The 51,519-nt window shown below is 59.2% G+C and carries 47 protein-coding genes; 22 read left to right on the top strand and 25 right to left on the bottom strand.

The window, feature by feature from the left end; translation table 11 throughout:
• Positions 1-173: 173 nt before the first annotated feature.
• The 4 genes from ACCD00_RS16350 to ACCD00_RS16365 all read right to left on the bottom strand — a co-directional run bounded on the left by ACCD00_RS16350 (position 174) and on the right by ACCD00_RS16365 (position 6,893).
• On the bottom strand, positions 174-3,020 hold the full coding sequence (locus ACCD00_RS16350) for a valine--tRNA ligase (protein WP_413426059.1): 2,847 nt from the start codon (positions 3,018-3,020) through the stop codon (positions 174-176).
• Between the two features lie 238 nt (positions 3,021-3,258).
• Positions 3,259-4,575, bottom strand: coding sequence for an MFS transporter (locus ACCD00_RS16355; RefSeq protein WP_413426061.1), 1,317 nt, complete (start codon positions 4,573-4,575; stop codon positions 3,259-3,261).
• A 260-nt stretch (positions 4,576-4,835) separates the two neighbouring features.
• The gene (locus ACCD00_RS16360; RefSeq protein WP_413426063.1) at positions 4,836-6,068 is read right to left on the bottom strand and encodes a transporter associated domain-containing protein; all 1,233 of its coding nucleotides are present in this window, start codon (positions 6,066-6,068) and stop codon (positions 4,836-4,838) included.
• Between the two features lie 12 nt (positions 6,069-6,080).
• Positions 6,081-6,893 carry an inner membrane protein YpjD gene (locus ACCD00_RS16365; RefSeq protein WP_413426065.1) on the bottom strand — a complete coding sequence of 271 codons (813 nt, stop codon included), beginning with the start codon at positions 6,891-6,893 and terminating at the stop codon, positions 6,081-6,083.
• 210 nt (positions 6,894-7,103) lie between these two features.
• On the opposite strand from ACCD00_RS16365, the gene ffh reads away from it, so the two are divergent.
• The 11 genes from ffh (at position 7,104) to ACCD00_RS16420 (ending at position 17,542) form a co-directional block, all read left to right on the top strand.
• Entirely contained in the window at positions 7,104-8,480 is a 1,377-nt protein-coding gene (gene ffh / locus ACCD00_RS16370; RefSeq protein WP_413426067.1) for a signal recognition particle protein, read from the top strand.
• Between the two features lie 249 nt (positions 8,481-8,729).
• Positions 8,730-8,981, top strand: coding sequence for a 30S ribosomal protein S16 (rpsP, locus tag ACCD00_RS16375; RefSeq protein WP_007972721.1), 252 nt, complete (start codon positions 8,730-8,732; stop codon positions 8,979-8,981).
• Positions 8,982-8,986: 5 nt separating this feature from the next.
• Complete coding sequence (rimM, locus tag ACCD00_RS16380; RefSeq protein WP_413426069.1) at positions 8,987-9,523, top strand: ribosome maturation factor RimM; 537 nt, start codon at positions 8,987-8,989, stop codon at positions 9,521-9,523.
• A 2-nt stretch (positions 9,524-9,525) separates the two neighbouring features.
• The gene (gene trmD / locus ACCD00_RS16385) at positions 9,526-10,278 is read left to right on the top strand and encodes a tRNA (guanosine(37)-N1)-methyltransferase TrmD (protein ID WP_057396740.1); all 753 of its coding nucleotides are present in this window, start codon (positions 9,526-9,528) and stop codon (positions 10,276-10,278) included.
• A 45-nt stretch (positions 10,279-10,323) separates the two neighbouring features.
• Positions 10,324-10,674: a 50S ribosomal protein L19 gene (gene rplS, locus ACCD00_RS16390; protein ID WP_008018567.1), complete on the top strand. Its 351-nt coding sequence runs from the start codon at positions 10,324-10,326 to the stop codon at positions 10,672-10,674.
• A gap of 99 nt (positions 10,675-10,773) precedes the next feature.
• Positions 10,774-11,670, top strand: a complete 897-nt coding sequence (gene xerD, locus ACCD00_RS16395; RefSeq protein ID WP_413426072.1) for a site-specific tyrosine recombinase XerD — start codon at positions 10,774-10,776, stop codon at positions 11,668-11,670.
• Between the two features lie 263 nt (positions 11,671-11,933).
• Entirely contained in the window at positions 11,934-12,665 is a 732-nt protein-coding gene (gene dsbC, locus ACCD00_RS16400) for a bifunctional protein-disulfide isomerase/oxidoreductase DsbC (protein ID WP_007990033.1), read from the top strand.
• 134 nt (positions 12,666-12,799) lie between these two features.
• Positions 12,800-14,104, top strand: a complete 1,305-nt coding sequence (locus ACCD00_RS16405; RefSeq protein ID WP_413426074.1) for a homoserine dehydrogenase — start codon at positions 12,800-12,802, stop codon at positions 14,102-14,104.
• Positions 14,105-14,208: 104 nt separating this feature from the next.
• Entirely contained in the window at positions 14,209-15,618 is a 1,410-nt protein-coding gene (gene thrC / locus ACCD00_RS16410; protein ID WP_413426076.1) for a threonine synthase, read from the top strand.
• 119 nt (positions 15,619-15,737) lie between these two features.
• Positions 15,738-17,093: a transporter substrate-binding domain-containing protein gene (locus tag ACCD00_RS16415; protein WP_413426078.1), complete on the top strand. Its 1,356-nt coding sequence runs from the start codon at positions 15,738-15,740 to the stop codon at positions 17,091-17,093.
• Between the two features lie 161 nt (positions 17,094-17,254).
• Positions 17,255-17,542: a DUF3509 domain-containing protein gene (locus ACCD00_RS16420; RefSeq protein WP_413426080.1), complete on the top strand. Its 288-nt coding sequence runs from the start codon at positions 17,255-17,257 to the stop codon at positions 17,540-17,542.
• A gap of 170 nt (positions 17,543-17,712) precedes the next feature.
• Here the strand turns inward: ACCD00_RS16420 and ACCD00_RS16425 are convergent, their stop codons facing one another.
• Together ACCD00_RS16425 and ACCD00_RS16430 are read right to left on the bottom strand one after the other, a co-directional pair.
• Positions 17,713-18,678, bottom strand: coding sequence for a TIGR02285 family protein (locus tag ACCD00_RS16425; protein WP_413426082.1), 966 nt, complete (start codon positions 18,676-18,678; stop codon positions 17,713-17,715).
• Positions 18,632-19,831 carry a CaiB/BaiF CoA transferase family protein gene (locus ACCD00_RS16430; protein ID WP_413426084.1) on the bottom strand — a complete coding sequence of 400 codons (1,200 nt, stop codon included), beginning with the start codon at positions 19,829-19,831 and terminating at the stop codon, positions 18,632-18,634. The genes ACCD00_RS16425 and ACCD00_RS16430 overlap by 47 nt, the downstream gene beginning before the upstream one ends.
• Positions 19,832-19,978: 147 nt before the next feature.
• On the opposite strand from ACCD00_RS16430, the gene ACCD00_RS16435 reads away from it, so the two are divergent.
• The 3 genes from ACCD00_RS16435 (at position 19,979) to ACCD00_RS16445 (ending at position 23,685) form a co-directional block, all read left to right on the top strand.
• Positions 19,979-20,521, top strand: a complete 543-nt coding sequence (locus ACCD00_RS16435) for a YaeQ family protein (protein WP_413426086.1) — start codon at positions 19,979-19,981, stop codon at positions 20,519-20,521.
• 66 nt (positions 20,522-20,587) lie between these two features.
• Entirely contained in the window at positions 20,588-22,297 is a 1,710-nt protein-coding gene (gene recJ / locus ACCD00_RS16440; RefSeq protein ID WP_413426088.1) for a single-stranded-DNA-specific exonuclease RecJ, read from the top strand.
• Positions 22,298-22,578: 281 nt separating this feature from the next.
• A complete protein-coding gene (locus tag ACCD00_RS16445; protein WP_413426090.1) occupies positions 22,579-23,685 on the top strand; it encodes an NADH:flavin oxidoreductase/NADH oxidase in 1,107 nt (368 codons plus the stop codon).
• 67 nt (positions 23,686-23,752) lie between these two features.
• Here the strand turns inward: ACCD00_RS16445 and glpD are convergent, their stop codons facing one another.
• The 4 genes from glpD to ACCD00_RS16465 form a co-directional block, all read right to left on the bottom strand.
• Positions 23,753-25,291: a glycerol-3-phosphate dehydrogenase gene (gene glpD / locus ACCD00_RS16450; RefSeq protein WP_413426092.1), complete on the bottom strand. Its 1,539-nt coding sequence runs from the start codon at positions 25,289-25,291 to the stop codon at positions 23,753-23,755.
• 276 nt (positions 25,292-25,567) lie between these two features.
• Positions 25,568-26,323 carry a DeoR/GlpR family transcriptional regulator gene (locus tag ACCD00_RS16455; protein WP_007971301.1) on the bottom strand — a complete coding sequence of 252 codons (756 nt, stop codon included), beginning with the start codon at positions 26,321-26,323 and terminating at the stop codon, positions 25,568-25,570.
• Positions 26,324-26,599: 276 nt separating this feature from the next.
• A complete protein-coding gene (gene glpK, locus ACCD00_RS16460; protein WP_413426094.1) occupies positions 26,600-28,105 on the bottom strand; it encodes a glycerol kinase GlpK in 1,506 nt (501 codons plus the stop codon).
• Positions 28,106-28,179: 74 nt separating this feature from the next.
• Entirely contained in the window at positions 28,180-29,031 is an 852-nt protein-coding gene (locus ACCD00_RS16465) for an MIP/aquaporin family protein (protein ID WP_413426096.1), read from the bottom strand.
• 349 nt (positions 29,032-29,380) lie between these two features.
• Between ACCD00_RS16465 and ybaK the strand changes: the two genes are divergently transcribed.
• Positions 29,381-29,851 (top strand): Cys-tRNA(Pro) deacylase, encoded by a 471-nt coding sequence (gene ybaK, locus ACCD00_RS16470; RefSeq protein ID WP_007971306.1) that lies wholly within the window; start codon positions 29,381-29,383, stop codon positions 29,849-29,851.
• 106 nt (positions 29,852-29,957) lie between these two features.
• Entirely contained in the window at positions 29,958-30,740 is a 783-nt protein-coding gene (locus tag ACCD00_RS16475) for a PhzF family phenazine biosynthesis protein (protein WP_413426098.1), read from the top strand.
• Between the two features lie 116 nt (positions 30,741-30,856).
• On the opposite strand, the gene ACCD00_RS16480 is transcribed toward ACCD00_RS16475, so the two are convergent.
• Positions 30,857-31,966 carry an ABC transporter ATP-binding protein gene (locus tag ACCD00_RS16480; protein ID WP_413426100.1) on the bottom strand — a complete coding sequence of 370 codons (1,110 nt, stop codon included), beginning with the start codon at positions 31,964-31,966 and terminating at the stop codon, positions 30,857-30,859.
• Positions 31,963-32,883 carry an ornithine carbamoyltransferase gene (argF, locus tag ACCD00_RS16485; RefSeq protein ID WP_413426102.1) on the bottom strand — a complete coding sequence of 307 codons (921 nt, stop codon included), beginning with the start codon at positions 32,881-32,883 and terminating at the stop codon, positions 31,963-31,965. The genes ACCD00_RS16480 and argF overlap by 4 nt, the downstream gene beginning before the upstream one ends.
• Before the next feature lie 606 nt (positions 32,884-33,489).
• On the opposite strand from argF, the gene ACCD00_RS16490 reads away from it, so the two are divergent.
• Positions 33,490-35,598, top strand: a complete 2,109-nt coding sequence (locus ACCD00_RS16490) for a molybdopterin oxidoreductase family protein (protein ID WP_413426104.1) — start codon at positions 33,490-33,492, stop codon at positions 35,596-35,598.
• Positions 35,599-35,695: 97 nt separating this feature from the next.
• Complete coding sequence (grxD, locus tag ACCD00_RS16495; protein ID WP_413426106.1) at positions 35,696-36,034, top strand: Grx4 family monothiol glutaredoxin; 339 nt, start codon at positions 35,696-35,698, stop codon at positions 36,032-36,034.
• A 173-nt stretch (positions 36,035-36,207) separates the two neighbouring features.
• Here grxD and bfr read toward each other — a convergent pair whose 3' ends face one another.
• Together bfr and ACCD00_RS16505 are read right to left on the bottom strand one after the other, a co-directional pair.
• The gene (bfr, locus tag ACCD00_RS16500) at positions 36,208-36,684 is read right to left on the bottom strand and encodes a bacterioferritin (RefSeq protein WP_057396758.1); all 477 of its coding nucleotides are present in this window, start codon (positions 36,682-36,684) and stop codon (positions 36,208-36,210) included.
• Positions 36,685-36,882: 198 nt separating this feature from the next.
• The gene (locus ACCD00_RS16505; RefSeq protein ID WP_007985869.1) at positions 36,883-37,101 is read right to left on the bottom strand and encodes a bacterioferritin-associated ferredoxin; all 219 of its coding nucleotides are present in this window, start codon (positions 37,099-37,101) and stop codon (positions 36,883-36,885) included.
• 312 nt (positions 37,102-37,413) lie between these two features.
• On the opposite strand from ACCD00_RS16505, the gene ACCD00_RS16510 reads away from it, so the two are divergent.
• Positions 37,414-38,016 (top strand): peroxiredoxin, encoded by a 603-nt coding sequence (locus ACCD00_RS16510; protein WP_007971324.1) that lies wholly within the window; start codon positions 37,414-37,416, stop codon positions 38,014-38,016.
• Between the two features lie 187 nt (positions 38,017-38,203).
• Here the strand turns inward: ACCD00_RS16510 and rnt are convergent, their stop codons facing one another.
• Both rnt and pyrC read right to left on the bottom strand, forming a co-directional pair.
• Positions 38,204-38,881, bottom strand: a complete 678-nt coding sequence (gene rnt / locus ACCD00_RS16515) for a ribonuclease T (RefSeq protein ID WP_110660659.1) — start codon at positions 38,879-38,881, stop codon at positions 38,204-38,206.
• Positions 38,878-39,924: a dihydroorotase gene (gene pyrC, locus ACCD00_RS16520; RefSeq protein WP_008018542.1), complete on the bottom strand. Its 1,047-nt coding sequence runs from the start codon at positions 39,922-39,924 to the stop codon at positions 38,878-38,880. The genes rnt and pyrC overlap by 4 nt, the downstream gene beginning before the upstream one ends.
• 159 nt (positions 39,925-40,083) lie before the next feature.
• Between pyrC and ACCD00_RS16525 the strand changes: the two genes are divergently transcribed.
• A complete protein-coding gene (locus ACCD00_RS16525) occupies positions 40,084-40,989 on the top strand; it encodes a flagellar protein MotY (protein WP_413426109.1) in 906 nt (301 codons plus the stop codon).
• Between the two features lie 129 nt (positions 40,990-41,118).
• The gene (locus ACCD00_RS16530) at positions 41,119-42,336 is read left to right on the top strand and encodes an argininosuccinate synthase (RefSeq protein ID WP_007985864.1); all 1,218 of its coding nucleotides are present in this window, start codon (positions 41,119-41,121) and stop codon (positions 42,334-42,336) included.
• 144 nt (positions 42,337-42,480) lie between these two features.
• On the opposite strand, the gene ACCD00_RS16535 is transcribed toward ACCD00_RS16530, so the two are convergent.
• Positions 42,481-43,191, bottom strand: coding sequence for a hypothetical protein (locus tag ACCD00_RS16535; RefSeq protein ID WP_413426111.1), 711 nt, complete (start codon positions 43,189-43,191; stop codon positions 42,481-42,483).
• A gap of 479 nt (positions 43,192-43,670) precedes the next feature.
• Here ACCD00_RS16535 and ACCD00_RS16540 point away from each other — a divergent pair, with 479 nt between their 5' ends.
• Entirely contained in the window at positions 43,671-44,297 is a 627-nt protein-coding gene (locus tag ACCD00_RS16540) for a response regulator transcription factor (RefSeq protein WP_056726139.1), read from the top strand.
• 81 nt (positions 44,298-44,378) lie between these two features.
• On the opposite strand, the gene ACCD00_RS16545 is transcribed toward ACCD00_RS16540, so the two are convergent.
• The 8 genes from ACCD00_RS16545 to metG form a co-directional block, all read right to left on the bottom strand.
• On the bottom strand, positions 44,379-44,558 hold the full coding sequence (locus tag ACCD00_RS16545) for a PA3496 family putative envelope integrity protein (RefSeq protein ID WP_413426114.1): 180 nt from the start codon (positions 44,556-44,558) through the stop codon (positions 44,379-44,381).
• Between the two features lie 106 nt (positions 44,559-44,664).
• Entirely contained in the window at positions 44,665-45,303 is a 639-nt protein-coding gene (gene nth / locus ACCD00_RS16550) for an endonuclease III (protein ID WP_007985859.1), read from the bottom strand.
• Between the two features lie 25 nt (positions 45,304-45,328).
• The gene (locus ACCD00_RS16555) at positions 45,329-45,913 is read right to left on the bottom strand and encodes an Rnf-Nqr domain containing protein (RefSeq protein ID WP_413426116.1); all 585 of its coding nucleotides are present in this window, start codon (positions 45,911-45,913) and stop codon (positions 45,329-45,331) included.
• Positions 45,906-46,517, bottom strand: coding sequence for an RnfABCDGE type electron transport complex subunit G (locus ACCD00_RS16560; protein WP_413426118.1), 612 nt, complete (start codon positions 46,515-46,517; stop codon positions 45,906-45,908). Before ACCD00_RS16560 ends, ACCD00_RS16555 begins: the two co-directional genes overlap by 8 nt.
• Complete coding sequence (locus tag ACCD00_RS16565) at positions 46,514-47,500, bottom strand: RnfABCDGE type electron transport complex subunit D (RefSeq protein WP_413426120.1); 987 nt, start codon at positions 47,498-47,500, stop codon at positions 46,514-46,516. The genes ACCD00_RS16560 and ACCD00_RS16565 overlap by 4 nt, the downstream gene beginning before the upstream one ends.
• Complete coding sequence (rsxB, locus tag ACCD00_RS16570) at positions 47,487-48,500, bottom strand: electron transport complex subunit RsxB (protein ID WP_413426122.1); 1,014 nt, start codon at positions 48,498-48,500, stop codon at positions 47,487-47,489. Before rsxB ends, ACCD00_RS16565 begins: the two co-directional genes overlap by 14 nt.
• Entirely contained in the window at positions 48,497-49,066 is a 570-nt protein-coding gene (locus ACCD00_RS16575) for an electron transport complex protein RnfA (RefSeq protein WP_413426124.1), read from the bottom strand. The genes rsxB and ACCD00_RS16575 overlap by 4 nt, the downstream gene beginning before the upstream one ends.
• A 239-nt stretch (positions 49,067-49,305) precedes the next feature.
• Complete coding sequence (gene metG, locus ACCD00_RS16580; protein WP_413426126.1) at positions 49,306-51,357, bottom strand: methionine--tRNA ligase; 2,052 nt, start codon at positions 51,355-51,357, stop codon at positions 49,306-49,308.
• Positions 51,358-51,519 lie beyond the last annotated feature (162 nt).

A 51,519-nucleotide genomic window follows, 5' to 3' on the forward strand; every position in this document is an offset into this window, starting at 1 on the left:
GGCGGGGGGCGGTCATGGGTGTGGTCGATTCGGGCATGGCTGAAAGTGGCGGGCATTGTCCCACATCTATGGGCAACACCGCTCCCACAGGGGGGGCTTCATTGGATGTTAGAAAGTGGCAGGCATAAAAAAGGGAGGCCGCTTGGGCCTCCCTCTTTCAGTGCGATCTGCCGTTACAGGCTGGCAATCCGCGCATGCTGCTCGGCCAGCTTGCCCAGGGCCTGTTCGGCCTCGGCGAGTTTGGCGCGTTCCTTGTCGATGACTTCGGCGGGTGCCTTGTCAACGAAACCGGCGTTGGACAGCTTGCCGCCGACACGTTGCACTTCACCTTGCAGGCGCTGGATTTCCTTGTCCAGACGCGCCAGTTCCGCAGCTTTGTCGATCAAGCCGGCCATTGGCACCAGCACTTCCATCTCGCCGACCAGCGCGGTGGCGGACAGCGGCGCTTCTTCGCCAGCAGCCAGCACGGTGATCGATTCCAGACGCGCCAGCTTCTTCAGCAGGGCTTCATTTTCGGTCAGGCGACGCTGATCCTCGGCGCTGACGTTCTTCAGGAACAACGGCAGCGGTTTGCCCGGGCCGATGTTCATTTCGCCACGGATGTTACGGGTGCCGAGCATCAGGCCCTTGAGCCATTCAATGTCATCTTCGGCCGCCTGATCGATGCGTGTTTCGTTGGCCACTGGCCAAGGTTGCAGCATGATCGTCTTGCCTTCGATACCGGCCAGCGGCGCGATGCGCTGCCAGATTTCTTCGGTGATGAACGGCATGAACGGGTGCGCCAGACGCAGGGCGACTTCCAGTACGCGCACCAGGGTGCGACGGGTGCCGCGCTGGCGTTCGACCGGTGCGTTTTCGTCCCACAACACAGGCTTGGACAGCTCCAGGTACCAGTCGCAATACTGGTTCCAGATGAACTCGTACAAGGCTTGCGCAGCCAGGTCGAAACGGAACTGGTCGAGCTGGCGGGTCACTTCGGCTTCGGTGCGTTGCAGTTGCGAAATGATCCAGCGATCGGCCAGGGACAGCTCATAGGCTTCACCGTTTTGGCCACAGTCTTCGCCCTTGTCCAGCACGTAGCGCGCCGCGTTCCAGATCTTGTTGCAGAAGTTGCGATAGCCTTCGACGCGGCCCATGTCGAACTTGATGTCACGACCGGTGGATGCCAGCGAGCAGAAGGTGAAGCGCAGGGCGTCGGTGCCGTAGCTGGCGATGCCTTCGGCGAACTCGTCGCGGGTCTGCTTCTCGATCTTCTTCGCCAGTTTCGGCTGCATCATGCCGGAGGTACGCTTCTGTACCAGCTCTTCCAGCTCGATACCGTCGATGATGTCCAGCGGGTCCAGGACGTTGCCCTTGGACTTGGACATCTTCTGGCCCTGGCCGTCACGCACCAGGCCATGCACGTACACGGTCTTGAACGGAACCTGCGGCGTGCCATCTTCGTTCTTCACCAAATGCATGGTGAGCATGATCATCCGGGCAACCCAGAAGAAAATGATGTCGAAGCCGGTCACCAGTACGTCGGTGGAGTGGAATTTCTTCAGGAATTCGGTTTTTTCCGGCCAGCCGAGGGTGGAGAACGTCCACAGGCCCGAACTGAACCAGGTGTCGAGAACATCGTTGTCCTGTTGCAGCGCGACGTCCGGGCCGATGTTGTGCCTGGCCCGCACTTCGGCTTCGTCGCGACCGACGTAGACCTTGCCCGACTCGTCGTACCAGGCCGGAATCCGGTGGCCCCACCACAGTTGACGGCTGATGCACCAATCCTGGATGTCGCGCATCCACGAGAAGTACATGTTTTCGTACTGTTTTGGCACGAACTGGATACGGCCGTCTTCAACGGCTGCAATCGCAGGCTCGGCCAAAGGCTTGGTGGACACGTACCACTGGTCGGTCAGCCATGGCTCGATGACGGTGCCGGAGCGGTCGCCTTTCGGCACTTTCAGGGCGTGGTCGTCAACGCTGACCAACAGGCCGGCAGCGTCGAACGCGGCCACGATCTGCTTGCGGGCTTCGAAGCGGTCGAGACCGGCGTATTCCGCCGGGATCTTGCCGTCGATGGTTTCGTTCAGCGTGCCGTCGAGGTTGAACACCTGGCAGGCCGGCAGGACCGTTGCGTTTTTGTCGAAGATGTTCAGCAGCGGCAGGTTGTGACGCTTGCCGACTTCGTAGTCGTTGAAATCGTGGGCCGGGGTGATCTTCACGCAGCCGGTGCCGAATTCAGGGTCGCAGTAATCGTCGGCGATGATCGGGATGCGGCGGCCAACCAGCGGCAGCTCGACAAATTTGCCGATCAGGGCTTTGTAGCGTTCATCGTTCGGGTTAACCGCCACGGCGGAGTCGCCGAGCATGGTTTCCGGGCGAGTGGTCGCGACGATCAGGAAATCGTTGCCTTCAGCGGTCTTGGCGCCGTCGGCCAGCGGGTATTTCAGGTTCCACAGAAAACCTTTCTCGTCGTGGTTCTCCACTTCGAGGTCGGAAATCGCCGTGTGCAGCTTGGTGTCCCAGTTGACCAGGCGCTTGCCGCGATAGATCAGGCCGTCTTCGTGCAAACGGACGAAGGCTTCTTTAACGGCTTCCGAGAGGCCGTCGTCCATGGTGAAGCGCTCGCGGCTCCAGTCAACGGACGAGCCGAGGCGACGGATCTGACGGCTGATGTTGCCGCCGGACTCATCCTTCCACTCCCAGACTTTTTCGAGGAACTTCTCGCGACCCAGGTCGTGACGGCTCTGGCCTTTCGCTTCGAGTTGACGCTCCACCAGCATCTGCGTGGCGATACCCGCGTGGTCGGTGCCCGGCTGCCACAGGGTGTTGCGACCCTGCATGCGGCGGAAACGGATCAGGGCGTCCATGATCGCGTTGTTGAAGCCGTGCCCCATGTGCAGGCTGCCGGTGACGTTCGGCGGCGGGATCATGATGGTGTAGGACTCGCCCGCGCCTTGCGGGGCGAAGTAATTCTCTGACTCCCAGGTGTTGTACCAGGAAGTTTCAATGGCGTGCGGCTGGTAGGTCTTATCCATGCGCGGCGGGACCCTATTGGCATTTATTCAGGAAAAGCCGGGAAGTATAGCGGGGATGAGCCGATGCGCGTAGAGCGAGGTGACAATGGGTGGGGGAAAAGTTGTGGTTTTTCGGGGGGTGTTTTGTCCGTGAGGGCGCCATCGCGGGCAAGCCCGCTCCTACAGGTTATGTGTCGTACAGCTATTTTGTGATCGACACTAACACTGTGGGAGCGGGCTTGCCCGCGAAAGCAATCGGTCAGGCGACCTGATTCAAATCGTTATGCCGTGTTTCCTTCAGGCACAGCACTGCAATCAAACTCAGCACCGCCGCACCGGACACATACCCGCCGACGTAGCTCAATCCGCCCATCGCTACCAGCTTCTGCGCGAAAAACGGCGCCGCCGAAGCCCCGACGATACCGCCCAGGTTGTAGGCCGCCGAGGCGCCGGTATAACGCACGTGGGTCGGGAACAGCTCCGGCAGCAACGCACCCATCGGTGCAAACGTCACGCCCATCAGAAACAGTTCGATGCACAGGAACAGCGCCACACTCCAGGTCGAGCCTTGGGTCAGCAGCGGCTCCATGAGAAAGCCGGACAGGATCGCCAGTACGCCACCGATGATCAGCACCGGCTTGCGCCCGTAACGGTCGCTGGCCCAGGCCGACAGCGGGGTGGCGGCAGCCATGAACAGCACCGCGAAGCACAGCAGGCCGAGGAAGGTTTCGCGGCTGTAGCCAAGCGTTGCCACGCCGTAACTCAGGGAAAACACGGTGGAGATATAGAACAGCGCGTAGCACACGACCATCGCGCCGGCGCCCAGCAACACAGGGGCCCAGTATTGACCGAACAGCTCGAACAGCGGGATCTTCACCCGCTCCTGGCGCGCCACGGCGTTGGCGAACACCGGGGTTTCATGCAGCTTGAGGCGCACGTACAGGCCGACCATCACCAGTGCGGCGCTGAGCAGGAACGGAATACGCCAGCCCCAGGAGCGGAACTGTTCATCGTCCAGTACTACGGCCAATGTCAGGAACAGGCCGTTGGCCGCCAGAAAGCCGATGGATGGACCCAGTTGCGGAAACATGCCGAACCACGCGCGTTTGCCTTTCGGCGCGTTCTCCGTGGCCAGCAATGCCGCGCCACCCCATTCACCGCCCAGCCCCAGGCCCTGGCCGAAGCGCAGGACGCAAAGCAGGATCGGTGCCCAGGCGCCAATGCTGTCGTAACCCGGCAGCACGCCGATCAGCGTGGTGCACACGCCCATCAGCAGCAGCGAGGCGACCAGGGTCGATTTGCGCCCGATACGGTCGCCAAAGTGGCCGAAAAGCGCCGAACCCAAAGGGCGTGCAAGGAAGGCGATGCCGAACGTGAGAAACGCCGAAAGCATCTGGGCGGTGCCGGATGTCTGCGGAAAGAACACCGGGCCGATCACCAGTGCGGCGGCGGTGGCATAGACATAGAAGTCGTAGAACTCGATGGCGGTGCCGATGAAGCTTGCGGTGGCCACGCGGGTGGCGGAGTTCGTCGGTTGCGCAGGTGTGGAGTCGCTGTAAGTCGTGCTGGTCGTCATGCGGTTATCCCTGACTGTCATGTGCTCCAGTGGAGCGAATTATTATGGTCGAGAACCCAGGGATGTGGGTGGAGGCACGGTCGCTGTTCAAGGTAGGAACAGTCGTCGGTTTGCTGCGGGCTTTGCTGATGGACAGGCCGGAAGCTGCGAAGTGCGGGGTAAGCACGGGGCCGGCGAGGCTTGGGTAAGCGCTTCGATTATAGGAAGGTGGCTAACGATCGAACAAGAGGGCTGGCGAACTCAGGGATTTGTGTCAGGTTTTAGATAACGACAGGCATCGAGCTGGTCTGCCAGATCAGCACTCGCGTGACACGGTTGTCCTCGGTCTCGAGAATTTCCAGGCGATACCGACCGATCTTCAGGCACACCGCACTTTCGGGAATGGTTTCCAGCGCCTCGGTGACCAGACCGTTCAGGGTTTTCGGGCCATCGCTGGGCAGGTGCCAGCCGAGGCTCTTGTTCAGCTCGCGAATGGACGCAGCTCCGTCGATCACCAGGCGTCCGTCGGCTTGCGGATGAATGTGCGGGTTGTCCAGGCTGTGCTGGCTTTCGAACTCGCCGACGATTTCTTCAAGAATGTCTTCCAGGGTGACGATGCCCAGCACTTCGCCGTATTCATCGACCACCATGCCCAGGCGCCGCTGCTGCTTGTGGAAATTGAGCAGTTGCAACTGCAGAGGGGTACTTTCCGGCACGAAGTATGGCTCGTGACTGGCTGCCAGCAGCGCTTCCCTGGTCAGGCTCGCATCGGGCAGCAAGTGAAGGATGTGTCGGGTGTTGAGGACGGCTTCGACCTGGTTGATATCACTGTGGAACACCGGCAGGCGAGTGCGCTTGTTGTGGCGCAATTGTTCGATGATTTCTTCGATGGGGTCATCGAGGTTGATGCCGTCCACGTCACTGCGCGGCACCAGGATGTCATTGACCGTGATGTTGTCCAGTGCGTGGATGCCTGGCAGCGGGTGAGGGCGGTTCACGGTTTCGAGAGGGGCGTGCCGTTCGGTCAGCGTTTCGTCCTCACTCTGTTGCACCACTTTGGCTTTACGGGCGAATGGTCGCATCAGCAACTGACTGATGCTGTTGAGCAGCCATGCCGCGGGATAGATGATTTTCAGTGGTATGCGCAGCAGATTGTTACCCTGGGCCAGGATCGCATCCGGATAACGGATGGCGAGCGCCCGTGGCAAATAGTCGGAAAACACCAGCAAAATGGCGCCCGCCCCAAGACACGCAACCCACGGGCCGTTCTCGGCCCAGGTGAAAATGGCCAGCAAGGTGCTGATGACCACCACGAGTGCACGGCACAGGGTGTTGCAAAATATCAGGCTGGCAAGCGGGAAGCTGAGTTTCGCCACCGGTTTGTCGCTGGAGCGCGTTGCGGTGCGCTGGGCCAGCAAATGCTGGTGCGCGGCCTCAATGGCGGTAAACAGCCCCGACCATAAAATCAGCAGGGTCACTACCGCGAGCATCGGCCCTGTGGGCAAGTCGTCCATTAATGCCGCCCGTCAGATGTGCAGGATGTATTCACGAACCAGTTTGCTGCCGAAATACGCCAGCATCAGCAGGCAGAAACCGGCCAGGGTCCAGCGAATGGCTTTGTGCCCGCGCCAGCCGAGGCGATTGCGCCCCCACAGCAGCACGCTGAAAACGATCCAGGCCAGGCAGGCCAGCAGGGTTTTGTGCACCAGATGCTGGGCGAACAGGTTTTCGACGAACAGCCAGCCGGAAATCAGCGACAGCGACAATAGCGTCCAGCCGGCCCAGAGGAAGCCGAACAGCAGACTTTCCATGGTTTGCAGCGGCGGGAAGTTCTTGATCAGCCCGGACGGGTGCTTGTGCTTGAGCTGGTGGTCTTGAACCAGCAGCAGCAAGGCCTGGAACACCGCGATGGTGAACATGCCATAGGCAAGAATCGAGAGCAGGATGTGGGCGAGGATGCCTGGCTCTTCATCGATGATCTGCACCGTACCGGCCGGCGCGAAATGCGCCAGCAGCACGGTCAAGGCCCCCAGCGGGAACAGCAGTATCAGCAGGTTCTCTACCGGAATCCGCGAGCAGGCCAGCAGGGTCAATGCGATGACCGCCACGGCAATCAGGCTGGCGGCAGTGAAGAAGTCCAGGCCCAGGCCGGTTGGGGTCAGCAGGTGGGTGAGCAGGCTGGCGCCGTGGGTCAATACGGCGAGCACGCCAAGCATGACCAGCAGGCGTTTGTTGGCCTTGGTGCCGGAAGCCAGGCGAGTGCCCTGATATATGGTCGCAGCGGCGTACAAGCAGGCGGCGGCGAGGGTAGTAAGCAAGCTGGGTGACAAGGGGAGCATAAATCCTGTTAGGCAAGCCCGAAAGTCGCTGAGTTTGGCATAGAACCCCCGCCGCACGAAAGACCGCGCAACCCGACAGCGAGGTGTCCGCCAGCCACAGTCTTCGCTATAATCCGCGACCTGCCCACGCCGCAGGCTCGCCGAGCACACGTTTAGTCCGGTCCGGGCCGCCATTATCCCGGTCTACACAGGGCCTGAAAGGATCGCGCAATGTTTGAAAACTTAACCGACCGTCTCTCGCAGACGCTGCGCCATGTCACCGGCAAGGCCAAGCTGACTGAAGACAACATCAAAGACACCCTGCGCGAAGTGCGCATGGCGTTGCTCGAAGCCGACGTCGCCCTGCCGGTGGTCAAGGACTTCGTCAATTCGGTCAAGGAACGTGCCGTCGGTACCGAGGTGTCACGCAGCCTGACGCCGGGCCAGGCCTTCGTGAAGATCGTCCAGGCCGAGCTCGAAAGCCTGATGGGCGCGGCCAACGAAGACCTGAACCTGAGCGCCGTTCCACCCGCCGTCATCCTGATGGCCGGTTTGCAGGGCGCGGGTAAAACCACCACCGCCGGCAAGCTCGCGCGCTTCCTTAAAGAGCGCAAGAAGAAGTCGGTCATGGTTGTGTCCGCCGACGTTTACCGTCCGGCGGCGATCAAGCAGCTGGAAACCCTGGCCAACGACATCGGCGTGACCTTCTTCCCGTCGGACCTGAGCCAGAAGCCGGTCGACATCGCCAACGCGGCTATTAAAGAAGCAAGGCTCAAATTCATCGACGTGGTCATCGTCGATACCGCCGGTCGCCTGCACATCGATGAAGAGATGATGGGCGAGATCAAGGCACTGCATGCCGCGATCAACCCGATCGAAACCCTGTTCGTGGTCGACGCCATGACCGGCCAGGACGCCGCCAACACGGCCAAGGCCTTCGGCGATGCATTGCCGCTGACCGGTGTGATCCTGACCAAGGTCGACGGCGACGCCCGTGGCGGTGCCGCTCTGTCGGTGCGTGCCATCACCGGCAAGCCGATCAAGTTCATCGGTATGGGCGAGAAGAGCGAAGCGCTCGATCCGTTCCATCCTGAGCGTATCGCCTCGCGCATCCTCGGCATGGGTGACGTGCTCAGCCTGATCGAGCAGGCGGAAGCGACGCTCGACAAGGACAAAGCCGACAAGCTTGCTAAAAAGTTGAAGAAGGGCAAGGGCTTCGACCTCGAAGACTTCCGCGATCAGCTGCAACAAATGAAGAACATGGGCGGCCTCGGCGGGCTCATGGACAAGCTGCCGAACATGGGCGGCGTGAATCTGGCGCAGATGGGCAACGCCCAGGGCGCGGCAGAAAAGCAATTCAAGCAGATGGAAGCCATCATCAACTCCATGACCCCGGCCGAGCGCCGCGACCCCGAGATGATCAGCGGTTCGCGCAAGCGCCGGATCGCCATGGGTTCCGGCACCCAGGTGCAGGACATCGGCCGCTTGATCAAGCAGCACAAGCAGATGCAGAAAATGATGAAGAAGTTCTCTGCGAAAGGCGGAATGGCCAAGATGATGCGCGGCATGGGCGGAATGTTGCCCGGCGGCGGCATGCCAAAGATCTGAAAGAACTCGCCGGTCGTCGTACCGGCGCAGTCCCGCAAGGAAGCGGGATCTCCAGCAAACCCGCGCCTGGCGGGAGCTGATCGGCCGTTTTCAACGACGGCTCTATAGCCAATCTGGATGGCACGGTGACAGGTGCCGGAAAAAGGCATTTGCAAAAGTCCGGATATTCCTTAGAATATGCGGCCTTTCGGGCACCCATGCCCGCTGTGCATTTAGATTTGCAGCACCGACTACAGGAACGATGTTCACATGCTAACAATCCGTCTTGCCCTTGGCGGCTCCAAAAAGCGCCCGTTTTACCACTTGACCGTAACCGACAGCCGCAACCCGCGCGACGGTTCGCACAAGGAACAGGTTGGCTACTTCAACCCTGTTGCTCGTGGTCAGGAAGTTCGTCTGTCCGTGAACCAAGAGCGCGTAGCCTACTGGCTGAGCGTTGGTGCACAACCTTCTGAGCGCGTTGCTCAGTTGTTGAAGGAATCTGCTAAGGCTGCGGCCTGAGCAATATGAACGCGACGCCAGCCATTGCTGATGATTTGATCGTTATCGGCAAGATTTACTCTGTTCACGGCGTTCGCGGCGAAGTGAAGGTGTACTCCTTTACTGATCCGATTAAAAACCTGCTGGACTACAAAACCTGGACGCTCAAGCGTGAGGGCAATGTAAGGCAGGTAGAGCTGGTCAGCGGACGCGGGAACGACAAGTTCCTGGTCGCAAAGCTCAAGGGTCTCGATGATCGCGAAGAAGCTCGTCTTCTGGCCGGTTATGAGATCTGCGTGCCGCGTAACCTGTTCCCTGAACTGACCGACGGCGAGTACTACTGGTACCAGCTGGAAGGTCTCAAGGTCATCGACACTCTCGGACAACTGTTCGGGAAAATCGATCACCTGCTGGAGACCGGCTCGAACGATGTCATGGTGGTCAAGCCTTGCGCTGGCAGCCTGGATGATCGCGAACGCCTGTTGCCCTATACGGAGCAATGCGTGTTGGCCGTCGACCTGGCCGCAGGCGAGATGAAGGTGGATTGGGACGCGGATTTCTAAGCGTGGCTAACTTGCGCGTAGAAGTGATCAGTCTGTTTCCCGAGATGTTCTCTGCCATCAGCGAGTACGGCATCACCAGTCGTGCGGTGAAACAGGGGCTCTTGCAGCTCACCTGTTGGAATCCGCGAGACTACACGACGGATCGACATCACACTGTGGACGATCGCCCGTTTGGCGGTGGTCCGGGCATGGTGATGAAGATCAAGCCCCTGGAAGATGCTCTGGTTCAGGCCAAGGCAGCAGCCGGGGAGGCGGCGAAGGTAATTTACCTGTCCCCCCAAGGCCGTCAACTGACTCAGTCGGCGGTGCGCGAGTTGGCGAATGAGGATGCATTGATCCTGATTGCCGGCCGCTATGAAGGCATTGACGAGCGTTTTATTGATGCTCATGTCGATGAAGAGTGGTCGATTGGCGACTATGTATTGTCTGGCGGCGAGCTGCCGGCGATGGTCCTGATCGATGCGGTTACACGACTGCTGCCTGGAGCTTTAGGGCATGCGGACTCCGCCGAGGAAGATTCCTTTACGGATGGTTTGCTGGATTGCCCGCACTACACCCGACCGGAGGTGTATGCGGATCAGCGTGTTCCCGACGTATTGCTAAGTGGCAATCACGCGCACATCCGGCGTTGGCGTTTACAGCAGTCCCTTGGTCGGACCTTTGAACGACGCGCCGATCTTCTGGAAAGCCGCTCGCTTTCTGGAGAAGAGAAGAAGCTGCTCGAGGAATATATCCGCGAGCGGGACGATAGTTAACAACGTATCGATGGTAGATCCGACGATTTACCTTAGGAGCACAGCATGACTAACAAAATCATCCTTGCACTCGAAGCAGAGCAGATGACCAAAGAGATCCCTCCCTTTGCCCCGGGCGACACCATTGTCGTTCAGGTGAAAGTGAAGGAAGGCGACCGTTCGCGTCTGCAAGCGTTCGAAGGTGTTGTTATCGCCAAGCGTAACCGCGGCGTAAACAGTGCATTCACCGTTCGTAAAATCTCCAACGGTGTTGGCGTAGAGCGTACTTTCCAGACCTACTCCCCGCAAATCGACAGCATGGCTGTCAAGCGTCGCGGTGACGTACGTAAAGCCAAGCTGTACTACCTGCGCGACCTGTCGGGTAAAGCAGCTCGCATCAAGGAAAAACTGGTTTAAGTCCAGCTTCCGATGCAGAAAAAAGCAGCCTACGGGCTGCTTTTTTGTTGTCTGGGATTTATCTTCGTTGACCGTGTTGTCGGTCTTGCCTGAGCCTTTATGCCCGCCATTGATCATCCTCTGATAGACCAGTTCCTCGACGCCCTCTGGCTGGAAAAAGGCCTTTCCGATAACACCCGCGATGCCTATCGCAGTGACCTGGCGCTGTTCAATGGCTGGCTACAGGACAAAGGGCTGGAGCTGGTCAATGCCGGGCGCGAGTTGATTCTCGACCACCTGGCCTGGCGCCTGGAGCAAAACTACAAGCCTCGTTCCACCGCGCGATTTCTCTCGGGTGTGCGTGGCTTCTATCGCTATCTGTTGCGGGAAAAGATGATCGCTGTCGATCCAACGTTACGGGTTGATATGCCGCAACTCGGCAGGCCGCTGCCCAAATCCTTGTCGGAGGCCGATGTAGAAGCACTGTTGAAGGCGCCTGATTTGAGCGACGCCATCGGACAGCGCGACCGCGCCATGCTTGAAGTGCTGTACGCCTGCGGTCTGCGGGTGACGGAGCTGATCAGCCTGACGCTGGAGCAGGTCAATCTGCGCCAGGGCGTGTTGCGCGTGATGGGCAAGGGCAGCAAGGAGCGACTGGTGCCGATGGGTGAGGAGGCGATTGTCTGGGTCGAACGCTACATGCGTGATGCCCGTAGCGAACTGCTGGGTGGGCGTCCCAGCGACGTGTTGTTCCCGAGTCAGCGTGGCGAGCAGATGACCCGCCAGACCTTCTGGCACCGGATCAAGCACCAGGCCAAGGTGGCCGGGATCGGCAAGTCGCTGTCGCCGCACACGTTGCGCCACGCCTTCGCCACGCACCTGCTCAACCACGGTGCAGACCTGCGGGTGGTGCAGATGCTGCTGGGGCACAGCGATTTGTCGACGACCCAGATCTACACCCACGTCGCCCGGGCGCGCTTGCAGGATCTGCATGCCAAACACCACCCCAGAGGCTGATGGTACCCCCCCCTGTAGGAGAGAGCTTGCTCGCGATGATCTGAAGAGCGCCGCGTTAAACCAGTCAGCACGCATGATCGTTAACGACCATCGCGAGCGAGCTCGCTCCTACAAAAAACATTCGCCAATGCCTTGTATCACCGGCATTCGGCCCCGCGAACCTTATGTGATAGGCTTGACCGGTTTGCACGATGGGCGGTTATGACCCGGTGTCTTGGCACGGGCGTTCTGATCGTCCCATATGTTCGCCTTCAGGAGTTCTCATGCGTCTGACCCAGATTTTCGCCGCCGCAGCCATTGCGTTGGTCAGCACCTTTGCCGTCGCCGATGACGCGGCCGACAAAGCCATTCGTAAAAGCCTGGAAAACCTCCAGCTCGAAGTGCCGGTGGAAAGCATCACCGCCAGCCCGTTGCCCGGCCTGTACGAAGTCAAGCTCAAAGGCAGCCGCGTGCTGTACGCCAGTGCCGACGGCCAGTACGTGGTTCAGGGCTACCTGTTCGATCTCAAGGATGGCAAGCCGGTCAACCTGACCGAGAAGACCGAGCGCCTGGGCATCTCCAAACTGATCAACGACATTCCGGTTGCCGAAACCGTCGTCTACCCGGCCATTGGCGAAACCAAGTCGCACATCACCGTATTCACCGACACCACCTGCCCGTACTGCCACAAGCTGCACGCCGAAGTGCCTGAGCTGAACAAACGCGGCATCGAAGTACGTTATGTTGCGTTTCCGCGTCAGGGCCTGGGCTCGCCGGGAGACGAACAGCTGCAGGCGGTGTGGTGTTCGAAGGACAAGAAAGCGGCCATGGACAAAATGGTCGACGGCAAGGAAATCAAGGCCGCCAAGTGCGATAACCCGGTTTCCAAACAGTTCGCACTCGGCCAGTCGATCGGCGTGAACGGCACACCGGCCATCGTTTTGGCTGACGGTCAGGTCATTCCGGGCTACCAGCCTGCGCCACAAGTCGCCAAACTGGCGCTGGGCGCGAAGTAAATTCGCATCGTCACGGCCAGTCCTTGACGATCAGGGTCCGGTGGCAACATTTGCCGGGCCATCAATAGAGAGCCGCGAACCTGCGGTTGTTTTCACGGCCGGCCTCGTGTCGGCCGTTTTATGGGGAGTTCACAGTGAAACCGGTCAAAGTAGGCATCTGTGGGTTAGGGACCGTCGGTGGCGGAACCTTCAACGTACTTCAGCGCAACGCCGAGGAAATTGCTCGTCGTGCCGGGCGTGGGATCGAAGTGGCACAAATTGCCATTCGCACGCCAAAGCCTCAGTTCCAAACGACCGGTATTGCGATTACCACCGATGTCTTCGAAGTGGCCACGAACCCTGAGATCGACATCGTCATAGAGCTGATGGGCGGCTATACCGTTGCCCGCGAGCTGGTACTCAAGGCCATCGAGAATGGCAAGCATGTGGTCACCGCGAACAAGGCGCTTATCGCCGTTCACGGTAATGAAATTTTCGCCAAGGCCCGCGAGAAGGGCGTGATCGTTGCGTTCGAAGCGGCGGTGGCCGGTGGTATTCCGGTGATCAAGGCGATCCGCGAAGGCCTGTCCGCCAACCGTATCAACTGGGTGGCCGGCATCATCAACGGCACCGGCAACTTCATCCTGACGGAAATGCGCGAGAAGGGTCGCACCTTCGAAGACGTATTGGCCGAAGCCCAGGCCCTGGGTTATGCCGAAGCCGATCCAACCTTCGACGTTGAAGGTATCGACGCCGCTCACAAGCTGACGATCCTGGCCTCCATCGCGTTCGGCATCCCGCTGCAATTCGACAAGGCTTACACCGAAGGCATCACCAAACTGACCACCGCTGACGTGAACTACGCCGAAGCGCTGGGCTACCGCATCAAGCACCTGGGCGTGGCGCGCAGCACCGCGGCCGGTATCGAACTGCGCGTGCACCCGACGCTGATCCCGGCCGATCGCCTGATCGCCAACGTCAACGGCGTGATGAACGCGGTGATGGTCAACGGCGATGCTGCCGGTTCGACCCTGTTCTACGGTGCCGGTGCCGGAATGGAGCCGACCGCTTCGTCGGTGATCGCAGACCTGGTGGACGTGGTCCGCGCCATGACGTCCGACCCGGAAAACCGCGTACCGCACCTGGCGTTCCAGCCGGACTCGCTGTCGGCTCACCCGATCCTGCCGATCGAAGCCTGTGAAAGCGCCTACTACCTGCGTATTCAGGCCAAGGACCATCCAGGCGTATTGGCTCAGGTCGCGAGCATCCTTTCGGAGCGCGGCATCAACATCGAGTCCATCATGCAGAAGGAAGCCGAGGAGCACGACGGCCTGGTGCCGATGATCCTGCTGACTCACCGCGTGCTGGAACAGCACATCAACGATGCCATCCAGGCACTGGAAGCTCTTCAGGGCGTGGTTGGGCCGGTAGTCCGGATTCGCGTCGAACATTTGAATTAACACAGCGGCAAGCGGCAAGCTTCAAGCGGCAAGTTGAAAGCAGTTCGGCTTTTACTTGCGGCTTGAAACTTGAAGCTTGAAGCTCAAACCGAAGGTTTGAAAACATGCGCTACATCAGTACCCGCGGCCAGGCACCGGCCCTGAATTTCGAAGACGTCCTGCTGGCAGGCCTTGCCACCGACGGCGGTCTGTACGTCCCGGAAAACCTGCCACGTTTCACCCAGGAAGAAATCGCTTCCTGGGCCGGCCTGCCGTATCACGAGCTGGCCTTCCGGGTCATGCGCCCGTTTGTCACCGGCAGCATTCCCGATGCCGATTTCAAAAAGATTCTTGAAGAAACCTACGGCGTGTTCGCCCACAACGCCGTCGCGCCGCTGCGTCAGTTGAACGGTAATGAATGGGTGCTGGAGCTGTTCCACGGCCCGACGCTGGCGTTCAAGGACTTCGCCCTGCAATTGCTCGGTCGCCTGCTTGACTACGTGCTGGAGAAGCGCGGCGAGCGCGTGGTGATTGTCGGTGCCACTTCCGGTGATACCGGTTCGGCCGCCATCGAAGGTTGCAAGCACTGCGAAAACGTCGACATCTTCATCCTGCACCCGCACAACCGTGTGTCCGAAGTGCAGCGTCGGCAGATGACCACCATTTTCGGTGAGAACATCCATAACATCGCCATCGAAGGCAACTTCGATGACTGCCAGGAAATGGTCAAGGCCAGCTTCGCCGACCAGAGCTTCCTCAAAGGCACGCGTCTGGTGGCAGTGAACTCGATCAACTGGGCGCGGATCATGGCCCAGATCGTTTACTACTTCCATGCAGCCCTGCAACTGGGTGGCCCGGCACGTTCGGTGGCGTTTTCGGTGCCGACCGGCAACTTCGGCGACATTTTCGCCGGTTACCTGGCGCGCAACATGGGCCTGCCGATCAACCAGTTGATCGTCGCTACCAACCGCAACGACATCCTGCACCGCTTCATGAGCGGCAACCAGTACGTCAAGGAAACCCTGCACGCCACGCTGTCGCCGTCCATGGACATCATGGTGTCGTCGAACTTCGAACGCCTGCTGTTCGACCTGCACGGTCGCAATGGCGCGGCAATCGCCGGGCTGATGGATTCGTTCAAGCAGGGCGGCGGTTTCAGTGTCGAGCAAGAGCGCTGGACCGAAGCCCGCAAGTTGTTCGACTCGTTGGCCGTGGATGACGCACAAACCTGCGAAACCATCGCCGAAGTCTATGAGCAGACCGGCGAAGTGCTGGACCCGCACACTGCCATCGGCGTGAAAGCCGCGCGGGAATGCCGCCGTAGCCTGGACATTCCAATGGTGATCCTGGGCACCGCCCACCCGGTCAAATTCCCGGACGCCGTGGAAAAAGCCGGTGTAGGAAAAGCTCTCGAACTGCCTGTACATCTTTCTGATTTGTTTGAACGAGACGAACGTTGCACGGTATTGCCAAATGACCTGAAGGCCGTGCAGGCCTTTGTCAGTCAGCATGGCAACCGCGGAAAGCCGCTGTAACCGGTCAACGCTGTTACATTTTGAAGCCCGTCTCCTGACGGGCTTTTTCATTTCTGCATGCACAATTGTCGAGTTATCGCCGCGAAAGGACAGGCGAGTGGATCACCAAGGACGTGGGAATGCTGTTTACAAGTGTGTTCAAGCCGGTCGCGCGCTGGCTGGTTTTATTCGGCATCCTGGGAATCGCCGAATTGGGAGGGGCGAGCCCTGCATCGAATCAGGAGCGTGGGAAGTCTGTTGCACGATCAATGGTCGCGCTGGATGACCAGGAGTTGCAATGGGTGGCCAGTCATCCACAGGTCGTGGTCACGGCGCTGGAATACCCGTTGTACCTGTTCAAGGATGAACATGGCCAATGGACGGGCTTGAACAGTGACCTGCTCAAGCGCATCAGTGACATGACGGGGTTGCAGTTCGTTTACCAAGAGTCTTTTTCCACCGATCAGATGCTGGCGCATCTGGAAAACGGCGCAGCGGATTTGAGCACGACCCTGGCGATGAATGACGAGCGCAAGGCGTTTCTCGATTTCAGCCATGCGTACGGCGGTGCTGGATGGGTTTTTGTCGGGCGGGCCGGGGCGCCGCCTGTGCAGTCGCTGGAAGAACTGGCGAAGCGGGTACTGGTGCTGCCAACCCGGCATGCACTGGAAGCGAAGATCCGTCGCGATTATCCGTCTATCGAATTGCGTTCGGTTAAAACCTACGCCGAAGCCCGCGCCTGGGTTGAAAGCGGCGAAGCCTACGCCACCATCGAAAACGAAATCGGCGCCCGGCTTTTTCCGTCGGGCCGGCTGCAGATCGGGGCTGTGATGCCAGGTAAATGGGATGCGGATTATCTGGCGGTGCGCAAAGGTCAGCCGCAGTTGCTGAGTATCCTAAACAAGGCGCTTGAGGCGTTTCCTGAACAGGAACTGCGCAGCCTTCGCCTGAAGTGGTTCGGTGGTGCTATCACGCCACAGGCACCTGGTTTCTGGCAGTGGCTTGACGAGTGGGTCTGCTGGGGCGTGTTTTTGATCAGCTTGTTCGGCCTGTTGTCCCTGCTCTGGAATCGACGGTTGGCGGAGTTGGTCAGGCAACGGGTCGAGGCCCAAAGGAACCTGCGCGATCAGCTCGCATTTCAGCATGCGCTGATGGATGCCATGCCTGACCCGATGTTTGTCCGTGATCTGCAAGGGCGTTTGATCATGTGTAACAAAAGTTATGAGGACGCCTTGTCGACGCGATTTGACCGGATGCAGGGGCGGCAGTTGATCGAAGTCGATGTCATGCCCAGACAAACCGCGGAACTGCTGCATGCCGAATTTCAAGCGCAGTTGAGAACGCGAAGGTCACGCTTCTTCGAGCGCCAACTGGTATTCAAGGACGGTGTCAGGGATATCTACCAGTGGACAGTGCCGTTTTACACGGCGGATGGCCAGCTACGAGGATTGTTGGGGGGCTGGGCCGATATCGCCCGGCGCACCCGACAGACGTGAAGATTGCGTTTTTTCTCTGTCATGTTTGCCGTGCATGCTCTCTTGACTGAGTTGCAGGTTCGCTTGCGGTCGGTATCCAGAACTTTCTTCTCGGGCCAGTGGTCATCTGTTGCAAGCATGACCCAGGCACATTGTTTTCGGACTATTGAGTGGTGATCGGGATGGAAAGTATCAGTCTGTTGCTCGGTGAAGCGCTGAGCCCGTATCAGGTCACATTGACCCCGTCAGGCATTCGAGGTGAATGCCGGGTGACCCTGAAAAATGCTATCGGCGCGACCGTGGTCGAGCGCGAGTTCAATCAGGCCCAGTTGAATGACAAACGCCTGCTGACGGATGTGGTCGACGGTTTGCATCGCGACGTGCTGATCGCTGAAGGACGCCTGGAGCCTTGTGTCATCGCGGCATTGCGAAATGCAGCGCAGGACAAGCTGCTGTCCGGCCGCAATTGAACGGATTTTTGTGGGAACCTTCCCGCGCCGAGGTCAGTCAGACCTTGTAACAGCAGGATCAAGCATTGTGCTCCGGTGCTTGTAGCTTGCTGCTACTGGTCTCCAAACAGGCCACGTTTAACCCCGGGTCGTCTCCCCACTTCCCGGGGTTTCTTTTTGCCCGGGATTTGTCATGGCTGCACCAGATTGTCGAAAAACGCCTTGGTGTCTTTCAGGTAATCGCTGCGGCTTTGCGGATCCAGCCAGGCGGCGTAGGCCTGATCAAGGCGTTCGCGGGGCAGGGTGCGCAGTACCTGGTTGATCTCGACAATGGCCTGCCGGCCCTTGGGCGTGTCAGTGCAACCGATGTAACCGGACAGGTATTTGCCTGTGCCCCGGATCGGATAGAACTGCAATTGATCCTCGGTGATGCCTTGCAGTGAGGCCTGGTAGCGAATTTCCGGACGATATCCCAGCAGCAGGCGCAAGCGTCCCAGGCGCTGCATTTGCAGCAGGCTGCCCAAGGCGTCGTTGCCGTAATGAGGGGTCAGCGAGTTGGCTGGCGCTTGCTTGAGCAGCCCGTCGAGGTATTCGCCGTAATTGCGCTCGGCAATAATCCCCAGTTTTTCGCGGCCGCTGGCGAGCAACTCTGCCAGGTCCACTTCGCCATCCTTGATAAAGGGGGCCAGCACGAACTGGTCAACGCGCCGCACGGCCAGGCCATTGCTCATGGCACGGAAGACCGGGATGGAAAAGGCGATCCACTTTTCCCGTTCCTTGCTCCAGTTCAGCGCCGCATCACAGACGAGGGTCGGTTCGTGAAGCATTTGCAGTCCACGCGCGCGATTGACCCTCATCACGCTGTGCTGGTATTGCGGCATGCCGGCAATCAACAATGGAAGCAATTGATCGATAACGCCCTGACCCCTTTTCGGCCCGTCGAAAATCGTCAACGGTGGCAGGTCGCGCTTGAGCCAGATCAGGGTGTCCCTGGATTGCGCCAGGGCTGAGGGGGTCGGTTCAAGGAGCAGGAACAAGGTCGCCAGCACGCACAGCAGCCAGCCGCCGCGCAATGGGCAGTGAATGCCCCATGCCGGCAGGCGCCTCAGCTCAGATGGCTCCGTCTTTGCGCAACTGTGCGATCTGCGTCGCGTCATAGCCAAGTTCCTGGAGTACCTGTGCGTTGTGTTCACCCAGTTGTGGCCCGACCCATTCACATTCACCGGGTGTCTCTGAGAGTTTCGGCACAATGCCCGGCATCTTGAAGTCTTTACCGTCCGGCAGCTTGGCTTGCAGGAACATTTCCCGCGCCAGGTACTGAGGGTCATTGAACATGTCTTCGGCGCTGAAGATCCTGCTGGCTGGCACGTCAGCCTGATTGAGCAGCGCCAGCACGGTGTCCAGCGGTAACGAGTTGACCCAGCGATCGATGACGCCATAAATCTCGTCGCGTCGGGCATCGCGGCCATCGTTGCTGGCAAGCAGGGGGTCGTTGGCCAGGTCTTCCCGGCCAATGATCAGCATGAAGCGTTTGAAAATCGCGTCGCCATTGGCGCCGATCTGCACGTGCTTGCCATTGGCGCTGGTGTGGATCGAGGACGGGGTGATGCCCGGCATGATATTGCCCGTGCGTTCGCGAATGAAGCCGAACACATCGAACTCCGGGACCATGCTTTCCATCATCGCGAAGATGGCTTCATACAGCGCCACGTCCACCACTTGCCCCTGGCCACCGTTGACCTCGCGATGACGCAGGGCCATCAGTGCGCCGATCACGCCCCAGAGCGCGGCAATCGAGTCGCCGATGGAAATGCCGGTACGCACGGGTGGCCGGTCTTCGAAGCCGGTAATGTAGCGCAGGCCCCCCATGGATTCACCGACCGCACCAAAGCCGGGCTGATCTTTCATCGGGCCGGTCTGGCCGAAACCCGACAGCCGCACCATGACCAGTTTCGGGTTCAGGGCGTGCAGGACATCCCAGCCCAGGCCGAGTTTTTCCAGGACGCCGGGGCGAAAGTTTTCGATCAGAATGTCTGCTTCACCCAGCAGCTGTTTCAGGATCGCCAGACCGTCGGGGTGCTTGAGATTGAGGGTCAGGGACTTTTTGTTGCGGGCCTGGACGAACCACCACAACGAAGTGCCTTCATACAATTTGCGCCATTTGCGCAATGGATCACCGCCGTCCGGGGATTCGATCTTGATCACATCGGCACCGAATTCGGCGCAAATGCGCGAAGCAAACGGGCCGGCAATCAAGGTGCCCAATTCGATGACTTTCAGACCGGAAAGCGGTTTGGCGGTGAACGGCATACGGAATCCTGTAGGGCAAGGGATGAGCGAATACAGCGTTTTAACATAGCCGACTGTCAGACGCTTCAGGTCGATCACCTTCAATTCGTGGAATACCTTGCGCATCGGTTAGACTTGCCGCCTTTCCTCGTATCAAGAAGCCCGTTCATGGCCCAGCCGTCCACGACCTACAAGTTTGAACTGAACCTCACCGACCTCGACCGCAGCGTCTATGAGAACGTGAAGCAGACCATTGCCCGTCACCCTTCGGAAACCGAAGAGCGCATGACCGTACGCCTGTTGGCCTACGCCCTTTGGTACAACGAGCAGCTGTCGTTCGGCCGCGGTCTGTCGGAAGTGGATGAACCTGCCTTGTGGGAAAAAAGCCTGGATGACCGCGTCCTGCACTGGATCGAAGTCGGCCAGCCGGATGCCGAGCGCCTGACCTGGTGCTCGCGCCGCACTGAGCGTACCAGCCTGTTGGCCTACGGCAGCCTGCGCGTGTGGGAAGGCAAAGTGGTGCCGGCGGTGAAAAACCTGAAAAACGTCAACATCGCTGCCGTGCCTCAGGAAGTCCTGGAAATCCTGGCCAAAGACATGCCGCGCGTTATCAAGTGGGATGTGATGATCAGCGAAGGGACGATCTTCGTCACCGACGACCGTGGTCAGCACGAAGTCCAGTTGCAGTGGCTGGCCGGTGAGCGCGGCTGATTTTTCGCCGCTTTAGCGCGTCACCCGGTTTTATCCTACGTATTGAAGAGAAGCATCTTTCGCCCCATGCGCATCGAACCTCGCCTGCTGCCCGACACCCTGCCATTCCTCGGTGATATTCCGCCACTGCTGACCCGCCTTTACGCGGCGCGGGGCGTGCAATCCGAGGCGGAACTGGACAAGAGCCTGGCGCGGTTGATTCCGTACCAGCAGCTCAAGGGCATCGATGCCGCCGTGGATCTGTTGGTGACGGCGCTCGAACAACGCCAGCGCATTCTGATCGTCGGCGACTTCGATGCCGACGGCGCGACGGCCAGCACCGTCGGCACGCTGGGCCTGCGTTTGCTGGGTGCGGCGCATGTCGATTATCTGGTGCCGAACCGTTTCGACTACGGCTACGGCCTGACACCGGAGATCGTCGCGGTCGCGCTTGAGCGTCAGCCTCATTTGCTGATCACTGTCGATAACGGCATCTCGAGCGTCGAAGGCGTGGCAGCGGCGCAAAAGGCCGGGCTCAAGGTGCTGGTCACCGACCACCACTTGCCCGGTGACGAGCTGCCCTTGGCCGATGCCATCGTCAATCCGAACCAGCCCGGTTGCGAGTTCCCGAGCAAGGCGCTGGCCGGTGTCGGGGTGATTTTCTACGTGCTGATGGCCCTGCGTGCGCGGTTGCGCGAGCTGGGCTGGTACACCAGCAAGCCGCAGCCGAATATCGGCGAATTGCTCGATCTGGTGGCCTTGGGCAGCGTGGCCGACGTGGTGCCGCTGGATGCCAACAACCGGATTCTGGTGCATCAGGGGCTGGAGCGGATTCGCGCCGGACGTGCCCGGCCGGGGATCAAGGCGATCCTCGAAGTGGCCAAGCGCGATCATGCGCGCATCACCTCCACCGATCTGGGTTTCATTGTCGGCCCGCGCCTGAACGCCGCAGGGCGCCTGGATGACATGAGCCTGGGCATCGAATGCCTGCTGACCGAAGACGCCGGTCTGGCCCGTGAGATGGCTGCTCAATTGGACGGCATGAACCAGGATCGCAAATCCATCGAGCAGGGCATGCAGCGCGAAGCGCTGGCGCAACTCAAGGATCTGCCGGTGGAGTCGATGCCGTTCGGCTTGTGCCTGTTCGATCCCGAGTGGCACCAGGGTGTCATCGGTATCCTCGCGTCACGAATGAAAGAGCGCTATTTCCGCCCGACCATCGCCTTTGCCGATGCCGGAGATGGACAGCTCAAGGGCTCGGGGCGTTCGGTCCAGGGCTTTCATATCCGCGACGCGTTGAGCGTGGTGGCGGCGCAGCATCCGAATCTGATCACCAAGTACGGTGGCCATGCAATGGCTGCTGGCCTGACGCTGCCGGAGGCGAATTTCCCCCTGTTCGCCGAAGCCTTTGACGTTGAAGTACGCCGGCAACTGCGCGAAGAAGACCTGACTGGCCGCCTGCTGTCGGACGGCACCCTGGCGGTGGAAGAGTTTCACCTGGAACTGGCCCGCGCCCTGCGGCATGCCGGCCCTTGGGGGCAACACTTCCCGGAGCCGTTGTTTCATGGGGTGTTCCAGTTGGTCGAGCAGCGGGTGGTGGGGGAGCGGCACCTTAAAGTCGTGCTGAAAAGTGAATGTGGTTCGGTGAAACTCGACGGCATCGCCTTCGGGATCGACCGCGACATCTGGCCGAATCCGACCATCAAGTGGGTGGAACTGGCCTACAAGCTCGACCTCAACGAGTTTCGGGGCAACGAGACGGTTCAACTGATGATTGCCCATATCGAACCGCGTTGAATCGACCCCTGTTGTAGGAGCGAGCTCGCTCGCGATGGACGTGAACGATGGCGCTGGGGACCTGATACCCCGCGGTGTCCTGTCGCTCATCGCGAGCGAGCTCGCTCCTACAAGGGGGCGACATCCCCCGATGTCGACTAGGCTCTAAGCACTGCTTGATTATCCTTGTGACGTCTTGTCGAATTTTTTGCCCGCGGGGGCGGGTGTTGTACCTTTTTCCTGTCACTCGTCGACTATTCAAACAGAACCTGGAGCCTGCCCACTGATACGAGAGGTGCCCCATGAGTCTGCTGCTTGAACCCTTTACCCTTCGCCAATTGACCCTGCCCAACCGCATCGCTGTTTCGCCGATGTGCCAGTACTCCAGTGCCGATGGCCTGGCCAATGACTGGCACCTGGTCCACCTCGGCAGTCGCGCTATCGGCGGGGCCGGGCTGGTGTTTACCGAAGCCACGGCGGTCACTGCCGACGGGCGTATCACGGCTCAGGACCTCGGTCTGTGGAATGACGAGCAGATCGAGCCCCTGCAGCGCATCACCCGCTTCATCAACGCCCAAGGGGCCGTTGCCGGCATTCAGTTGGCCCATGCCGGGCGCAAGGCCAGCACCTATCGGCCGTGGCTCGGAAAGCATGGCAGCGTCAAACCCGCCGAGGGCGGCTGGGTGCCGGTCGGCCCTTCACCGATTGCGTTCGACCCGCAGCACACCCAACCCAGACAACTCGATGACGGCGAGATCGCCAAGGTGATCCAGGCCTTTGTCGATGCGGCAAAGCGCTCGCTGACGGCCGGTTTCAAGGTGGTCGAAGTGCATGCCGCCCATGGTTACCTGCTGCATCAGTTCCTGTCGCCGTTGAGCAATCAGCGTCGCGATCAATATGGCGGTTCGTTCGAAAATCGCATTCGGCTGGTGCTGCAGGTCACCGAAGCGGTGCGTGCAGTGTGGCCTGAAGAATTGCCGGTGTTTGTCCGGGTCTCCGCCACCGATTGGGTGGAGGACGGCTGGAACCCCGATGAAACCGTGGAGCTCGCGCGTCGCCTCAAAGCCCTGGGGGTGGATCTGATCGACGTTTCATCGGGCGGGACGGCGGTGAATGCCGAGATTCCCACAGGGCCGGGATACCAGACCCGCTTCGCCGAGCGTGTGCGCAAGGAGTCGGGCATGGCCACCGGCACCGTTGGCATGATCACCGAACCAGCGCAGGCCGAGCACATCCTGCGCACCTGTCAGGCGGACATCATCTTCCTGGCCCGCGAGTTGTTGCGCGATCCGTACTGGGCACTGCATGCAGACGATGATCTGGGCGGGCACAAGGCCGTGTGGCCGGCGCAGTATCAGCGGGCGACTCACCGTGAGCAGCCGATTCATGAATCGGATTTGCGTGACTGAAATCCATCGATACGAAAAAGCCCCTGGATCGTGAGACCCAGGGGCTTTTATTCATGCCGGCGACCGATCAGGCCGCTTCGATCTTGCTGCGGTTCTGTTCGACCTGGTTCAGGTAATCCTTGAGCTTTTCCTGTTCGGCCACCGTCGTGAACAAGCCGAGCTTGCTGCGGCGCCAGAGGATGTCGTGGGCACTGGTGGCCCATTCTTCGCTGCACAGATAATCGACTTCACGGGTGTAGAGACCACCGCCGATGTGCTCGCCCATATCGCTGAGGTCCTGTACGCCTTCGAGCATGCGCCAGGTACGGCTGCCATAGGAAGTGGCCCAGCGGCGAGCGGTCTCGCTCGGCACCCAGTCGAACTTGTCGCGGATACGCGAGCTCAAGGCTTGCGGGGTGGTCATGTCTTCACCACCCGGCAGCGTAGCGCTGGCGGTCCAGCTTGGCTGGATGTGCTTGAAGTACGGTGCCAGTTGCGCCAGCGCCGACTCGGCCAGTTTGCGATAGGTAGTGAGCTTGCCGCCGAACACCGACAGCAACGGCGCTTCTTCGCCAGTGCCAGACAGCGCCAGGGTGTAATCGCGGGTCACGGCCGACGGGTTGTCGGATTCGTCGTTGCACAGTGGGCGCACCCCGGAATAACTGTGCAGGATGTCGTCGCGGCTGATTTGCTTTTTGAAATGGGCATTGACCACGTTCAACAGGTAATCGGTTTCGCCGTCGGTGATCGCTACGGCTGCCGGATCGCCGGTGTACTCACGGTCGGTGGTGCCGATCAGGGTGAACTGATTCAGGTACGGAATGGTGAACACGATGCGCTGATCTTCGTTTTGCAGGATGTGCGCGTGTTCGCCTTCGTACAGTTTCGGCACGATCAGGTGGCTGCCCTGGATCAGGCGGATGCCGTAAGGCGATTCCATCTTCAGGTCATCCCGAATGAACTTGGCGACCCATGGCCCGGCCGCATTGACCAAGGCCTTGGCGCGGATCGAAAACAGGCTGCCATCGGCGCGCTCCAGGTGCAGGTGCCACAGGCCCTTGGTACGGCGCGCGCTGACGCAGCGGGTTTGGGTGTGAACGTGGGCGCCTTTTTCCCGGGCGGCCATGGCGTTCAATACCACCAGGCGCGCGTCGTCGACCCAGCAATCGGAATATTCGAAGCCTTTGGTGATCTCGCTTTTCAGCGCGCTGTCGGGGCCGAACTTCAGGCTTTTCGAACCTTCGAGCTGCTCACGCTTGCCCAGGTTGTCATAGAGGAACAGGCCGGCGCGGATCATCCACGCCGGGCGCAAGTGCGGGCGGTGTGGGAGCACGAAACGCATTTGCTTGACGATGTGCGGGGCCTTGGCCAACAGCACTTCGCGCTCAGCCAGGGCTTCACGCACCAGGCGGAATTCGTAATGTTCGAGGTAGCGCAGGCCACCGTGGATCAGCTTGCTGCTGGCCGACGAGGTATGGCTGGCCAGGTCATCCTTTTCGCAAAGGAAGACCGAGAGACCGCGGCCGGCGGCATCCGCTGCGATCCCCACGCCATTGATCCCGCCACCGATGACGGCGATATCGTAAACCTCGGCGAGAGGGGGCGTAGGCAAGGTGGAAGTGGGCATCGGCTCAGCCTCGGAATTCTTTGATGTTTTGTATTTGAATTCGAACATTAATGTTCATTTGCGAAAATACTAGCCCATAAAGACGCGCACAGCCAGTCAGCTTCGATTGAAAATACTCATCGAAGGGCCGTTAAAGGAAAATATTCGAACATTGAGTGTGGAGGAAGAGAGTGTTGCGGGGTATTTATTGTAGGGGCCGGCTTGCTGGCGATGGCGCCCTTGAGTGCGCCATCGCCAGCAAGCTGGCTCCTACAGGTTGTTCAACCGCCTTCGGCGTTATACAACCTCCAGCCGAACCTTGTGCTGGTTCAACAGCTGCGCCAGCGCCGGGGAGGGCTGTTGATCGGTGACCAGACAATCAACCAGGCTGATCGGCCCCAGGCGAATCATGGCGTTGCGCCCGAACTTGCTGGAGTCGGCCGCGAGGATCACTTGCCGGGCATTGGCGATGATCGCCTGGGATACCCGCACTTCCTGATAATCGAAGTCCAGCAGGCTACCGTCTTCATCGATGCCGCTGATGCCGACCAGGGCGAAATCGACCTTGAACTGGTTGATGAAGTCGACACTGGCCTGACCGACTACTCCACCGTCACGCCGTACGTTGCCACCGGTCAGCAGCACGTCGAAATCGTCCTTGGCGCTGAGCATCGACGCCACATGCAGGTTGTTGGTGATGATCTTCAGGTGACTGTGGTTGAGCAGTGCCCGGGCGATGGATTCGGTGGTCGTGCCGATGTTGATGAACAACGAGGCATGGTCGGGAATCTGCGCGGCGATGGCTTCGCCGATACGCTGTTTTTCATCGCGCATCTGGTCGGCACGCATGGCGTAGGCAGTGTTTTCGACACTTGAGTCGTAAGCCGCGCCGCCGTGATAGCGACGCAACAAATTGGCTTCCGCGAGCTGATTGATATCGCGGCGGATGGTCTGCGGGGTAACGACGAACAGCGTGGCCATTTCCTCGATGCTGACATAGCCGCGTTCGCGAACCAGTTCGAGGATTTGTTGCTGACGGGGAGGCAGATTCATGGGGCGTCCTTTGGGCTGCCGTGCAAAATTTGCCCATGATGACGCAGGAATCTGCTCCCGACCAGTTTCCAAACAACGTGAAAACTACTTTCGTGCTGGGCGCCTTCGGCGTTACGCAAGAAATCCTGCGTTAAAAACAGGCTCGGACTGCTCATTTACAACCTCGTAAAGTCGGGTGCGACCCCAGCCGGTCCTCGCCTGTTTTTGCCTTGTCTTTTCTTCGCTCGCTACGTTTTCACGCTGTTTGGACATACAGATACGAGCTCGTATTCCGGTTTATTCAGCCTCGTCTTCAGCTGCCCAGTCGCGGGTGCGGCTGACGGCTTTTTTCCAGCCGGCGTAGAGCTTTTCCTTCGCCGTTTCGTCCAGTGTCGGTTCGAAGCGGCGTTCGATCACTGCCTTGCCGCGCAGCTCTTCCAGGCTGCCCCAGAAGCCACAGGCCAGGCCTGCCAGGTAAGCGGCACCGAGTGCCGTGGTTTCACGCATTTGCGGGCGCTCGACCTGAGTGCCGAGGATGTCGGCCTGGAACTGCATGAGGAAGTTGTTGGCCACTGCACCGCCATCCACGCGCAGGGCTTTGAGACGTTCGCCGGAGTCCTGCTGCATGGCGTCGAGCACGTCGCGGGTCTGGTAGGCAATCGATTCCAGGGCTGCGCGAATGATGTGGTCCACACGTACGCCGCGGGTCAAGCCGAACAATGCGCCGCGGGCGTACGGGTCCCAGTACGGTGCGCCAAGTCCGGTGAAAGCCGGCACCAGATACACGCCGTTGCTGTCCTTGACCTTGTTGGCAAAGTATTCGGTGTCGTGGGCGTCGTTGATGATCTTCAGCTCGTCACGCAGCCATTGCACGGTGGAGCCACCGTTGAATACCGCGCCTTCCAGCGCGTAGGCCACTTCGCCACGCGGGCCGCACGCGATGGTGGTCAGCATGCCGTGTCGGGATTTCACGGCTTTGTCGCCGGTGTTCATCAGCAGGAAGCAGCCAGTGCCATAGGTGTTTTTCGCCTGGCCTGGCTCGACGCACATCTGGCCGAACAGGGCCGCTTGCTGGTCGCCGGCAATGCCACCGATGGCGATGCCGCTTTTGGTGTGGCCGTAGATTTCGGACGACGATTTGACCTGCGGGAGCATCTCACGCGGGATATCGAGGACTTCCAGCATCTTCGCGTCCCACTCCAGGGTGTGGATGTTGAAGAGCATGGTGCGCGAGGCGTTGGTGTAGTCGGTGACATGCACCTTGCCGCCGGTAAACTTCCAGATCAGCCAACTGTCGACGGTGCCGAACAACAGCTCACCGTTGCGCGCGCGCTCACGGCTGCCTTCGACGTTGTCGAGAATCCACTTGAGCTTGGTGCCGGAGAAATACGGGTCCGTGACCAGGCCGGTGGTTTCACTGATGTATTGCTCGTGACCGTCGCGTTTGAGCTGCTGGCAGATCTCGGTGCTGCGTCGGCACTGCCAGACGATTGCGTTGTAGATCGGGCGGCCGGTGTTCTTGTCCCACACCACGGTGGTTTCGCGCTGGTTGGTGATGCCGATGGCTGCGACCTGATCGTGGTGCAGGCCGGCTTGTGCCAGGGCCTCGACCATCACGGCGCTTTGAGTGGCGAAGATCTCCATCGGGTCATGCTCGACCCAACCGGCTTGCGGGTAATGCTGTGCGAACTCCCGTTGGGCGGTGCAGACCACGTTCGCGTCGCGGTCGAAAATGATCGCGCGGGAGCTGGTCGTACCCTGATCGAGGGCAATGATGTAGTTCTTATTCTGTGTGTCGGTCATGTCGATTGCCTTGGGCGAAAAAAGGGAGTGAGGTCTGGCGCGTGATCAAAGGGCAGGGGCACGCGCCAACGGTATCAAGACGTTCTCGGTTTGCCGTCGATGGCAGGTACTGCTTCCTTTGTAGCAGGTGTGGCGTTTGGCAGATGACGGGCGATCAACCCGCGATAGGCCGCAGCGCCGAGGCAGGCACCGACAATCGGTGCGAAAACCGGAATCAGGAAATACGGAATGTCGCGTCCGCCAGTGAAGGAAATTTCACCCCAGCCGGCGAAGAAAGTCATCAGTTTAGGGCCGAAGTCTCGTGCGGGGTTCATGGCAAAACCGGTCAGCGGTCCCATCGAGCTGCCGATCACCGCAATCAGCAGGCCGATCAGCAGCGGTGCCAACGGGCCTTTGGGCAGGCCATTGTTGTCGTCGGTCAGGGACATGATCACGCCCATCAGGATGGCCGTAATGATCACCTCGACCAGAAATGCCTGGGCGGTGGTCAGCATAGGGTTCGGGAAAGTGGAGAACACGGAGGCCAGTTCAAGGCTGGCTTGAGTGCCGCGAACCATGTGCTGCGTTTGTTCGAATTCGAAGAACAGATTGCTGTAGAGCGTGTAAACCAACAGTGCTCCACAGAAGGCCCCCGCCACTTGGGCGAGTACGTAGAAAGGTAATTTGCGCTTTTCGAAGTCCGCGAAAATGCTCAGGGCAATGCTCACGGCAGGGTTCAGGTGAGCCCCGGAAACCCCGGCGGTGAGGTAGATCGCCATGCTGACGCCGACGCCCCAGATAATGCTGATTTCCCACAAGCCAAAACTGGCACCCGCGACTTTGAGCGCGGCAACACAACCTGTACCAAAGAAGATCAGCAGCGCTGTACCCAGAAACTCGGCCATGCATTGGCTCGAGAGCGACGGTTGTTGTAAAGCAGTTGTCATTGAAACCTCAATTTTTTTTGTTGTCTGGCGCTATTTTCCATCATGGTCGGAGCGCGGTTTTCGCCGAGGCAGGATCCCCATCCTGGTCGCGGTTTACTGCCGGGTACTGCGGTAGGACATTTCGTACAGTTTCAGAAACGAAAAAATATAGACAAGAAACGCTACTGTCAAAGGTCGAAAGTGAACCATCGGTCATAAATAAACTATTCGTCGCATGAATGAACAAGTCGTTGGGTAATGGGATGGCCAGGCGATGGCGTTATGGATGCGCTGCCGTAGAGCCTTTTAACGATCAATGTCCTAGAATCCGGCGCAGTATTTTTCTTCTGCCGCCATGTCTGGAGCTGCCATGACCCCCGCATTGGATTTGTTGAAAAAGGTTCGGGCCGAACATCGCGTACACAGTTACGAACATGACCCGAAGGCTGCCTCCTACGGGCTGGAAGCAGCGGAAAAACTCGGGCTCGATCCGGCGCAGGTATTCAAGACCTTGCTGGCGGCCAGCGAAAAGGGCGAGTTGCTGGTGGCCGTGGTGCCGGTTGTCGGCAGTCTGGACTTGAAAGGGCTGGCCCACGCCGCCGGCGTGAAAAAGGTCGAAATGGCTGATCCGGCGGCAGCGCAGCGCTCCACTGGCTATCTGTTGGGCGGGATCAGCCCGCTGGGGCAGAAAAAGCGTTTGCGTACGTTCATTGATAATTCAGCCCAGCCCTTTGCCAGCATTTTTGTCAGTGCGGGTCGACGTGGACTGGAAGTCGAATTGGCACCGGCCGTGCTGGCCGAACACACCCAGGCGAAGTTTGCCGATATCGGCCGTGCGTGAGCGTTGACGTGCGCGCACCGCTGTATGGTGAAAATCGGCCGGCTCTGTCACTGGTGCCGGGTCGGTCGGCGCTGCATGCTCAGCGGTCTGACAAAGGGAGAAGGTTATGCAGCTAGAGTTCCATCAGGTCGACGCGTTCAGCCATCAGCCATTCAGCGGCAACCCGGCGATGGTCTATCGGCTCGATACCTGGCTTGCCGATGAATTGATGCAAAAGATTGCCGCCGAACACAACCTCGCCGAAACGGCGTTTGTCGTGCGCGAAGGGCAAGGCTGGCATATCCGCTGGTTTACACCGACCACCGAGGTGCCATTGTGCGGTCATGCGACGCTGGCTAGCGCCCATGTATTGTTTGAGATCTACAAGGAACCCGTCGAACGGCTGGACTTTATCTGCAAATCCGGCCCGTTGAGCGTAACGCGTGAAGGTGGGCGCCTGTGGCTGGATTTCCCGTCGATCATCCCCTCGGGAATCGGTGTGACCCTGGATGTCGAGCGTGCGCTCGGCGTTGAAGCTGTCGAAGTGCTGGGCTCGAATGAGTTGTTTGTGGTGCTTGAGTCCGAGCAAGCGGTACTCGACTGCACGCCGGACATGGTGGCCCTGGCGAAATTGCCATGGCTGGGTGCCATCGTGACGGCACGAGGCAACCAACATGATTTCGTGTCCCGTTATTTCGCACCGGCGATCGGCATCAACGAAGATCCGGTAACCGGATCGACCCATTGCAGCCTGATTCCGTACTGGTCGAAGCGTTTGGGCAAGTCGAGCCTGACGGCCTGTCAGCGTTCGACGCGAGGAGGGGAGTTGTTCTGCCGGCTGGAAGGTGACCGGGTGAAGATCGGCGGGAATGCGACCCTGGTTGCCAGCGGTACGCTGATGCTGGGATAACGCAAACCCGTTGTGGGAGCGGGCTTGCTCGCGAAGGCGGATAGTCAGTTAACATCATCATTGACTGACACTCCGCCTTCGCGAGCAAGCCCGCTCCCACATTTAATCCATGTTTGTCAGTTGGCCGTGCTGTAGCGCCGGACACCTGATTCAACAGCAGGAATCTGAGCCGCCGTGCTGCCTGACGCCTGGAACAGCACCAGGTGTTCAGCCGCGACACGAATACCTACATCCGCCCCGACCTGACGATCGACATGGCTCGGGAAGATCGACTCCAGCTGTGCGCCTGTCGGCAGCTGCAAGCGATACAGGGTCGATGCACCCAGAAAGGTCTTGCCGGCGATTCGTGCCTTCAGTGGGCTGTCCGGTGCATGGACGATATCGTCCGGGCGCAGCAGCACGTCCACAGCGCCGCCTACCGGCCAGCTATAGGCCCGGTTGCCGCGCAGCTCACCCAGCTCGGTTTGCACCGATTCTGGGCTGCTCAACTGACCGCGAATGAAATAGCCCTGGCCGATGAAGCTGGCCACAAAGGGCGTCAGTGGTTCGTGGTAGAGGTTGTAGGGCGTATCCCACTGTTCCAGTCGACCTTCCTTGAACACGCCAACGTGGTCGCTGACCGCGAAGGCTTCTTCCTGGTCGTGTGTCACCAGAATTGCACTGGTGCCACGGGCCTTGAGGATGTCGCGTACTTCGTGGCTGAGCTTGCGGCGCAATTCGCCATCGAGGTTGGAGAACGGCTCGTCGAGCAACAGCAGTTGCGGTTCCGGCGCCAGTGCGCGGGCCAGGGCGACACGTTGCTGCTGCCCGCCGGAAAGCTCGTGGGGGAAGCGCTTGCCGAGGTTCTTCAGGTTGACCAGTTCCAGCAGCTCTTCGGTAACACGATCCTTTTGCGGATGCTTGCGAATGCCGAAGGCGATGTTGTCGGCCACGCTCAAGTGCGGAAACAGCGCGTAGTCCTGGAACACCATGCCGATGCGACGTTTCTCCGGGGCGAGGGTGAAACCGGCGCTGGAGATGGTCTCGCCAGCCAGCTGGATTTCGCCTTCGTGTACCGGTTCGAAACCGGCAATCGCCCGCAGTGTGGTGGTTTTGCCACAGCCGGAAGAGCCCAGCAGGCAACCGATGTCGCCGGCGTTCAAATGCAGGTTGAGGTTCTGCACCACTCGCTGGTCCTGGTAGCCGCAGGCGAGGTTGCGCAGGTTAAGCAGTAATGGCTGGCTCATGCGTGGTGGTACGAAGGCGGAACGAGGAATTCGAGCAAGGCTTTTTGCGCGTGCAGACGGTTTTCGGCTTGATCCCAGGCCACCGAGCGCGGGTCGTCGAGCAGGTCGACGCTGATTTCCTCGCCACGGTGCGCCGGCAGGCAATGCATGAACAGCACGTCGGCAGCGGCCAGGTCGAGCAGGGCGCGGTTGACCTGGAACGGTGCGAACAGCTTCAGGCGCTTGGCGGTTTCCTCTTCCTGGCCCATGGAGGTCCAGACGTCGGTGCTCACCAGGTGTGCACCACGCACGGCATCTTTCGGGTCGCGAACGATGGTGACCCGGTCGCCGGCCTTGGCCACGAATTCAGGGTTGGGTTCGTAGCCTTCCGGACAGGCAACGCGCAACTGGAAGTCGAACTGGATCGCCGCTTCTATATAACTGTTGCACATGTTGTTGCCGTCGCCGATCCAGGCCACGGTCTTGCCCTGGATAGAGCCGCGGTGTTCGAGGTAAGTCTGCATGTCCGCCAGCAACTGGCACGGATGCAGGTCATCGGACAGGCCGTTGATCACCGGTACGCGGGAGTTGGCGGCGAATTCGGTCAGGTTGCTGTGGGCAAAGGTACGGATCATCACCGCGTCGAGCATGCTCGACATGACGATGGCGCAGTCGCCGATCGGCTCGCCACGACCCAGCTGGGTGTCACGTGGCGACAGGAAGATCGCCTGGCCGCCGAGCTGGATCATGCCGGCCTCGAAGGAGATCCGGGTACGGGTCGAGGATTTCTCGAAAATCATCCCCAGGACGCGGTTTTTCAGAGGCTCGAACAGTACGCCGCGGTTACGCAGGTCCTTGAGCTCAACGCCTCGACGGATCACGCTGACCAGCTCTTCGGGCGTGCAATCCATCAGGGAGAGAAAGTGCCTTGCGCTCATCATTGACTACCTTTTTGCTACAAACCGCAGATGCTCAAAGCCTTGTTTGACGGAACAACGGGCGAGACCTGCGGCGTAAGCCGCACGGGGCGACGAAATAGGGGAAGGCGCGATCTTATAATTAAATGTCGCGTCTTACCAATAGGGCTACAGTTTTTAGGGAGTTTCAGAGGTGCTACGGGTTCACCGAGGCAGCGCTTTTGAAGCCTGTTTCCTGATAGCAGCGGCTCATTTGTACACCGGCCTCTCGGGGCTTGGCAATCAGGCGGGGCGGCAATGGTGTGCTGGCAGTCGGTTTCTGACCTGTCATTCCTGGTCTTGGGTGGCGTGTCGCCAGCCTGAAATATTTGCTAATGCAAAGTGCCGGGTTATAAACAAATCTCGAGCGACGCAGGAAGCTTCCCGATGGAATCGAAAAAACAGCTGTTAATGGAACGACCGGGCCTCACCGCTTCGATGACGACCAAACTGAACCGGGATGGTCATCGGCTGGCCTGATAACCTTCGATTCACAAGACGAACATCGCTGGCGTGGTGGCGGGTCTGGCACCATAGTTTTGTTTCCGCGGCCATCGTTGCCCGCCCATGACAAAACAGAGACTGGCCATGACCAAGACTCTCCATCACCGTGCGTGCCATTTGTGCGAAGCCATCTGTGGCCTGACCATCGAAACCACTGAGGTCGAACGCGGTAACGTCCAGATCACCTCGATCAAGGGCGACCCCCAGGACACGTTCAGCCGTGGGCACATCTGCCCCAAGGCCGTGGCGCTGCAAGACATCCAGAATGATCCAGATCGCCTGCACCAGCCCATGCAGCGGGTGGGCAATGAGTGGCAGCCCATCGAGTGGGACGCGGCATTCAATCTGATCGCCGAACGCCTCGCCGCCATTCAGGAGCGTCACGGGCAAAACGCCGTGGCGGTCTATCAGGGCAACCCGAGCGTGCACAATTACGGGTTGATGACCCACAGCAATTACTTCCTCGGCCTGTTGAAAACCCGCAACCGGTTTTCCGCGACGTCGGTCGATCAGTTACCCCATCACCTGACCAGTCATTTGATGTACGGCCATGGTTTGTTGCTGCCAATCCCGGACATCGATCACACCGATTTCATGCTGATCCTGGGCGGCAATCCGCTGGCTTCGAACGGCAGCATCATGACCGTGCCAGATGTGGAAAAACGTTTGAAGGCGATACAGGCCCGGGGCGGCAAAGTGGTGGTGGTCGACCCGCGCCGCAGTGAAACGGCGGCCATTGCCGATCAGCACCTGTTCGTGCGTCCGGGAGGTGATGCCGCACTGTTGTTCGGGCTGCTCAACACCTTGTTCGCTGAAGGTCTGCCCCGTGACAGCCATCTGCCGGTAGACGGTCTGGAGCAGGTGCGAGAGACCGTCGCGCCGTTCACTGCCGAGGCCATGAGTCCGTTGTGCGCCGTGCCCGCCGAACAGATCCGCCAATTGGCGCGGGACTTCGCCGCGGCACCGAGTGCAGTCTGCTATGGCCGCATGGGCGTCTCGACCCAGGCTTTCGGTACGCTGTGCCACTGGCTGGTGCAGTTGATCAATCTGGTCACCGGCAACCTCGATCGCGTGGGGGGGGCCTTGTGCACCGAGCCGGCGGTGGACCTGGTGGCGACGACTTCGGGCGGGCATTTCAATCTGTGGCAAAGTCGGGTTTCCGGGCGCCCGGAGTACGCCGGAGAGTTACCGGTGTCGGCGCTGGCCGAAGAGATGCTCACCGAAGGGGAAGGGCAAGTCCGGGCGTTGATTACCGTGGCAGGCAATCCGGTGCTGTCCACGCCCAATGGCCGAAAGCTCGAGCAGGCGCTGGACGGGCTGGAGTTCATGGTCAGTATCGATTTGTACATCAATGAAACCACGCGTTACGCCGACTTGATCCTGCCGTCCACATCGGCGCTGGAAAACGACCATTACGACACCACATTCAATCTGTTCGCGGTGCGCAACGTCAGCCGTTTCAACCGCGCCATCCTGGCCAAACCCGAAGGTGCATTGCACGACTGGGAGATCTTCGTCGGGCTGGCCAAGGCATTTGCCGCCAGGACCGGCAAGGAGTTGAAACCCACCATCGCTCCGGCGCAAATGATCGATCGCGGCCTGCGCATGGGGCTGTACGGCGACACTTCCGAGTACAAGCTGTCGCTGGCGACTTTGTTCGATCATCCCCATGGTGTTGATCTGGGAGCGCTCAAGCCTAACCTCGCACAGCGCCTGAAGACTGCCAATCAACGCATCCAGGCCGCGCCTGCAGTGATTTTTGCCGACCTGGCGCGCTTCGCCGCCTTGCAGGCGCCGGCCGCCGACGAGTTGTTGATGGTTGGCCGCCGGCATGTGCGCAGTAACAACTCATGGATGCATAATTATCATCGGTTGGTGAAGGGCAAGCCTCGTCACCAGTTGCTGATGCATCCGGACGACCTGGCCAGTCGCGGGCTCAGTGACGGGCAACGTGTGCGGGTCAGTTCGCGGGTGGGTGTGATTGAAGTCGAAGTGCTTGGCAGTCTGGACATGATGAAAGGCGTGGTCAGCCTGCCTCACGGCTGGGGGCATGCGCGGCCGGGCGTGCAAATGTCGATTGCCAGCAGTCAGCCGGGCTCCAGCGCCAACGACCTGACCGACGAATGCCAGATTGACGAACTCTCGGGAAATGCCGCGCTCAATGGCGTGCCGGTGACCGTGGGCGCCGCATGAATCATACTGACGGAGAGACCGAGCAGGGCGCTCGGCTTTCCGTTACAATGCGCCACCGTGCCGACCCATGAGTCGGAAAGTTCAGCCGAGGTGCTCCATGGATATCATCGAAACGATTAAAGAGCAGATTGCCAACAACACCATTCTGCTTTACATGAAAGGCTCGCCGAATGCCCCGCAGTGCGGCTTCTCCGCGAAAGCTGCACAGGCCGTGATGGCGTGTGGTGAAAAGTTTGCGTACGTGGACATCCTGCAGAACCCGGAAATCCGCGCCAACCTGCCAAAATATGCCAACTGGCCAACCTTCCCACAGCTGTGGGTTGCCGGCGAGCTGGTCGGCGGTAGCGACATCATGACCGAGATGTCGGCTGATGGTTCGTTGCAGGCGCTGATCAAAGACGCTGCTGCAAAAGCCGCTGCCAAGACTGAAGCCTGACCGACACCTCCTGTAGTAGCGAGCTTGCTCGCGATGGACTCAAGAGCACCGCGGGGAACCAGACTCCCCGCGTTATCGTTGACCACCATCGCGAGCAAGCTCGCTCCTACAGAAGCAGATATAAAAAAGCCCCGCCTCTTCAAAAGAGAGCGGGGCTTTTTATTGCGTAGAACTTACTCGTCTTCGCCCATCTGCGATTGCAGGTAGTTCTCGATCCCGATCTTCTCGATCAGGCCCAACTGGGTTTCCAGCCAGTCGATATGTTCTTCTTCGGACTCGAGGATATCTTCAAGCAGCTCACGGCTACCGAAGTCGCCAACTGTTTCGCAATGAGCGATAGCCACTTTGAGGTCCGCGTGACCGGTGCGTTCGATACGCAGGTCGCACTCGAGCATTTCCTTGGTGTGTTCGCCGATGTGCAGTTTGCCCAGGTCCTGGACGTTCGGCAGGCCTTCAAGGAACAGAATGCGCTTGATCAGCTTGTCCGCGTGCTTCATCTCGTCGATGGATTCGTGGTACTCGTGCTTGCCGAGTTTGTTCAGGCCCCAATCTTCATACATGCGCGCATGCAGGAAATATTGATTGATCGCGACCAGCTCATTGGCAAGGATCTTGTTGAGATGCTGGATGACTGTAACGTCGCCTTTCATGATGGGGTCCTGCCCTGTATTAGCTGTCAATAGAGCAGAGTTTGAGCCGCGTATTTAATCGTGTCAAACCTAAGTTATTGAAACTTAAATGAAAATTAATCGGAATAAGAATGTTTGTGTTCCGCGTCTAGAGCATAACTAGTTGATTTTGAGACATAAAAAAACCGGACTTATGTCCGGTTCTTTGAAATTCGATATTCAAGCGGCTGTAAATTCTGCCGGATATGGAATTGCGGCCTGAGCCGTTTGCAGTTTTGTCAGGGTCTCGCGGACCACTTCCTTGGCGAGGCAGGCACATTTGCCGCATTGACTGGCAACGCCTGTGGCCACGCGGACTTCCTTGTAGCTGCAGCATCCTTCATAGATCGCATCGCGGATTTGACCGTCGGTGACGCCAGTGCAGAGGCAAACATACATAAGGAAGGTCCGTCGCTGATTGTGACTCAATTGCGATGGATCTTAATGTTAACGAGAATGATTGTCAAAGTGGTTTCAGAACACTTTTCGTCATAAACGGGTATGGCTGACGAACGGTCTGCCTGGCAAGTCTGGGGATACAAAACCGTCGGGGATTTCATCGTACAGGGAAAAAACAGCTAAGCCAGCTCAAACACGCGGTGTATGATGGCCGGTCTTTTGCGACCGGGGATCGTGTCACAGGGCTGTCGCCTCAGGGTGGCAGGCTGATGCGAACCCTGTTTCTCACGCTATTACACCAGGAGATATCCAATGAGCGTACTCGTAGGCAAACAAGCCCCTGACTTCACCGTACCGGCCGTACTCGGCAATGGCGAGATCGTTGACAGCTTCACCCTGTCTTCGGCGATCAAAGGCAAATACGGCCTGGTGTTCTTCTACCCGCTGGACTTCACCTTCGTTTGCCCGTCCGAGCTGATCGCTCTGGACAACCGCATGTCCGAGTTCAAGGCACGCAACGTTGAAGTGGTCGCCGTGTCGATCGACTCGCACTTCACCCACAACGCCTGGCGCAACACTCCGGTCAACAATGGCGGTATCGGCGAAGTTCGCTACACCATGGCTGCCGACATCAAGCAGGAAATCATGAAGGCCTACGACGTTCAGTCCGCTGACGGCGTGGCTTTCCGTGGCGCGTTCCTGATCGACGACAAAGGCGTTGTCCGTTCGCAGATCATCAACGACCTGCCGCTGGGCCGTAACATGGAAGAGCTGCTGCGTCTGGTCGACGCTCTGCAATTCCACGAAGAGCACGGCGAAGTCTGCCCTGCCAACTGGAAGAAAGGCGACAAAGGCATGAACGCTTCGCCAGAAGGCGTTGCGGCTTACCTGACCGAGCACGCTGCCGCTCTGTAAGGTACGTTCCAGATATAAAAAAACCGGCCATCGAGGCCGGTTTTTTTATGCGCGGGATAAACCTGGAACTATGTACCTCTGTAGGAGCGAGCTCGCTCGCGAAGGACTCAAGAACACCGCGGGGAACCAGACAACCCGCGTTATCGTTGACCACCATCGCGAGCCAGCTCGCTCCTACAAAGAGCAATCAATCGTCGAAATCTTCCCAGCCGCCCATTTGTTTCCAGCGATTGACGATGCCGCAGAACAGCTCTGCCGTCTTCTCGGTGTCATAGCGGGCCGAGTGAGCCTCGCGACCGTCGAAGTCGATGTCCGCTGCCTGGCACGCCTTGGCCAGCACAGTCTGGCCGTAGGCGAGGCCTGCGAGCGTTGCGGTATCGAAACTGGAGAACGGATGGAACGGATTGCGCTTCATGTCCAGGCGTGCAACCGCCGCATTCAGGAAGCCCAGGTCGAAGCTGCTGTTATGCCCGACCAGGATCGCCCGTTTGCAACCATTGGCCTTGAGGGCCTTGCGCACGCCACGGAAGATATCGTTCAGGGCAGACTCTTCACTCACGGCCATGCGCAGCGGGTGATCGAGCTTGATTCCGGTGAACTCCAGGGCCGCCGCTTCGATGTTCGCGCCTTCGAACGGCTCGACTCGGAAGAAGTAGGTGTGATCCGGGTAGACAAACCCCTTTTCATCCATGGCGATGGTGGTCGCGGCGATTTCCAGCAGGGCGTCGGTGGCCGAGTTGAAGCCACCGGTTTCTACGTCGACGACAACCGGCAGGTAACCACGAAACCGTGCGGCCATCGGATGACGGGAACCGCCTCCGCCGCCGTTGCCTTCCAGTTCGTCATCGAAATGCTCTTCACTCACGCGTGTTCCTCCAGCAGGCGCCAGCGCAGTTTTTCACCGGCGCGCAGCGGGATAACGGTCAGCTCGCCAAACGGCAGGCTGGCAGGGGCGGTCCATTCTTCACGGACCAGGGTGATGCGATCGGTGTTGGCCGGCAGACCATAGAACCGAGGGCCGTTGAGGCTGGCGAAGGCCTCGAGCTTGTCCAGCGCATTGCGCTGTTCGAAGGCTTCGGCGTACATCTCGATGGCAGCAAAGGCGGTGTAGCAACCGGCGCAGCCGCAGGCCGCTTCCTTGGCGTGCTGGGCGTGAGGTGCCGAGTCGGTGCCGAGGAAGAACTTCTCGCTGCCGCTGGTGGCGGCGTCGAGCAGGGCTTCCTGGTGGATATTGCGCTTGAGGATCGGCAGGCAATAGAAGTGCGGCCGAATCCCGCCCACCAGCATGTGGTTGCGGTTGTACAGCAGGTGGTGAGCGGTGATGGTCGCGCCCACGTTGGCCGAAGCCGAGTTGACGAACTGCACGGCGTCCGTGGTGGTGATGTGTTCGAAGACCACCTTGAGGGTCGGGAAACGCTCGACCACACGACGCATGTGCTCATCGATGAAGAATTTTTCGCGGTCGAATACGTCGACATCGCCACGGGTGACTTCACCGTGAATCAGCAACGGCATCCCGACTTCGGCCATGGCCTCGAGTGCAGGGAAAATCTTGTCGATGCTGGTAACACCAGAGTCCGAGTTGGTGGTCGCGCCAGCCGGGTACAGCTTGGCGGCGTACACGAATCCGCTGGCCTTGGCCTCGCGAATTTCTTCAGGCTGGGTGCGGTCGGTCAGGTACAGGACCATCAGCGGCTCGAACGGGCTGCCGGCCGGGCGGGCAGCGAGAATCCGCTGGCGATAGCCGTCGGCTTCGGCCGTGTTACGCACCGGTGGAACCAGGTTGGGCATGATGATGGCGCGACCAAAGGTGCGCGCGACATCCGCGACGGTATTGGTCAACACGGCACCATCGCGAAGATGAATGTGCCAGTCGTCGGGACGCAGCAGGGTCAGGCGGTCGGACATGAGGGGATTCCAGGCGGGTCAAACTCAGGGGAATGCTACCGGAAAAGACTCTTGCAGGCACTCGCTATCAAGTTTTACGGGAAGCTTCCGATATCCAACAGGTATGCCGTAGACATGCGTGTGTCGGTCTTTTTGTTGTAGAAGCCAGTGGAGCCTCCCGTGCGCCAGCGTTATTTAGCCTTGCTCAGTGTGTTTGCCAGCCTTCCCGCGATGGCGCTCACTTTCCAGACCCGTCTGGAGAGCATTGAGTGGACGGTCGAAGGTGACAAGTTCGAATGCCGCCTGGCTCAGCCGATAACCGACTTCGGTTCGGGCGAGTTCGTGCGTCGTGCCGGCGAGCAGGCGACTTTTCGTCTGAAAACCTACAACCCGATGATCGGCGGCGGTTCGGCGACCTTGCTGGCCGCTGCGGCACCGTGGCAACCGGGGCGTGACGATATCAATCTGGGCACGGTGAGAATCGGCAGCGGCAACGTGTTGTTCAACAGTTCACAGGTTCAGGCCGGACGCCTGATCAGCGGATTGATGGACGGTCGCAGCCCGGTGGTTCGCCATTCCTCGGGGGATGGCCGGGTGTCGGAAGTGCGCTTGCTGCCGGTCAGGTTCACCAAGGCGTTTGCCGATTACCAAAGCTGCGTGGCCAAACTGTTGCCGCAGAACTTCGAGCAGGTGAAACAATCCGAAGTCGGCTTCCCCGGCGGTGGAATCGAGCTCGACAGCGCCGCGAAGGCCAGGCTGCAGGTCATGCTGGAGTACATGAAGGCTGATCCGACGGTCAATCATATCGAGCTCGACGGGCACTCCGACAACAGCGGCAACCGCCTGACCAACCGCGACCTGTCCCGGCGTCGGGCCCTGGCAGTCATGGAGTTCTTCAAGGCCAATGGCATCCAGGAGTCGCAAATCACCATGCGTTTCCATGGCGAACGTTATCCGCTGGCGCCTAATACCAACAACGCCAACCGCGCGAAGAACCGACGGGTAGCGGTACGCCTGGAGCGTGGAGCGCCTGTGGAACAAGTCGCCCCGCAAGCGACGAAAGCGGCCACTTCGGCAACTTCCTGACTCTTTGGTCATCGTCGCCCTCTCGACATAATCTGTCGCTTCGTCGTCATAAGCTGTCGCGCCACTGTAAATTATTCTGCATGAGCGGTAGACTTCCCGGCTTTCCGTAGAACCCCGTGGAGTGATGGCATGGCGGACGTAAACAAGGTCGTTCTGGCGTATTCCGGCGGCCTGGACACTTCGGTGATCCTCAAGTGGCTGCAGGATACTTATAACTGTGAAGTGGTGACCTTCACCGCTGACCTGGGTCAGGGCGAAGAGGTCGAACCTGCACGCGCCAAGGCTCAGGCCATGGGCGTCAAAGAGATCTACATCGACGACTTGCGCGAAGAGTTCGTGCGCGATTTCGTTTTCCCGATGTTCCGCGCCAACACCGTTTACGAAGGCGAGTACCTGCTGGGTACTTCCATCGCTCGTCCGCTGATCGCCAAGCGCCTGATCGAAATCGCCAACGAAACCGGCGCTGACGCCATTTCCCATGGTGCCACCGGCAAAGGCAACGACCAGGTTCGTTTCGAACTCGGTGCCTACGCCTTGAAGCCAGGTGTGAAAGTGATCGCTCCCTGGCGCGAATGGGACCTGCTGTCCCGTGAAAAGCTGATGGATTACGCCGATAAGCACGCGATCCCGATCGAGCGCCACGGCAAGAAGAAATCCCCGTACTCCATGGATGCCAACCTGCTGCACATCTCCTATGAAGGCGGCGTGCTGGAAGACACCTGGACCGAGCACGAAGAAGACATGTGGCGCTGGACCGTTTCCCCGGAAAACGCTCCAGACAAGCCGCAGTACCTGGAACTGACCTACCGCAACGGCGACATCGTCGCACTGGACGGCGTCGAAATGACTCCGGCCACCGTGCTGGCGACCCTGAACCGTATCGGTGGCGAACACGGTATCGGCCGTCTCGACATCGTCGAGAACCGCTACGTGGGCATGAAGTCCCGTGGCTGCTACGAAACCCCGGGCGGCACCATCATGCTGCGTGCCCACCGCGCGATCGAATCGATCACCCTGGACCGCGAAGTGGCTCACCTCAAGGACGAGCTGATGCCCAAGTACGCCAGCCTGATCTACACCGGCTACTGGTGGAGCCCTGAGCGTCTGATGCTGCAGCAGATGATCGATGCGTCCCAGGTCAACGTGAACGGCGTTGTGCGCCTGAAGCTGTACAAGGGCAATGTAATCGTCACTGGCCGCAAGTCCGACGACTCGCTGTTCGACGCCAACATCGCTACCTTCGAAGAAGATGGCGGCGCGTACAATCAGGCGGATGCAGCAGGCTTCATCAAGCTCAATGCCCTGCGCATGCGCATTGCGGCGAACAAAGGCCGGAAGCTGTTCTGAGACCTTTGACATCGTGATGGGAGCCTGACCTCGTCCAGGACGAGGTCAGGCACCTGAAAATGGGGTGACGCCAGTTACTGCGTTGTCAGGTGTTTGTGCTGCTGACGATTTCCTGTTTTTCTCCTTCCAATAGTTTTTCTTGTTCTACGGGTTATTGCTTGTCGGTTGTCCGGCTTGATCAATGACCGTCAACCTGTGCGAGTCCAGATTGTAGGCAACATAAAGGGCGGCACAGTGTTTCCTGGTCTGCCTTGAGTGTTCAAGCGCACTGGCTTTCAGCAAAGTCTCCGAAACGGCACAAGTGACAAACAGAATCACGTACGTCGTCTTTTCCCGTGGCCTCTGGATGGTTTCCAGCAGCGCTGCAAATTCGATCTCCTTGCTCATCCAGCGTGCATCAACGATGTACAGGTCTTTTACAAGCTCCGGTAACTGAAGTTGATGCTGAACAAGGACGGTGGACTGCAGACCAATCTCCGTTGGCGGGTCCTGTGCACCGCAGGGCCTCCGGGTTGACTGCCGGTCATTCGTCGACGTTTTCAGGGCGTGATTCTCGGGTAACTTCCCGGACGCTTTTTTTTCCGACCGCCCAGCGACATCCATGACTTTCATGAAGTGTTTCCCCTTTTCAAAGTCGGAAGGTGCATACAGTGATCGGTAGTTGAAGTTGAGTGTTGCGAAAAAAAGTAAAAGTAAATAAAACGGAAAGCTGATCAGAAACCAGACATAGAGCTCTTGTTCTTCCTGGTCAAGGAAGGGCAGAGAAACGGCTGCCGAGGTTTCAGAGAGTGTTGCGAATATAGCGATAATTGACATTGGGTTGGTGATTCGTTTTTTATCAAGCTCTGTATTCATGCTGTGTTGTCTTCTCTCGAATGGTTTATAAAGTTAGTTTGATGGGTTTCTGTTGTGTTGTACTTGGTTTTTTGAGTGTTGGTGGTTTTTTAATGATCGCTCAGAAAAAATTATTTGCTGTAAGAGTAATTGGATGCCTGGTGTGTGATATTTCTGGAATGACTGTTTAGTGCGTAAATATCAGTTACGTTTTACCGGGAGAGTAGAGGTTTATCTTTGTCAGGGGGCGTCCGTTCAGGCCGGTTCTCGGAAAATTTTGGTCGTAAATCGATAGAGGTGTCAGCTGGAAAGTGCGACACCATGACGCTGATATGGTTTTCAACTCATTCAGTTCGAGGGATTTTTGTAGGAGGAATCCGTGTTGTTTGTAGGGGATGTCTCTTGGTGCGGGTGGCTGGAAGGGGCGACATGCCATGGGTGAAACGACTAGGCTATTGTGCGGGCTCTGAAAATTCGAACAGCGAAAATTGGACTTGCCCATGAATAAAGTGCTGATCGTGGATGATCACCCCGTCATTCGTCTTGCGGTACGTATGCTAATGGAGCGTCATGGCTACGAAGTTATTGCAGAAACCGATAATGGTGTGGATGCACTGCAACTGGCCCGTGAACTTATGCCGGATATTGTCATTCTGGATATCGGGATCCCGAAGCTGGACGGGTTGGAAGTCATCGCGCGTTTGTCTTCGGCCTCAATGCCGATGAAAGTTCTGATTTTGACTTCCCAGGCGCCGGGGCATTTTTCCATGCGTTGCATGCAATCCGGTGCGGCCGGTTATGTCTGCAAGCAACAAGATCTGACGGAGTTGCTCAGTGCAATAAAGGCTGTGTTGTCGGGTTACAGCTACTTTCCCAATCAAGCCTTGCATACCGTGCGTTGCAGTTTGGGGAACGCCAGTGAGGCCGATATGGTTGATCGATTGTCAGGACGGGAAATGATGGTCCTGCAACAGTTGGCCAGAGGAAAGACCAATAAAGAGATTGCCGATGGAATGTTCCTCAGCAATAAAACAGTCAGTACTTACAAGACCCGCCTGCTGCTCAAGCTGAATGCGAGGTCTCTGGTCGATTTGATCGAGCTGGCACAACGCAATGGTCTGGTGTGAGGAGGTAACTGCTCGACCAGGGGGCGTCTAACGGAGTATGGCACTTAAAAAAAAGCCTCCGTTTCGGGAGGCTTTCAGGTGTCATAAGTCAAAATCGTAATCGGCCAACTGCTTTTGCAGTCGGCGCTCCTCCAGCAGGTTGTCGATGGTGCGGCGTTTGCTCAGATTAGTTTTCGCTACTTCAACCACCGGCTCGGCCTCATCGGTTTCAGTGGTGGTGAAGTCGTCTTCTACGTCCAATTGCTCTTTGCCAGTACTCATTTAATTACTCCAGGCTAAGAAGGCCTTTGGGGCTCCTTATATCGACAATCTCCCGGCGGGTAAAAAAGATTTTTTCAATCGGTAATTAGATAATCCCAATAGCGCCTCAATCGTCGGAGGTTTTGTGCTTGTATTCGCACAAGTCCTCGATCCGGCAGCTTCCGCACCGGGGCTTGCGGGCGAGGCAAACATAGCGGCCGTGAAGGATCAGCCAGTGATGGGAGTCGAGCAGATACTCCTTGGGCACGAATTTCATCAGCTTTTTCTCGACCTCCACCACATTTTTGCCGGGAGCAATGCCAGTCCGGTTGCTGACCCTGAAAATATGCGTGTCGACGGCCATGGTCAGCTGACGGAATGCGGTATTGAGTACCACGTTGGCGGTTTTGCGGCCGACGCCGGGCAGCGCTTCCAGCTCTTCGCGGGTTTGTGGCACTTCACCTGCGTGACGCTCGACCAGCAAACGGCAGGTTTCGATCACGTTTTTCGCCTTGCTGTTGTACAGACCGATGGTCTTGATGTACTCCGACAGCCCCTCGACACCCAGGGCATGGATCGCTGCCGGGGTATTGGCGACCGGAAACAGCCTGGCTGTGGCCTTGTTGACGCCGACATCGGTCGACTGCGCCGAGAGAATCACGGCAATCAGCAGTTCGAACGGTGAGGAATAGGCCAGCTCGGTCTTTGGTTCCGGGTTGTCCTCGTGCAGTCTGCGGAATATTTCCAGACGTTTTGCGGCATTCATGGGCGGTGCGTTTCCTCGACAGCAATCAATGGGTGGGTGTGGGGCGCCAGGCCTGCCAGGCAGCGATCAGCAGTCCGAGCAGAATGAATCCGCCAGGGACCGATGTCGCCAGGCGCAGACCGCCATCGGCCAGCAGCACCCAGCCTTGCCAGTCATTTTGCGTTGCGCCGGACAGCCACGATAGATGGCTTCCAAGTGTTCCGTTGCCGATGAGTTCGCGCAGCAAGGCCAGCCCGATCATCAGCGCGACAAACAGTCCATCGAGTCGCAGGCGTTGGTGCCAGCCGTTCTGAAAGAACCCGGCGTGTTCCAGTACGACGCATTGCAAGGCGATCAAGGCGCCGTAAAACCCCAGATGCTGCTGCCATTGCAGCGACCAGGCCTGTGCCATGAGCTCCGCGCAACTGGTGAGCGTGGCCGCCAGCAGGACGCTGGCCAGCAGGCGGGTCGCCGGGACCAGTCGGGGTCGCAAGGCACCCATGGCCAGACTGAACAACCGGGTCACCGCCATGAACATCAGGCACATGCCAAGTGCGGCCATCAGCGAGTGGGTGGCGCCGATCAGCGGTGTCAGCATCAAGGCGTTGCGCAGAGTCGATGAGTTATCCATGGGCAGGTGTTCCGAGCAGTGGTTGCCGATGTTCATCGAAGTAGCGCAAGGCATCGTGGACAGCATTGATCACTGCTCTTGAGGTGATGGTCGCACCTGCGATCTGATCGAACTGCCCCTGATCCTTTTTCAGCGCCCAGCCGCTGTCACCGGGTTGTGTTCGAGATTTGCCGGAAAAAATCTGCAGCCAGGTATTGGGCCAGTCGGCGATCCGTGCTCCCAGTCCTGGTGTTTCCGACTGCTTGAGGGTTTTGACGCCCAGCAACCTGCCATTGGCGTCGATAGCGATCAGCAGGTCGATGGCTCCGGCGTAGCCAAGGGTTTGACTGCGCAGTAACACCGCGACGGGCTGATCGGCCCGGGTCGCCAGATAACCACCCAGCAAGGTGCTGTTGGTCAGGACGGTTGTTTCGAACTTGATGGGGTGTTCGAGTGGCTGATTGTCGTAGCTGTCTGACGGGATCAGGTCGAGCAGGTTACGGCTGTCGATCAGGCGCTGTTCGGCTGCAATGCGCGGCGCGCTGCCGAGCTGCACGAAGTACGTCACGCCAAGGCCCAGTGCGGCCAAAAGCACCACAAGCGCGATGCTCGATGTCCGGCTCATGGCGCCTCCGGCTGCTGTCTGGCCGCCACGAACCGCTCCAGCGCCGGCACGCACAGGTTCATCAACAACACGGCGAAGGCGATGCCATCCGGATAGCCGCCCCAGGTACGAATCAGATAAGTCAGTAGCCCGACGCCAGCGCCGAACAGCAGTCGCGCGCCAGGGCTTCTGGCGCCGGACACCGGTTCGGTGATGATGAAGAACGCCCCCAGCATGGTCGCGCCGGTCAGCAGATGAAACAGTGGTGAGCCATGAGAGTCCGAGCCCGACCCGTTCCAGCACAGCAGGCTGATGATGAACAGGCTGGCGAGCATGCCGACGGGAGCATGCCAACTGATTACCTTTCGTTGCAGGAGAAACATTCCACCCGCCACAAAGGCCAGGTTCATCCATTCCACCCCCCGGCCGCCAAAGTGGCCAAATGCCAGGTTGCCGGCAAACAGTTCATCCATGGTCAGGCTTTTGTTGATCCGCAGACTGTCCAGCGCCGTGGCCTGCACCCACGCATCCGGCGCATGGCCGACTCCGAACACTTGCTGCAAGCCATTCAGCAGGTCCATGCCCTGGGATGATGGCCAATGGGTCATTGGTTGGGGAAAGGCCACCAGCACCAGGGCAAAACCGAGCATCGCCGGGTTGAAGGGATTCGAGCCGACGCCGCCATACAAGTGCTTGCCGAACACCATCGCAAAAGCGGCAGCACTGAGGGTCAGCCACCATGGGCAATAAGGCGGCAACGCCAGAGCCAGCAATGTGGCACTGACCAGCGCGCTACCGTCACTCAGGGTTGGCTTCAGCGGTCGCTGGCGCCATAACACGACGGCGGCCTCAACGGCCAGTGCAGCAGCGGCCGCGAGAACCAGGTTGATCAACACACCCCAGCCGTACAGCCAGAATGCCGCCAGCATTCCCGGTAGCGTGGCCAGCAGTACCAGCTTCATCGCCTGTTGCAGGCGATCATCCACCGCTTCAAGGGTTGGCATGGGCGTCCACCTGGCGTTCGGCTTCGCCGAGTGCGCGCTCCAGGGCTTCGATTTGTTCCGCCGGTGCTTCGTTGGCCTGAGCCTTCTTGAGTTCGGCGCGGCGCATGGCCAACTGGATCTTGGCCCGTTTCAGATCGGCATCATTCGACGACACAGTGGCGACCGTCGGCGCAGGGGGCTGAGGGGCGGCGCTTTCCAGTTGCGCCAGGTTTTGTTCGGCGGCTTCGAACTGCTGTTGCAAAACGATCAACTGCGATTGCTGTTCGAAGGTCGGTGGATGTCCGAAGGCCTTCAGCGATTTGTGCAACTGCGCCCGACTCATCGCCACATCGATTTTTGCCTTTTTCAGCGCGGCATCGGCATTGGCGGCTTTCTGTGCACGAACACGCTCGAGGGCGGCCTGCACCGGGTCGACTGCCACTTCGGCAGGTTGTGCGGCCCGCTGTCGGGCCTGCCGCTCGGCGACTTTCTGTTGTTCCTCACGCTGCAAGCGGGCATTGCGTTGTTCGAAGCGGCTCCGTGCGTGATCGCGCTTGAGGGTGCGGGCCTGCCTTGCCTGCGGTGTAAGGGCCAGGCCCCCGACAACGGGCAGTACCGTGTTCGGTGGCAGTGGGCGCATCTCGATGCAGTCCACCGGGCACGGCGTCACACAGAGGTCGCAACCGGTGCACTCATCGATGAGCACCGTGTGCATCAGTTTGGCCGCACCGACGATGGCATCGACCGGGCAGGCCTGAATGCACTTGGTGCAACCAATACACTCGGCTTCGCGGATATAGGCAATTTGCGCAGGTGCCGAGCCGCGAGTGATGTCCAGTTCCAGCACCGGCACCTTCAGCAGCTCGGCCAGGGCCGCAATGGTTTCGTTGCCGCCGGGCGGACACTTGTTGATCGCTTCACCGCTGGCAATGCCTTCGGCGTACGGCTTGCACCCGGGGTGGCCGCACTTGCCGCATTGGGTTTGCGGCAAGAGTGCGTCGATGCGTTGAATCAGACTCATGTTTTGATCAGTCCGCTGAATCCGAGAAAGGCCACTGCGATCAGGCCGGCACCAATCAGGGCGATCGGCAAGCCGCGAAAGGGCAGGGGAACATCGTTGTCGGCCGTGCGTTCACGCAAATCAGTGAACAGGCTCAACACCAGCCAGAAGCCCAACCCTGCACCAAGGCTCAAGGCTGAAGCGTGAAAGAAGCCCTTGTCCTCTTGAGCATTGAGCAAGGCCACGCCGAGCACGCCGGCATTGCCCAGCAGCAACGGCCAGAGGCCTTCGAACGGCAGTGTCGAAAACAGCCGCGCCAGCCACTTCAGCAGTGGGCTGATCAGCAGAACGCTCAATGGCAGAAACACAAACAGACGCAGCGCCGTCAATTGCAGCGGCACCAGCAGCCAGTGATAAAGCGCGTAGCCGAGCATGCCCACGACCAGCATCAGGCATGTCGTCGCAATGCCCAAGGCATGGACCTGACGGCGCTGGCCGGCCAACAGCGGATCGACGGCCAACGGCCAGTGCAACACGAGGTTGTTGATCAGGGCGGCGCTGATAAGCGTAAGCAGGATTTCGGTCATTGTTCGTGCCGACAGGAACGGTAGTTTTTGTAGGAGCGAGCTGGCTCGCGATGGACTCAAGAGCGCTGCGTTCAACCTGTGGACACGCATAATCGTTAACGACCATCGCGAGCCAGCTCGCTCCTACAGGAGATGGTCTAAAAAGCTTAGGCATTATCCGGCAAGGCGGGAGGGTGGGCCAGACATGAAAATCCCACAGTCGCGCCAGGCACGACTGTGGGATCGATTTGCCGCAGACCTTACTTGATGCGCTGACCCGGCTTGGCGCCGCTGTCAGGGCTCAGCAGGTAGATTTCTTCACCGCCGGGACCGGCCGCCATCACCATGCCTTCGGAGATGCCGAACTTCATTTTCCGTGGCTTGAGGTTGGCGATCATCATGGTCAGACGACCATTGAGCTTGGACGGGTCCGGGTAGGCGCTCTTGATCCCGGAGAACACATTGCGTTGCTCGTCACCGATGTCCAGGGTCAGGCGCAGCAGCTTGTCGGCGCCTTCCACGTGTTCAGCCTTGACGATCAGCGCGACGCGCAAATCGACTGCCGCGAAGGTGTCGAACTCGATTTCCGGCGACAGCGGATCCTTGGCCAGTTCGCCATTGCCGGCAGGTGCGGCTTCGCCGGTATCGGTCTGGCTGGCGGTCAGGTCTTCTTTCGAAGCGTCGGTCATGGCTTGCACCTTGACCGGGTCGATACGGGTCATCAGCGGCTTGAACTCGTTCAACTGATGGTTGGCGAGCAAGGTCGCGTGGTCGTTCCAGGTCAGCGGCGCGACGTTCAGGAACGCCTCGGCATCGGCGGCCAGCAACGGCAGGACCGGCTTGAGGAATATCACCAGTTGGCGGAACAGGTTGACGCCGGTGGCGCAGATGGCCTGGACTTCATCCTGCTTGCCTTCCTGTTTGTTCAACGACCACGGCGCCTTGTCGGCGATCCAGGCGTTGGCGCGGTCGGCCAGGCCCATGATCTCGCGCATGGCGCGGGCGAAGTCGCGGGCTTCATAGGCGTCGGCAATGCCTGGCGCGGCGGCCAGGAATGCTTCGGTCAACTCGGGCGCGGAGTTGGTGTCGACCATCACGCCCGCATTGCCTTTGTGAATGAACCCGGCGCAACGGCTGGCGATGTTGACGACCTTGCCCACCAGGTCGGAGTTGACCTTCTGCACGAAATCTTCGAGGTTCAGGTCGAGGTCATCGACGCCACGGCCCAGCTTGGCCGCGTAGTAGTAGCGCAGGTATTCCGGCGACAGGTGATCCAGGTAGGTGCGGGCCTTGATGAAGGTGCCGCGGGACTTGGACATCTTCTGGCCGTTGACGGTCAGGTAGCCGTGCACGTTGATCCCGGTCGGCTTGCGGTAGCCGGCGCCTTCGAGCATGGCTGGCCAGAACAGGGCGTGGAAATTGACGATGTCCTTGCCGATGAAGTGGTACAGCTCGGCGGTGGAGTCCTTGCCCCAGAACGCGTCGAAGTCCAGCTCCGGCGTACGGTTGCACAGGTTCTTGAAGCTGGCCATGTAGCCGATCGGCGCATCCAGCCACACGTAGAAGTACTTGCCCGGCTCGTCGGGAATCTCGAAACCGAAGTACGGCGCATCGCGGGAGATGTCCCACTGTTGCAGGCCGGCATCCAGCCATTCGGCGATCTTGTTGGCCACGGCATCCTGCAGGGTGCCGCTGCGGGTCCAGGTCTGCAGCATGGCCTGGAAGTCCGGCAGCTTGAAGAAGAAGTGCTGGGAATCCTTGAGCACCGGGGTGGCGCCGGAGATTGCCGACTTCGGATCCTTCAGGTCGGTTGGCGCGTAGGTTGCGCCGCATTTTTCGCAGTTGTCGCCGTACTGGTCTTCAGTGCCGCATTTCGGGCAGGTGCCCTTGATGAAGCGGTCGGCCAGGAACATCTTCTTTTCCGGGTCGAAATACTGGGTGATCGAGCGTGTGGCGATGTGCCCGGCGTCACGCAGCTTCAGGTAGATCTGGCTCGACAGCTCACGGTTTTCTTCGGCGTGAGTGGAGTGGAAGTTGTCGAAGTCCACGAGGAAGTCGGCAAAGTCGGCGCTGTGTTCAGCCTGGACGTTGGCGATCAGTTGTTCCGGGGTGATGCCTTCTTTTTCCGCGCGCAACATGATCGCCGAACCGTGGGCGTCGTCAGCGCAGACATAGATGCATTGGTTGCCGCGGTGCTTCTGGAAGCGCACCCACATATCGGTCTGGATGTATTCCAGCATATGGCCAAGGTGGATCGAACCATTGGCATAGGGCAGGGCGCTGGTGACGAGGATCTTGCGTGGCTCGGACATGGGGCTCGGCTACTTGATGAAACGGAGGTCGGCCACTATAAAGCGCTGGCGCATATTTTTCACCCTGTGAGCCTGTTTCATTGGATGAGTAACAGCCGTTTATGCAATGTATTACCCATCTGTAGGAGCCGGCTTGCCGGCGATGGCGTACTCAAGTCCGCC

Origin of the sequence: Pseudomonas sp. Pseusp3 (assembly GCF_047304225.1) — a bacterium.
In the GTDB taxonomy this organism is placed as follows: domain Bacteria; phylum Pseudomonadota; class Gammaproteobacteria; order Pseudomonadales; family Pseudomonadaceae; genus Aquipseudomonas; species Aquipseudomonas fluorescens_CD.

Coding starts and splice junctions, on each gene's coding strand:
- rplS (WP_008018567.1), top strand. CDS start 10,324: ATGACTAACAAAATCATCCTTGCACTCGAAGCAGAGCAGATGACCAAA.
- ACCD00_RS16505 (WP_007985869.1), bottom strand. CDS start 37,101: ATGTATGTTTGCCTCTGCACTGGCGTCACCGACGGTCAAATCCGCGAT.
- ACCD00_RS16435 (WP_413426086.1), top strand. CDS start 19,979: ATGGCCCAGCCGTCCACGACCTACAAGTTTGAACTGAACCTCACCGAC.
- ybaK (WP_007971306.1), top strand. CDS start 29,381: ATGACCCCCGCATTGGATTTGTTGAAAAAGGTTCGGGCCGAACATCGC.
- glpK (WP_413426094.1), bottom strand. CDS start 28,105: ATGACCGACACACAGAATAAGAACTACATCATTGCCCTCGATCAGGGT.
- ACCD00_RS16415 (WP_413426078.1), top strand. CDS start 15,738: ATGCTGTTTACAAGTGTGTTCAAGCCGGTCGCGCGCTGGCTGGTTTTA.
- thrC (WP_413426076.1), top strand. CDS start 14,209: ATGCGCTACATCAGTACCCGCGGCCAGGCACCGGCCCTGAATTTCGAA.
- ACCD00_RS16565 (WP_413426120.1), bottom strand. CDS start 47,500: ATGCCAACCCTTGAAGCGGTGGATGATCGCCTGCAACAGGCGATGAAG.
- ACCD00_RS16490 (WP_413426104.1), top strand. CDS start 33,490: ATGACCAAGACTCTCCATCACCGTGCGTGCCATTTGTGCGAAGCCATC.
- recJ (WP_413426088.1), top strand. CDS start 20,588: ATGCGCATCGAACCTCGCCTGCTGCCCGACACCCTGCCATTCCTCGGT.
- xerD (WP_413426072.1), top strand. CDS start 10,774: ATGCCCGCCATTGATCATCCTCTGATAGACCAGTTCCTCGACGCCCTC.
- ACCD00_RS16360 (WP_413426063.1), bottom strand. CDS start 6,068: ATGGACGACTTGCCCACAGGGCCGATGCTCGCGGTAGTGACCCTGCTG.
- ACCD00_RS16535 (WP_413426111.1), bottom strand. CDS start 43,191: ATGAATACAGAGCTTGATAAAAAACGAATCACCAACCCAATGTCAATT.
- rpsP (WP_007972721.1), top strand. CDS start 8,730: ATGCTAACAATCCGTCTTGCCCTTGGCGGCTCCAAAAAGCGCCCGTTT.
- ACCD00_RS16575 (WP_413426124.1), bottom strand. CDS start 49,066: ATGACCGAAATCCTGCTTACGCTTATCAGCGCCGCCCTGATCAACAAC.
- ACCD00_RS16560 (WP_413426118.1), bottom strand. CDS start 46,517: ATGAGCCGGACATCGAGCATCGCGCTTGTGGTGCTTTTGGCCGCACTG.
- nth (WP_007985859.1), bottom strand. CDS start 45,303: ATGAATGCCGCAAAACGTCTGGAAATATTCCGCAGACTGCACGAGGAC.
- glpD (WP_413426092.1), bottom strand. CDS start 25,291: ATGCCCACTTCCACCTTGCCTACGCCCCCTCTCGCCGAGGTTTACGAT.
- ACCD00_RS16465 (WP_413426096.1), bottom strand. CDS start 29,031: ATGACAACTGCTTTACAACAACCGTCGCTCTCGAGCCAATGCATGGCC.
- metG (WP_413426126.1), bottom strand. CDS start 51,357: ATGTCCGAGCCACGCAAGATCCTCGTCACCAGCGCCCTGCCCTATGCC.
- ACCD00_RS16480 (WP_413426100.1), bottom strand. CDS start 31,966: ATGAGCCAGCCATTACTGCTTAACCTGCGCAACCTCGCCTGCGGCTAC.
- ACCD00_RS16555 (WP_413426116.1), bottom strand. CDS start 45,913: ATGGATAACTCATCGACTCTGCGCAACGCCTTGATGCTGACACCGCTG.
- ACCD00_RS16430 (WP_413426084.1), bottom strand. CDS start 19,831: ATGCCGTTCACCGCCAAACCGCTTTCCGGTCTGAAAGTCATCGAATTG.
- ACCD00_RS16355 (WP_413426061.1), bottom strand. CDS start 4,575: ATGACGACCAGCACGACTTACAGCGACTCCACACCTGCGCAACCGACG.
- ffh (WP_413426067.1), top strand. CDS start 7,104: ATGTTTGAAAACTTAACCGACCGTCTCTCGCAGACGCTGCGCCATGTC.
- ACCD00_RS16545 (WP_413426114.1), bottom strand. CDS start 44,558: ATGAGTACTGGCAAAGAGCAATTGGACGTAGAAGACGACTTCACCACC.
- bfr (WP_057396758.1), bottom strand. CDS start 36,684: ATGAAAGGCGACGTTACAGTCATCCAGCATCTCAACAAGATCCTTGCC.
- ACCD00_RS16540 (WP_056726139.1), top strand. CDS start 43,671: ATGAATAAAGTGCTGATCGTGGATGATCACCCCGTCATTCGTCTTGCG.
- ACCD00_RS16510 (WP_007971324.1), top strand. CDS start 37,414: ATGAGCGTACTCGTAGGCAAACAAGCCCCTGACTTCACCGTACCGGCC.
- rimM (WP_413426069.1), top strand. CDS start 8,987: ATGAACGCGACGCCAGCCATTGCTGATGATTTGATCGTTATCGGCAAG.
- rsxB (WP_413426122.1), bottom strand. CDS start 48,500: ATGAGTCTGATTCAACGCATCGACGCACTCTTGCCGCAAACCCAATGC.
- ACCD00_RS16530 (WP_007985864.1), top strand. CDS start 41,119: ATGGCGGACGTAAACAAGGTCGTTCTGGCGTATTCCGGCGGCCTGGAC.
- argF (WP_413426102.1), bottom strand. CDS start 32,883: ATGAGCGCAAGGCACTTTCTCTCCCTGATGGATTGCACGCCCGAAGAG.
- dsbC (WP_007990033.1), top strand. CDS start 11,934: ATGCGTCTGACCCAGATTTTCGCCGCCGCAGCCATTGCGTTGGTCAGC.
- ACCD00_RS16420 (WP_413426080.1), top strand. CDS start 17,255: ATGGAAAGTATCAGTCTGTTGCTCGGTGAAGCGCTGAGCCCGTATCAG.
- ACCD00_RS16350 (WP_413426059.1), bottom strand. CDS start 3,020: ATGGATAAGACCTACCAGCCGCACGCCATTGAAACTTCCTGGTACAAC.
- ACCD00_RS16365 (WP_413426065.1), bottom strand. CDS start 6,893: ATGCTCCCCTTGTCACCCAGCTTGCTTACTACCCTCGCCGCCGCCTGC.
- pyrC (WP_008018542.1), bottom strand. CDS start 39,924: ATGTCCGACCGCCTGACCCTGCTGCGTCCCGACGACTGGCACATTCAT.
- grxD (WP_413426106.1), top strand. CDS start 35,696: ATGGATATCATCGAAACGATTAAAGAGCAGATTGCCAACAACACCATT.
- ACCD00_RS16455 (WP_007971301.1), bottom strand. CDS start 26,323: ATGAATCTGCCTCCCCGTCAGCAACAAATCCTCGAACTGGTTCGCGAA.
- ACCD00_RS16445 (WP_413426090.1), top strand. CDS start 22,579: ATGAGTCTGCTGCTTGAACCCTTTACCCTTCGCCAATTGACCCTGCCC.
- ACCD00_RS16425 (WP_413426082.1), bottom strand. CDS start 18,678: ATGACGCGACGCAGATCGCACAGTTGCGCAAAGACGGAGCCATCTGAG.
- ACCD00_RS16475 (WP_413426098.1), top strand. CDS start 29,958: ATGCAGCTAGAGTTCCATCAGGTCGACGCGTTCAGCCATCAGCCATTC.